This is a genomic window from Massilia sp. 05N420, from assembly GCF_056397205.1.
On the sequence record NZ_JBFTMX010000039.1, the window covers coordinates 1 to 52,547 of the forward strand.

The following is a 52,547-nucleotide window of genomic DNA, read 5'->3' on the forward strand; positions in this document are numbered from 1 at the left end:
ACCAGCGCCGGCACGACCTCGAACAGGTCGCCGACGATGCCGTAATCGGCCACCGAGAAGATCGGCGCTTCCGGATCCTTGTTGATGGCGACGATGGTCTTCGAGTCCTTCATGCCGGCCAGGTGCTGGATGGCGCCCGAGATGCCGACCGCGATGTACAGTTGCGGCGCGACGATCTTGCCGGTCTGGCCGACCTGCCAGTCGTTCGGCACATAGCCGGCGTCCACTGCCGCGCGCGATGCGCCCATGGCGGCGCCCAGCTTGTCGGCCAGCGGTTCCAGGATCTTGAAGTTCTCGCCCGAGCCCATGCCGCGGCCGCCCGAGACGACGATCTTGGCGCCGGTCAGTTCCGGACGGTCCGACTTGGCCAGCTCGCGGCCAACAAAAGAAGATTTGCCGGAATCGGCAACCGCCGGCACGTTCTCGACGGCGGCCGAGCCGCCTTCGCTTGCTGCGGCGTCGAAGCCGGTGCCGCGCACGGTGATCACTTTCACCTTGTCGCTGGACTGCACGATGGCGATGGCGTTGCCGGCGTAGATCGGACGCTCGAAGGTATCCGGGGCGTCGACCTTGGTGATTTCCGAGATCTGGGCCACGTCCAGCCGGGCGGCCACGCGCGGCAGGATGTTCTTGCCGTAGGCCGAGGCCGGGGCCAGGATGTGCGAATACGAACCGGCCACCGCCAGGATCTGCTCGGCGACGTTCTCGGCCAGGCCGTCGGCGAAATGCGGCGCATCGGCGACCAGCACTTTCGAGACGCCGGCGACCTTGGCGGCTGCTTCCGCGACCGCGCCGCAGCCCGAGCCGGCGACCAGGATGTGGACTTCGCTACCGCACTGGGCGGCGGCGGTGACGGTGTTCAGGGTGACGGCCTTCAGCGAGGCATTGTCGTGTTCAGCAATAACGAGTGCGACCATGATGTTCCCTTATATTCTTTAGATGACTTTGGCTTCGGTACGCAGCTTCGACACCAGGGTCGCCACGTCCGGCACGGTGATGCCGGCCGAGCGCTTGGCCGGCTCCGACACTTTCAGGGTCTTCAGGCGCGGGGTCACGTCCACACCCAGGTCTTCCGGCTTGATGGTCTCGAGCGGCTTCTTCTTCGCCTTCATGATGTTCGGCAGCGTCACGTAGCGCGGCTCGTTCAAGCGCAGGTCGGTGGTGACGATGGCCGGCAGGCTCAGGGCCACGGTTTCCAGGCCGCCATCGACTTCGCGGGTCACGGTCACCTTGCCGTCTTCCAGCACGACTTTCGAGGCGAAGGTCGCCTGCGGCCAGCCCAGCAGGGCGGCCAGCATCTGGCCGGTCTGGTTCGAATCGTCGTCGATCGCCTGCTTGCCCAGGATGATCAGCTGCGGCTGTTCCTTGTCGGCCAGGGCCTTCAGCACTTTCGCCACGCCCAGCGGCTCGATCTCGGCACCGGTCTCGACCAGGATGCCGCGGTCGGCGCCGATCGCCATGCCGGTGCGCAGGGTTTCCTGGGCCTGGGTCACGCCGCAGGTCACAGCCACGATCTCGGTGACCTTGCCGGCTTCCTTCAGGCGGGTCGCTTCTTCCAGGGCGATCTCGTCGAACGGGTTCATCGACATTTTGACGTTGGCGATATCGACACCGCTGCCGTCGGACTTGACGCGGACCTTGACGTTGTAGTCGACCACGCGTTTGACGGGTACCAGGACTTTCATGTTCATCTCCATTTCATACTGTTTATACTGATTCTCAGGCGATACCCTTGTCGTGCAGGGCCGCGATCTCGCCATCGGACAGGCCGGCCAAGGTGGACAGGATGTCCTGCGTATGCTGGCCCAGCGTCGGCGGGGCGTTCTTGTATTCGATCGGCGTCGCCGAGAACTTGATCGGGTTCGCCACCGAAGGCACGGTGCCGGCCTGCGGATGCGGCAGGTCCAGCTTCATCTTGCGGTGCTTGACCTGCGGATGCTCAAAGGTCTGGGCGATGTCGTTGATCGGCCCGGCAGGCACGCCGGCGGCTTCCAGCGGCGCGACCCATTCGGCCGTGGTGCGGCCCAGTAGCACTTCTTCCAGCATCGGCACCAGGGTCTCGCGGTTGCGCACCCGGTTGTTGTTCGTCGCGAAGCGTTCATCGGCGGCGAATTGCGGGCAGCCGGCGATCGCGCAGAATTTGGCGAACTGGCGATCGTTCCCGACCGCGAGCACCATGTGGCCGTCGCGGGTGCGGAACACCTGGTAGGGCACGATGTTCGCATGCGCATTGCCCTGGCGCTTGGGCACCTTGCCGGACACCAGGTAGTTCATGTTCATGTTCGCCATCGCGGCCACCTGCACGTCCAGCAGGGCCATGTCGATGTACTGGCCTTCGCCGGTCTTGTGGCGGTGTTCCAGCGCGGCCAGGATGGCGACGCTGGAGTACATGCCGGTCATCAGGTCGGAAAAGGCCACGCCCAGTTTCTGCGGGCCGCCGCCCGGCAGGTCGTCGCGCTCGCCGGTGATGCTCATCAGGCCGCCCATGCCCTGGACGATGAAGTCGTAGCCGGCAAAGGCCGACATCGGACCGTCCTGGCCGAAGCCGGTCACCGAGCAGTAGACCAGGCGCGGATTCAATTCCTTCAAATCCTCGTAGGACAGGCCGTAGCGCGCCATGTCGCCGACCTTGTAGTTCTCGATGAAGACATCGCTTTCCATCGCCAGCTTGCGCACGATGGCCTGGCCCTCCGGCGTCGAGATGTCGAGGGTGACCGACTTCTTGCCGCGGTTGGTGGACAGGAAGTAGGCGGATTCTCGGGTGTCCTGGCCGTCCTGGTCCTTCAGGTAGGGCGGGCCCCAGGCGCGGGTATCGTCGCCGCTGCCGGGCCTTTCGATCTTGATCACCTCGGCGCCGAGGTCGGCCAGCATCTGGCAGGCCCAGGGGCCGGCGAGGACGCGCGTCAGGTCGAGGACGCGGATGTGTGACAGTGCTCCAGACATGCTGCTCTCCAGTCAGACGCGTTCGATGACGACGGCCAGGCCCTGGCCGACGCCGATGCACAGGCTGACGACGGCGTAGCGGCCGTTGCGGCGCTGCAGTTCTCGCGCCGCGCTCAGGGCCAGGCGGGCGCCGGAGGCGCCGAGCGGGTGCCCGATCGCGATCGCGCCGCCGTTCGGATTCACGCGGGGGTCGTCGAAGGACACATCCAGCATCTTGAGGCAGCCGAGCACCTGGGTGGCAAACGCTTCGTTGATCTCGATGACGTCCATGTCGGCCAGGGTCAGGCCGGCGCGCGCCAATGCTTTCGGAATGGCGTAGGCCGGGCCGAGGCCCATCACGCGCGGCTCGACCCCGGCGGCGGCGCCGGCCAGGATGCGCGCGACCGGCTTGGCGCCGGCCTTGTCGCCGGCCGCGCGGCTGCCGATGAGCAGGGCGGCGGCGCCGTCGTTCAGGCTGGAGGCGTTGCCGGCGGTGACCACGCCGCCTTCCTGCAGCACTTTCAGCTTCGCCAGGGACTCCACGGTCGATTCCGGACGCGGCTGCTCATCGGCGGCCACGATCCGCGGCGGCGTCTTTTTCCCGGTCGGGACCTCCACCGGCATGATCTCGCCGGCGAAGAAGCCGTCGGCCAGCGCCGCGGCATAGCGGGACTGGGAGAGGGCGGCGAAGCGGTCGCTGTCCTCGCGGTTCAGTCCGAGGTCCTCGGCCACGTTGTCGGCCGTTTCGGGCATGGTGTCGCCGCCGAACTCCTTGGTGATGCGCGGGTTCGGGAAGCGCGCGCCGAGGGCCGAGTCGAAGACCTTGAATTCACGCCCGAAGGCGGACTCGCTCTTGGCGACCACGAAGGGCGCGCGGCTCATGCTCTCGACACCGCCTGCCACATACAGCTCGCCTTCGCCGCTGGTGATGGCGCGTGCGGCGTCGAGCACGGCCGCCAGGCCGCTGGAGCACAGGCGGTTGACGGTCTGGCCGGGCACCGTGTGCGGCAGGCCGGACAGCAGTACCGCGTGGCGCGCGATGTTGCGGCTGTCCTCGCCGGCCTGGCCGGCGCAGCCGAGGATCACGTCCTCTACCTGTGCCGGATCGAAGGGCGAATCGTCGACCAGCTTGCGGATGACGGAAGCGGCCAGGTCGTCGGGACGGACCGGGGCCAGGGCGCCGGCGAGGCGGCCGAACGGGGTGCGCAGGCCGGAGTAGATGTAAGCGTCGAGCATGATATTCCTTGATTGATCAGTTTTCCGGGGTGAGCAGCGAGACGCCCAGCAGGGCGCGGCGCTTCAGCCACGGACTCGGGCGATAGCGGGGATCGCGGTAGAAGTCGAACAGGCCGTCCAGGATGCGCAGCACGGTGGCGGCGCCGAGCGCATCGCCGAGCGCCAGCGGTCCTTTCGGGTAGCCGAGGCCGAGGGTCACCGCCTTGTCGATGTCTTCCGGGCTGGCGATGCCTTGCTGGGCGATGTCGGCGCCGATGTTGACGATGGTGGCGAGCACGCGCTGGCACACCAGGCCGGCGCTGTCGCGGATCCTTGATACCGGCGTGCCGTCGGCGGCGAACAGCGCGTGGGCGGTATCGCGGAAGGCGTCATCGGTCAGCGGCGTGGTCATCAGGGTGCGGCGGCCGGAAATGAACAGTGGATCGAGCGCCACGGTGCGGACCGGATCCAGGCGCGCGGCCACGGCCAGGCTGGTCGCGTCCTGGCCCACCGGCAGCACCAGGCACAGGGAGTCCCCGGCCGGACGCTCGCCGCGGTCGCGCGTCGCCCCCAGCGCGTCCAGCAGGCGGTCGACCGCGGGCCAGGCGTCCGCATCGGCGGCGCTCAGCCAGACCGGCACGTCGCTGCGAGAAGGAACCGGAACGGCCGCAGCGTCCTGCTTCTGGCCGTCCTGGTAAACATAGAAGCCGCGGCCGCTCTTGCGGCCCAGCAGTCCGGCCGCCAGGCGCTGGCGTGCGATCGGCGAGGGGCGGAAGCGCGGCTCCTGGTAGTACTGGGCGTAGATCGATTCCATCACCGGCTGCGAGACGTCCAGTCCGGTCAGGTCCAGCAGCTCGAAAGGACCCATGCGGAAGCCCGCGGCCTCGCGCAGGATGCGGTCGAGTTCCGGATGCGCGGCGATGTTCTCGCCCAGGATGCGCAGCGACTCGGTCAGGTAGCCGCGGCCCGCATGGTTGACGATGAAACCGGGCGTGTCGCTGGCGCGCACCGGCGTATGGCTCATGCGGCGGGCGATCGCGGTCAGGCGCTCGGGCACGCCGGCATCGGTCAGCGGTCCGGCGATCACCTCGACGATCTTCATCAGCGGCACGGGGCTGAAGAAGTGGAAGCCGGCGACCCGGCCCGGCGCCTTGCACACGGCGGCGATGGACGTCACCGACAGCGAGGAGGTATTGGTGGCGAGGATGCAGCCGGCCGAGACCACGGCTTCGAGCTGGCCGAACAGCTCCTGCTTGGCGTCGAGCTTCTCGACGATGGCCTCGACCACCGCGGTGCAGGGCGCCAGGTCGTCGAGCGACGCGGCCACCGACAGGAGGGCGCCGGCCTCCTGTGCGGCCTGGGCGGAGGTCTTGCCCTTGTCGGCCAGCTTCCGCAGGGTGGCCGTGATGGCGTCGCGCGCTTCCTCGGCTGCGCCCGGACGGGCGTCGTGCAGGATGACGGCCATGCCGCCCTGGACGGCGATCTGGGCAATGCCGCGGCCCATCAGGCCGCAGCCGACGATGCCGATCACTTCGAGGTTTTGTTCAGTGCTGCTCATTCTTTATTGTCCCGTGTAGGAAGGTTTGCGTTTCTCGAAGAAGGCGCGCATGCCTTCCTTCTGGTCCTGGCTGGCGAACAGCAGGTGGAAGGCCTTCCGCTCCAGCATCAGCGCGGCCTCGAGCGAGGCGTCCTGGCCGGCCAGCAGCACTTCCTTGATCTGGCTGGCGGCCAGCGGCGGCATCGCGGCGATGGTGCGCGCCAGTTCCAGCGCGCGTTCCTGCACTTTCGCATCCTCGACCACTTCGCTGGCCAGGCCGCAGGCGAAGGCTTCGCGGCCCGAGATCGGCGCGCCGGTCAGCAGCATCTTCATCGCCTGGAACTTGCCGATCGCACGGGTCAGGCGCTGGGTGCCGCCGGCCCCCGGCATGATGCCGACCTTGATTTCCGGCTGGGCGAAGGAGGCGTTCTCGCCCGCCACGATGATGTCCGCATGCATGGCCAGCTCGCAGCCGCCGCCCCAGGCATAGCCGTTGACGGCGGCGATCACCGGCGTAGAGCAGCCGGCGATGCCCTGCCACAGGCGCTGGACCTGGCGCAGGTGCATGTCGATAGGCGTGGCCTCGGCGATGTCGCGCAGGTCGGCGCCCGCCGCGAACACCTGGTCGCCGCCGGTTAGGACGATGCAGCGGATTTCCGGATCCTGGCCGAGGGCGGTGAAGTGCTCGGCCAGCTGCATGCGCACGCTCTGGTTGAGCGCATTGCGGACGTCGGGACGGTGGATGCGCAGGCAGGCGATGCCAGGTTCCGGGTGGGAAAGGATGAGGTCGTTCATCGAGGTCTCGCTTGTTACCGTCGGTCCGCACAGCGAACCTCGGGTTCGAAAAATGAAGATGCGACCCAGAATATGGAAAAATTCTCGGGTTGTAAAGCCTGAATCCACGCCCTGTATCAGAAAAATCTATCGTCGATATGCGAGGTTCGCATAGCGGACCGATGGTTTGAAAATGCTTGACATCACGAGAATTGATATGACAGGATGAATTAAGAACCGGCGCCGGCAGCCGGCAAACGACAAGGGAGGCAGGGCATGCACATGGTGGATGAAGGCAACGACATCGAGCAGTTCGACGACAAGGAAGAGGGCAAGGACCGGCAGTTCGTCACCGCCCTGGCCCGCGGCCTGGAACTGCTGCGCTGCTTCGGCGCCAGGGAGCGCGAGCTGGGCCTGACCGAGCTGGCGCGTCGCACGGCGATCCCGAAACCCACCGTGGCGCGCCTGGCCGGCACCCTCGCCAAGCTCGGCTACCTTGAACACATGGAAGCCGAAGGCCGCTACCGGCTCGGCGCCGGCGTGCTGGCGCTGGGTTACAGCATGCTGGCGCGGCTCGACGTGCGCGACGTCGCCCGCCCCATGATGCGCGAACTGGCCGAGCGCGCGCAGGCTTCGGTATCGATCGCCGTGCGCGACCGCCTGTCGATGGTGTACGTCGAGTCGATCCGCAGCAGCGCCTCGATCACCCTGCAGCGCGGCGTCGGCACGCGGCTGTCGCTGACCACCAGCGCCCTCGGGCGCGGCTACCTGGTCGGCCTGCCGGCGTCCGAGCGCGCCGCGCTGCTGGAACAGGTGCGCGAGCGCGCCGGCGACGACTGGGCGCGCCAGCAGGCCGGCGTCGAACAGGCGCTGCGCGACTATGCGGAATACGGCTTCTGCATGTCGCTGGGCGAGTGGGACAAGGACGTCTACGGCGTCGGCGTGCCGTTCCGGGCCCCGGACGGCACCATGATGGCCTTCAACTGCGGCAAGCCCGCTTTCAAGTGCAGCCGCGAATACCTGCAGCACGAGCTCGGACCAGCCCTGGTCGAGCTGGTGCGCAAGGTCGGCGGCTCGATGGGACAAACTACGAACTGATTTGGAAAGAAGATGATACGCGACCAGGAAACCATGACTGTGCTGCTCGATACCCTGTCCCGCTTCGTGCGGGAGCGGCTGGTGCCGGCAGAGAATGAAGTAGCGGAGACCGACCAGATCCCGCCCGACGTCGTCGACGACATGCGCGAGCTGGGCCTGTTCGGCCTGTGCATTCCCGAGGAATACGGCGGTCTTGGCCTGACGATGGAAGAGGAAGTGCTGGCTGCCTTCGAGATCGCGAAGACCTCGCCGGCCTTCCGTTCCCTGGTCGGCACCAACAACGGCATCGGCTCCCAGGGCCTGATCGTCGACGGCACCGAAGAGCAGAAGCGCGACTACCTGCCGCGCCTGGCCTCGGGCGAGCTGATCGCCTCGTTCGCGCTGACCGAACCGGGTTCGGGCTCGGACGCCGCCTCGCTGCGCACGACGGCCGTCCGCGACGGCGACTTCTACGTCATCAACGGCACCAAGCGCTTCATCACGAACGCGCCGGAAGCCGGCATCTTCACGGTGATGGCGCGCACCAACCCCGAGATCAAGGGCGCGGGCGGCATCTCGGCCTTCATCGTCGAGAAAGGCACGCCGGGCGTCTTCATCGGCAAGACCGACAAGAAGATGGGCCAGAAGGGCGCGCACACCGCCGACGTCATCTTCGAGAACTGCCGCGTCCCGGCCGCCAATCTGATCGGCGGCAAGGAAGGCGTCGGCTTCAAGACCGCCATGAAGGTGCTGGACAAGGGCCGCCTGCACATCGCCGCGATCTGCGTCGGCGTGGCCGAGCGCATGCTGGACGACGCGCTGCGCTATGCGGTCGAGCGCCAGCAGTTCGGCAAGGCGATCGCCGACTTCCAGCTGATCCAGGCCATGCTGGCCGACAGCAAGGCCGAGGTCTACGCGGCCCGTTCGATGGTGCTGGATGCCGCGCGCCGCCGCGACAACAGGGAAGACATTTCGACCGAAGCCGCCTGCTGCAAGATGTTCGCGTCCGAGATGTGCGGCCGCGTGGCCGACCGCGCGGTGCAGATCCACGGCGGCGCCGGCTACGTGTCGGAGTACGCGATCGAGCGCTTCTACCGCGACGTGCGCCTGTTCCGCATCTACGAGGGCACCACCCAGATCCAGCAGCTCGTCATCGCGCGCAACATGATCCGCGCCGTGCAGCCATAAGCAAGCAAGACAGCAAGACAATTGGAGGAGACATGGAAGTAGCAGCAAACCGCGCGGTGATTGCCGCGGCAAACAAAAACACATGGAAGATCGTCTTTGTCTTCGCCTTCCTGGCGCTGATGATCGACGGCGCCGACCTGATGTTCCTGTCCTATAGCCTGGGCAGCCTGACCAAGGAGTTCGGCCTGACCAAGGTACAGGCGGGTACGCTCGGCACGGTCACGCTGGTGGGCATGGCCCTCGGAGGCATCTTCGGCGGCTGGGCCGCGGACCGCTTCGGCCGGGTGCGCACGGTCGTCTGGACGATCATGCTGTTCTCGGTGGGTACCGCGGTGCTTGGCGCCACCCACAACTTCGAACAGTTCGCACTGTTCCGCTTCATCGCCTCGGTCGGACTGGGCGCCGTCTACGTGGTGTCGAACACGCTGATGGCGGAGTACGTGCCCACCGAGCGCCGCACCACGGTGCTGGGCAGCCTGCAGGCCGGCTGGTCGGTCGGCTATGTGGTGGCGACCCTGCTGGCCAGCTGGATCCTGCCGACCTATGGCTGGCGCTGGCTGTTCTACATCGCCATCATCCCGGTGGTGCTGGCCGTGCTGATGCGGCGCGTGGTGCCGGAACCGGCCGCCTGGATCGCTTCGCGCCAGAGGCTGGCCGCGGACAAGGCGGAAGGCAGGAACAGCACCGGGAAGAAGGCCGGCGCCATGAAGCTGATCTTCTCGAACCCGGCCCACCGCCGCATGTTCATCCTGTGGTCGCTGGCCGCCGGCTTCCTGCAGTTCGGCTACTACGGCGTCAACAACTGGATGCCGACCTACCTGGAAAAAGAGCTGCACATGAACTTCAAGGCGATGACCGGTTATATGGTCGGCACCTACGTCGCCATGATCCTCGGGAAGATCGTCGCCGGCTGGCTGGCCGACCGCTTCGGCCGCCGCGCCATCTTCGCCTTCGGCGCCCTCGGCACCGCCGTGTTCCTGCCGCTGATCGTGTTGTACAACACGCCGGACAACATCGTCTACCTGCTGACCATCTTCGGCTTCCTGTACGGGATTCCGTATGGCGTGAACGCGACCTACATGACCGAGAGCTTCGAGACCACCATCCGCGGTTCGGCCGTCGGCGGCGCCTACAACGTCGGCCGCGTCGGCGCGGCGATCGCACCTGCCTGCATCGGCTACCTGGCCACCAACGGCTCGATCGGCCTCGGCTTCCTGGTGATGGGCGTGGCCTACTTCCTGTGCGGGATCGTGCCGGCGCTGTTCATCAAGGAAAAGCTGTACGACCCGCAGCAGTAATAAACCAGCCGGATACCATCATGACCATATCGCTTTCCGCCGCCGACTTCCAGCCGACCGAGATGTACTTCCTGCTGCGCGACTCCGTCGTGCCGCGCCCGATCGCCTGGGTGTCGACGGTGTCGGCCGAGGGCGTGCCGAACATCGCGCCCTTCAGCTTCTTCAACGTGGTGTCGCCGTCGCCGCCGGTCCTGGGCTTCAGCTGCGGTCCGCGCGGCGACAACCACGCCGGCGAATGGGTGCCGAAGGACACCTATGCGAACATCGTGGCCACCCGCGAGTTCGTGGTGAACATCGTGCCCGAACAGCTGATGGACGAGATGGTCAAGACCGCCGCCGACCTCGCGCCCGGCGACAGCGAGTTCCGCTACGCCGGCCTGGCGGAGGCGCCCAGCAGCATCGTGAAGGCGCCGCGCGTGGCCCGCGCCCCGGTCGCCTACGAGTGCAAGCTGCACGACATCCTCGACATGGGCGCCAACAAGTGGATCATGGGAAGCGTGCAGCACGTGCACATCGACGAGGCCGTGTACACCGGCCGCAAGGGCGAGCAGGATCATCGCGTCGACCTGCTGGAGCAGACCGGCACGCGGCCGGTCGGACGCCTGGGCCGCGCCTACTACGTGCGGCTGCGCGAACTGGAGGCCCGCCTGCGCAGGGACGGGCCGAACAACTGAGCCTGGCTTATACCGGCATCGGCCGGTTGTTGTTCAGGTCGAGGAAGCCGCGGATGATGCGGTAGGCCATCCAGAGCCAGGCCGCCGCACCGACCAGCCAGGCCAGCGGAATCCCGATGATGGTGATCGCCAGCACGAAGGCGACCGCCATCGCCACCACGTACCACCAGAACGAGCGGATCATCCAGGTGTGGTGGGAATAGACGATGGTGCCGGCCGTGTCCGGACGCCTGATGTAATTCACGATCAGGACGATGATGTTCAGCAGCCCCAGTGAAAAGAAGAAAGTCGCGGCATGGGCGAGATACAGGATGCGGGCGAACTGCTTTGCATCCTCGATACCGCGTTCGTAGACGAGTTCCTGGGACATGGCGTCCTCCTGTGATGAGTTGGTGACGTCGTAAAGCCGACGATAGCCGATCGCGCGCTCAGGCGGCGCGCGCCCGGGATTGTACCCAAGAAATAATACTGCCGGCATCCATCGCCCCGGCCTGGCGTGCGATCTCCTGGCCGCCCTGGAACAGCGCGATGGTGGGGATGCTGCGGATGCCGTAGCGCCCCGCCAGGTCCTGCGAGGCCTCGGTATCCACCTTCAACAGGCGCACCCGCGGCTCCAGCCGGCCGGCGGCCTGGGCATAGGCCGGCGCCATCATGCGGCAGGGCCCGCACCAGGCGGCCCAGAAATCGACCAGCACCGGAATGTCGTTGCGGCTGATGTGGCGGGTGAAGCGCTCGCTGTTCACGTCCAGCGGTTTGCCTTCGAACAGCGCTTTCGTGCATTTGCCGCAGACGGGTTGGTCGGCGAGGCGCTCGCTGGCGACGCGGTTGACGGCGTCGCAATGCGGACAGACGATGTGCAAGGGCTCGGTCATTGGGTTTCTCCTGCGAAGTCGATATGCGATTGTTCATATTGTAATGCCGGTCGTGCGACGCGTGCCCGCGCTCCCGGAATAGAATCTGCCCATGAGCGAAACCCCAGCCCCCACCTCCGCCGGCGGCGCGTGCCTGATCGGCTGCGCTGGCTGGAGTCTCCACAAGGACGTAGCGGCCGACTTCCCCGAAGAAGGCAGCCACCTCGAGCGCTACGCGGCCGTCTTCCCCGCCGTCGAGATCAACTCCTCCTTCTACCGCCCGCACCAGCCGCAAACCTACGCCCGCTGGGCCGACAGCGTGCCGCCGGACTTTCGTTTTTCCGTCAAGCTGCCGAAGTCGATCAGCCACGAAGCCCGCCTGCGCGACGCCGACGAGCTGCTCGACCGCTTTGCCGGCGAGGTCAACCACCTGGGCGCGAAACTCGGCTGTATATTGATCCAGCTGCCGCCGAAGGGCGTGTTCGACGAAGAGGCGGCGCGCGACTTCCTGCCGCGCCTGCGCGCAAGGGTCGGCTGCATGCTGGCGCTCGAAGCCCGCCATCCGACCTGGTTTTCGGACGCCGCCACCGACGTCCTGCGCGAACACGGGGTGACCCGCGTGATGGCCGATCCGCCCGCCGGCCAGCCCGGACCGCATGTGCCGACCACGGAGGCCGGCTATATCCGCCTGCACGGCACGCCCAAGGTGTATTACTCGAGCTATCCGCCCGAATTCCTGCGCGAAGTCGAGCGGCGGATCGCGCTGCTTACCGCCGGTGGCGCCGACTGCTGGTGCATCTTCGATAACACGGCGGCCTTCGCGGCGGTGCCGAACGCCCTCGAGGTGCTGCGCGCGCTGCAGCCTGTGATGAGCAAGTGAGCACCATGGTCTGCGCCACCTTCCGCTTCTACGGCGAGTTGAACGACTTCCTGCCGCGCGAGCGCAAGGGGCGCGAGATCACCACCCCATGCGCGCGCATGGCCACCACCAAGCACATGATCGAAGCCCTCGGCGTGCCGCACACCGAGGTCGAGCTGGTGCTGGTCAATGGCGACTGCGCCGGTCTCGATCTGCTGCTGGAAGAGGGCGACCGCGTCGCCGTCTACCCGCACTTCACGCGCTTCGACGTCAGCGACCTGAGGCCGGCGCCGTCGCTGCCGCCGGGGCGGCTCCGCTTCGTGGCCGACGCCCACCTCGGCGGACTCGCGCGCCTCTTGCGAATGGCCGGGTTCGACACCATCTACGACAACAGCCTGAGCGGCGACCAGGTCGAGGCGCTGGCGGCGGACCAGGAACGCGTGGTGCTGACGCGCGACCGCGCACTGCTCAAGCGCCGCGGCATAGACTTTGGCTGCTATGTGCGCGCCCAGCGGCCGGAGGCCCAGCTGCACGACCTGTTCGAACACTTCGGCCTGGCCGAGCGTGCCCGCCCGTTCACGCGCTGCCTGCACGACAACGCGCCGCTGCGCAGCGTCGCCAAGGCCGAGGTCCTGGACCGCCTGCCGCCCCAGGTCGCGGCGGTCCAGGACGAATTCAATACCTGCGACCTGTGCGGGCGGGTCTACTGGAAGGGCTCGCACTGGCAGCGCATGAGCGCCGTCCTGGCGCGTGCCGCACAATGAATGAATCCGACCGTGATGTACACTATGACGATCCTTTGCCGACCAGCGTGAGAGCATGTTGCAACAGGTAAGCTTCCCAATTCGCAGCGAATGTCCGCCAGGCGCCTGCGTCTGCGAGCGCGAGCGCCTGCTCGTCGAGCCCGACGCCGACCTGCGGCCCCTGCGCTTGACGCGCATGGAGGAGCAGAAGCTGATCGGCCGGATCGAGAACATCTCGAGCTACGAGGAGCTCAAGCGCCTGCAGGAGAAGATCCGCGCCAACCTCGGCGTCGAGCTGAAGATCGTGCCGGGCCCGAACGAGGTGCGCACCCTGCGCGGCATCGTCATCCTGCTGGAAGACCGGCCGGGCCTGTGCAAGAAGGTCAGGCAGTCGATTCCGGCGGCGATCCGCAAGGTGCTCGACCGCCATCCCGAGATCACCTGGGCCATTCTCGATTCACACGACCTGTTCGGCATGTAGGCGGCGCCGTCGTCGGGGCTGTGCCGGGCATCGCCGATCACCTATACTCGCAGGGAAGTCCACAAGCCAGGAGACCCATGAAGATCGTCATTGCCCCGGATTCGTTCAAGGAAAGCCTGTCGGCGCTGCAGGTGGCCGAGGCCATCGAGGCCGGCCTGCGTGAGGTGTTCGCGGACGCCGAGATCGTCAAGCTGCCGGTGGCCGACGGCGGCGAGGGCACGGTACAGGCGATGATCGACGCCACCGGCGGCCACCGCGTCGAGCTGAGGGCCACCGGGCCGCTGGGCGAGCAGGTCGGGGCCTTCTATGGCATGGCTTCGTCACCGGACGGCGGCGCGCCGCTGGCCGTGATCGAGATGGCCGCCGCCAGCGGGCTCGAACTGGTGCCGTCGGAACGCCGCGATCCCTTGCGCGCGACCAGCCGCGGCACCGGAGAACTGATCCTGCACGCCCTGGATGCCGGCGTGCGCCGCTTCGTGCTCGGCGTCGGCGGCAGTGCGACCAACGATGGCGGGGCCGGGATGCTGCAGGCCCTCGGCGTGCGCCTGCTCGATGCCGGCGGCGCGGAGATCGGTCCGGGGGGCGCCGAACTGGCGCGGCTGGACCGTATCGACGTTTCAAGGCTGGATCCGCGCGTGAAGGACAGCCAATTCCATATCGCCTGCGACGTCAGCAATCCGTTGACCGGGCCGAACGGCGCGTCGGCCATCTTCGGGCCGCAGAAGGGCGCGACGCCGGAGATGGTCGCTCGACTGGATGCCAGCCTGGCGAACTATGGCCGCCTCATCGCGCGCGACCTCGGCCAGGACGTGGCCGACATGCCGGGCGCCGGGGCCGGCGGCGGCATCGGCGCGGCGATGGTGGTCTTCCTGGGCGGCCGCCTGCGGCCCGGCATCGAGATCATCGCCGAGGCGGTCGGGCTGGAGCAGGCCGTGCGCGACGCCGATCTCGTGATCACGGGGGAAGGGCGGATCGACGGCCAGAGCGTCAGCGGCAAGACGCCGGTCGGGGTGGCGCGGGTGGCCAAGCGCTTCGGCAAGCCGGTGATCGCGATCGGCGGCGGCCTGGCGCGGGATGCGTCGGCCGTGCACGCGCACGGCATCGATGCGGTGTTCGCGGCGGTGTGCCGGCCGTGCACCGTGCAGGAGGCGCTGGCCGAGGCGCGCGAGAACCTGCGTTCGGCGGCGCGCAATGTGGCGCAGGCGCTGCGGATGGGCGCGGCGCTGTGGATGGGCGCGGCGCTGGAGTCAGGCCGGGGCTGAGCGCCGCATCGCCAGCACCCGCTGGCCCGACGCCAGGTAGCGGGCCAGGCGCTCGGACAGGAAGGGCGGCAGCGCATCCTCCGGCGCGAGTTCGAAGCCGGCCTCGCCGTAGAATCCCGTCAGGTGCTCGTAGGGCAGGCACCAGGCCGTGCCGCGGTCCAGCCAGGGAATACAGCGGGCCAGCAGCGCGCGGCCGATGCCCTGGCGCTGGAATGACTGCGCCACCTGCATGCCGCGCAGGACGATGACGCCGTGCTCCTCGCACAGGCGAACGGCGCCGGCCAGGCGGCCGTCCAGGTCTGCGGCGAATGTCAGGTCGGCTGCCGACACGCCGCCGCCATATCCTGCGGCCTCGTAGAAACCGGCAATCCTGGCGAGTTCGCCGGGCTGTACGACAGCGATTTCAAGCATGGGTTTCCTCAGGCGCCGACCGGCAGAGGGCCGCCGCGGCGCAGCCACCCAGCAGCGCGCCCAGCAAGTGCGCCTGCCAGGCCACGGCCACGCCCGCCGGCAGGTCGGTGAATGCAGCCATGTTCGCGCAGGCTTCCCACAGCGTCTTGCTGGCCAGCGCAAGCGCGGCACAGGCGAGCACGGGCCGGCTGTCCGGGTAGCGGTCCCAGGCCGGCACGCCGCCCAGCACCGCGGTCAGCACGGCCAGGCCGGAGGCGCCGCGGTACTCGTGCATCCCCGGTACGAAGATCAACAGGCCGAGCGACAGCAGCAAGGCGCCGCTACCCAGCACAAGGGCATAGCGCCGCGAGCCGATCAACGCTTCGGTCAGCGCACCCAGCGTGAGCAGCGCCAGCACATCGGCGCCCGCATGCGAGGCCGAGAAATGCACGAGGTGGCCGCTCCACAGGCGCCACAGCTCGCCGTGCAGGATGGCGGCGCGCTCCCAGGCGAGTCCGGACGCTGCCTGCTCGCCGGCGCAGGCCAGCAGCAGGCAGATGCCGGCCAGCGCTAACGAGACGGGCGCAGTCTTAAGCACGGCGGCGCACGATCCAGAAAGCCGCGCCGGCGAGCAGCAGGGCCGCCGTCCAGCCGAATCCGCCGGCGCCGCGTCCGCCGCGGTATCCCTCGCCGCGCTCGACCTGGATGCCCGGATCGGATTTCGCCCGTTCCTTGAAACTCGCCAGCTGCATCTGCAGCGCCGGAATCATCCGCTCGACCGCCTGCGCGTAACCGTCCGACTGCGCACCGCGGACCTCCCTGCTGTAGCCGGCCAGGGTCGACGACCCCTTCACCTGACTCATGCCTGGCGCGCGGAACAGCAGCTTGCGGCTGCGGACATCGAACACGGCGGCATCCACCATGGTCTGCACGTCGTACTGGTCGCCTTTGATCAGATAGGCGCCGACCACGGTCCAGTACAGCACCGCCATCCGGTTGGTGTCGTTGAAGCGGATCTGGTCATACGACACCAGCGCGATCACGTCGACGTTGAACATCCGCGCCACCTGGTCGAGGTTGTCGAAGCCGCCGCGCGGGCGCAGGTAGGCGCTCGGGATGACCTCGATGCTGCCGATGTAGTCATACTCCGAGAACGAGGCCTTGACCTTCTCGAGCAGCTGCATCTGCTCGGCGTCCTGCGGCGCGGCGCGTCCGCCGCCCGGCACGAAGGCGATGCCGACACGCACCGGCAGGCGCAGCCTGGTGACGGTCGGCTGCATCTTCGGCGCCTCTTTCGCGTTCGGATACAGGTAGTCGACGATGCTGCCGGCCTGGCGCTCGCCGGTGTGCTGGAACATCGATGCGCAGCCGCCCAGCGCGAGCAGGGCGAGGGCGCAAAGGAGGGTTTTCAAGGGTTTCATGCATGCCTTTCGGTGGAGGCCGGTGGACGGCGGATCGGGGCATGATGACATTTTGTCTTGAACGATCAACTCATGAATGCAGGGATTCGTCTTGTGCTGCTATTGGTAGCATTCCTCGCTACCAGTACCGCCACCGGTGATCAAAGTGGTATCACAACAACAATAAAAAAGTTGCACATCGCCAATAACAAGCAGTAGCATCCGATCTTCGATTTCAATTCAGCGCAATCAAAGGATTCCGGATGAGCACTTGGTGGTATCTCCATAATAATGAACGCATCGGTCCGATCGAACATGATGAATTGAAGCGTCTTTTGCAGCACGGCACGGTCAGCGACGCCACCATGGTCTGGAAAGAAGGGATCGGTGCCTGGACGCAACTGGCTCGGGTGCCTGAGCTGGATGGTTTGCGTGCCGCCGTTCCCCCGCCAATCCCAATCGTCAACCCGCCGCAACTGGTGCTCGAGCGTCCGGTAGCAGGTAACTGGCGGCGTTTCTTTGCTCGGATATTCGACCTCTGGTGGGAAAGCCTGTTACTCGGCTGGTGCGCCGCCTATTTGCTAGGGCAGTACTCTCCAGCGTTTATCACCTGGATAGGCAAACCGGCCAGCAGCCAGATCTATGGATTCCTCGTGTTACCGTTCGCTTTCCTGTTTGACGCCCTCGTCTACGGCGTTTTCGGCAATACGCCAGGGAAGGCCTTGCTGCGTATTGGGGTGGCCGACGCAAGCGGCGGGCGCCTGTCCCTCGGCCGTTATATCGGCCGTAACGCTGCTGTATGGAGCCGCGGCTTCGGGTTTGGAATTCCGCTCGTTAACCTGTTTGCGTTCTACAGGCAAAGCGGGCACGTGCACAAAAGCGGGCGAGCATCCTATGACGAAAACACCGGCGTGCATGTCCACGCCGGCAAGGCCGGGTGGCTGCGCACTGGTCTTTTCCTGTTACTCACCATTGCGCTGACCGTCACAATTGGCATTTTGAAGGAGCAGGACCGGGAAATCGTACGCGCGCACCAGCAGGTGAGCGAGCAGAAGTTCTTTATCTGGCAGAACCCGATGACCGGCCTGAATTCGTCGATCAATGCGCAATGGCGCTATTCCCAGTCGAAGAACGACGATGGCGAACAGGTTTACACTTTCACGGAATTGAATGGCCGCGCGGTCGTCATCATTGGTGTCGAACGCGGTATGGATGTCAGTCTCGGCGGCTATGTCGCAGCATTACAGGAGGCCCAAAAGGCCGATATCCGTTACAAGGATGGCGGGAAATTCCTGCAATTGGATGCCCGCCCATCCTGGCAATCTAGCGGTGTCATGCTGGACGATAAGAGCAATGCCGTGGAAATGCGCGTGACCCAGGTGAACGGCGAATTCTGGCGCATCGTGTCGATCCAGGCGCCGCCCTATGCCTATTCCGACGAGATGGTCGCGAACCTGAAGCGCGAGTTGTGGAAGACGGTCATCCAGGCGAAGCAGAAGACGATAACTTGAGGGAACAGGTCTGCCGGGACGCCGTCGCGGCAGTCCGGCAGCTCAATGCGCCTGCCCGCCCCCCAAATAAGCCGCCACCACCTTCGGATCGTTTTTCAAATCCGCCGCCGGCCCGTGCACGGCAATGGTGCCGTTCTCCAGCACATAGCCATAATCGGCCACATTCAAGGCCGCCTGCGCGAACTGCTCCACCAGCAGCATCGTCACGCCCTCGGACTTCAGCCGCGCGATGATGCGGAAGACCTCGTCGACCAGGATGGGCGCCAGGCCCATCGAGGGTTCGTCGAGCAGCACGACATCCGGATTCAGCATCACGGCGCGCGCCATCGCCAGCATCTGCTGTTCGCCGCCGGACAGGGTGCCGGCCAGCTGGAGGCGGCGCTCCTTCAGGCGCGGAAACAGTTCGAGCGCGCGTTCGAGGTCGTGCTGGATGTCGCCTTTCGGGCGCGCGCGCGTGAAGCGCGGGAAGGCGCCCAGCAGCAGGTTGTCAGTGACGCTCATGGTGGCGAACACGCGCCGGCCCTCCGGCGAGTGGGCCAGGCCCGCGCGCGCGATGCGGTGGGAGTCGAGGCCGGTGATGTCGCGGCCGCCGAGCTGCACGCTGCCGCTCTTCGGTTTGATCATGCCGGAGATGGCGCGCATGGTGGTGGTCTTGCCGGCGCCGTTGCTGCCGATGAGGGTCACCAGCTGGCCCTTCGGGACCTCGAGGGAGATCCCGTGCAGGACGTCGACCTTGCCGTAGGCGGCGTGCAGATTCTGGATCGATAGCATCTTGGCTTGTCCTCTCAATGTGCGGCGGCTTGCGGCGGCGCTTCTGCTGCGCCGCCCAGGTAGGCCTCGATGACCTTCGGATCGGACTGCACCATGCCCGGCGTGCCCTCGGCGATCTTCTGGCCGAAGTCGAGCACGGTCACGGTATCCGAGATCGACATCACGACATCCATGTGGTGCTCGATCAGCACGATGGTGATGCCGTGGTCGCGGATCTTGCGGATGATCGCCATCAGCTCGCGGATGTCGGGCGCGGTCAGGCCGGCCGCCGGTTCGTCCAGCAGCAGCAGGCGCGGATCCAGCGCCAGTGCGCGGCCGATCTCCAGCAGGCGCTGCTTGCCGTAAGGGAGGTTGCGCGCTTCTTCCATCGCCAGGTCGGCCAGGCCGATGAATTCGAGGATGGCCGCCGCGCGCACGCGGGCCGCCGCTTCCTCACGCTTGTAGCGCGGGGTGGACAGCATGGCGTCACCCACCGTCGAACGGAAGCTGTGGTGCAGGCCGACCAGCACGTTCTCGGTGGCGGTCATCTCGCCGAACAGCTGCACGTTCTGGAAGGTGCGGGCGATGCCGCCCAGCGCGATCTGCGACGGCGTGCGGCCGGTGATGGCGTGGCCGGCGAATACGACGCCGCCGGCTGTCGGTTTGTAGATGCCGGTCAGGACGTTCATCATCGTGCTCTTGCCCGAGCCGTTCGGTCCGATCAGGCCATGCACCGAGCCGTGCGCCACGTTCAGGTCGACCTGGTTCAGCGCCTTCAGGCCGCCGAACTGCATCAGCACTTGCTCCACGCGCAGCAGCTCGCCGCCCTCGGCGCCGGCTTCGGCACGCGCACCGGATGCCTTCATGCCGGCGAACGGATCGGCCTCGCCGGCGCCCTGGACCGCGGCGACGTGGACGCGGCCGCGTCCGAACAGGCTCTTGAAGAAGCCGACGATGCCGTCCTGCAGGTAGTAGACGACGAACAGGGTCATCAGGCCGAAGATGGTGAGACGCCAGTCGACCATGCTGTCCAGCCTGTAGGCGAAGACGGCCATCGCGATCGTCCCCACCACCGGCACCGCGGCGCGCGCTACGGTGGTGCGGCGCTTGGCCAGCATCAGCGCGGCGATGACGACGGCGGCGACGGCGGCCGAGATCGCGATCTTGCGGAACACCTCGATGTCGGACAGGAGGCTGGGCAGCATGACCACGATGGTGGCACCGATCAGCGAGCCGAGGCGGCTCTTGCGGCCGCCCATGATCACGGCCAGCAGGAACAGGATGGTCAGCTCGAAGTTGTAGCTGTTCGGCGAGATGTACTGCTCCGAATAGGCGTACAGGCTGCCGGCCAGGCCCGCGAAGCCGGCGCTGATCACGAAGGCATAGACCTTGTAGCGGTACACCGACACGCCCATGCAGTCCGAGGCGATGGGGCTGTCGCGCAGGGCTTCGAAGGCGCGCCCGATGTGGGAGCGCAGCAGTCGGTGAACCAGTAGCAGGGACAGGAACATGAAGCCGGCCACCGCGTAGTAGTACTGGACCTCGGTCAGTTCCGTGCCCATCACGGTGGGCTTCTGCAGCTGGATGCCGAGCGGGCCTTCGGTCAGGAAGGTCATCTCGTTGATCAGGATTTGCACGATGGTGCCGAAGGCCAGCGTCACCATCGCCAGGTAGGGGCCGGTCACGCGCAGGGCAGGCAGGGCAAGGATCACGCCGAACAGGGCGCAGCCGATCACGCTGGCGGGCAGGGTCGCGTACCAGGGCATGGCCAGTTTCAGCACCAGCACCCCGGTGATGTAGGAGCCGATGCCGAACAGGCCGGCGTGGCCCAGCGAGACCTGGCCGGTGTAGCCGACCACGATGTCCAGGCCGTACAGCAGAATGGCGTAGATCAGGATGGTCTCGGCAAGGTGGATGTAGTAGGGATTCGCGAACAGCAGCGGATAGGCCGCGACCAGGACGATGCCCAGCGCGACGGCGACGGCGAGTTTTTTGTTCATGCTCTATACCTTCTTGATCGCGGCCTTGCCGAACAGGCCGGACGGCTTCACCGCCAGCACCAGCAGCAGGAGCACCAGGCCCGGCACTTCCTTGTAGCCGGTCGACAGGTAGAAGCCGGTGGCGGTTTCGGCGATGCCGAGGATGATGCCGCCGACGATCGCGCCCATGCCGGAGGTGAGGCCGCCGATGATCGCCACCGCGAAGGCCTTCAGGCCCAGCGAGGCGCCCATCGTGGCGGAGGTCAGGGTGAGCGGCGCGATCAGGGCGCCGGCGAAGGCCGCCGTCGCCGAGGAGAGGGCGTACGAGAAGGTGATCACCATGCGCGTGTTGATGCCCATGAGGCCGGCCGCGTCGCGGTCGTTGGCGGTGGCGACCACCGCCTTGCCGTAGATCGATTTGCGGTTGAAGATCTCGACCGCCAGCATGATGGCGACGGCGCCGATGATGACCGCCACCTGCATCGGCTGCACGTTCGCGCCCAGCACCGTGAAGGGCTCGGACGACAGCGGCGAGGGGAAGGGCAGCACGTCCTTGCCCCAGATATTCTCGGCCACGTTCTTGAAGATGATGGCCAGTGCGATGGTCGACATGATCCAGCCGAATTCGGACTTGATGCGGATCGCCGGGCGCACCCCGATCCATTCGACGAACATGCCCTGCAGGGCGCCGAATACCATCACCAGCGGGACCATCAGCCAGTAGCTGATATAGGGACCGCCGTGGATGGTCCCGACCAGGGACAGGCCGACCAGGGCGCCCAGCATCAGGGCCTCGCCCTGGCCGAAGTTCAGCGTGCCGGAAGTGGCGAAAGTGAGTTGATAGCCGAAGGCGATGACGGCATAGATCATGCCGAGCGCGATCCCGGAGAAGACCAGCTGGAGGAGGATGTCCATTTTTACCCTAGTGACCGATACGTCTGCCCGTCGTCCCCGCGCAGGCGGGGGCGACGGATAAGTGCGCTAGGTGCGCGGGCTTACTTCACCGGCACAACCCGGCCATTCTGCACTTCGCCGAACTTGGTGTTGTCGAAGTTGATGGCTTCGTGGTCGGTGTGGCTGTAGGGCTTGTTGTAGGTGGTGACCACGCCTTCGATCGGGGTCTTCAGGTTTTCCAGGGCGGATGCGATCTTCGGGCCTTCCGTGCTGCCGGCCTGCTGGATTGCGGCGGCCAGCAGGTAGATCGAGTCGTAGCCCTGGGCCGCCGACACCGCCGACGGCATGCGGCCGTTCGGCGGGTTGTAGGCTTTCACGTAGGCGTCGATGAAGGCCTTGCGTTTGGGCGTATCCGGGTTCTGGATGAAGGTCTGCGGCATCCGGGTGCCGTTGCCGTTGGCGCCGGCGTTGTCGATGAAGTTGGCCATTGCGAGCGTCCAGCTGCCGACGATCGGCACCTTCCAGCCCAGCTTCTGCATGCCGTTGGCGATCTGCGCCAGTTCGGGGCCGATGCCGTAGGTGAGCACGACGTCGGCGCCGGCCTGCTTGGCGCGCAGCAGCTGTGCCGTCATGTCGACGTCGCCGATATTGTACTTCTCGACCGAGACCGGTTTCACGCTCTTCGCGGCCAGTACCTTTTCGAGGTCTTCGCGGCCGAGCTGGCCGTAGTTGGTCGAATCGGCCAGGATCGCCGGTTTCTTGAAGCCGCGGCGGATCGCTTCCTCGGCGATCATGGTCGACTGGATGGTGTCGTTGGCGGAGTTGCGGAAGACGTAGTTCTCGGGCTGATTGGCAAACTGCTTGGTGACGATCGAGCCGGTGGCGACGTTGTTCATCACCGGGATCTTGGCCTGCTGGTAGAAGCGCTGCGAAGCCAGGGCCACGCCGGTGTTGATGTAGCCGACGGTGGCCACCACCTTTTCCTTGTTGATCAGTTCCTGGGCGATCTGCACGCCGCGTTCCGGCTTCGCCTCGTCGTCGCGTTCGACCATCTGGAGTTGGCGTCCCAGCACGCCACCCTTGGCATTGATTTCATTCACCGCCAGGCGGACGCCGTCGCGCATCGACACGCCCATCGGCGCCGAGCCGCCGGTGAAGGGGCCCGACACGCCGATCTTGATCGGCTCCGCCGCCATGCCTGACATCGAAAAACCCAGTGCTACCCCTGCAACCAATGCTTTCAGTCTGAAATCCATTGCTGTCTCCGTAGTTGATTTTTATGCCGCACGCTGGCGCGCGCCGAGGCTGGCGCAGACCTGTCGTCGAGCCATTCTAGGATAGCAATTGGGCAACAGCAAACGATTCATGTGACGCGTTGCACCATGCGTCATTCATGCAAATGCGTAAGAAAAACGTAAGGAAGAGGGTGTATGGCAGGGCGAAAAAAAAGAGGCCGCACCGCAGTGCAACCTCCCCATTTTAGTGCAAATTTTCCGGTTTAGCGATGACCGCGCCAGCGGCCGCCGCCGTGGTAGCCGCGATGGCCGCCCCAGTTGCTCCAGCTGAAGCCGAGGCCGATCGAGATCGGCGGATACCAGAACGGATCATAGACCGGCGCCGGCGCATAGATCGGAGCCGGCACGTACACCGGCTGGGTCACGTAGGTAGGGCCGCTCGGCGCCGGGCTGTAAGTGACGGCGTCCGAGGTGGTGACGCGGCCGGCATTGCCCGAAGCGGCGGCCTGGGCCGCGGTGCCGTTCGGGACCGGGGTCACCGAGACGACCTGCCAGCCGTTCGCGTCCGGGGCTTGCGCGTAGGCGCGCGTGCCGTAGTTGGCGGGACCGGGATACTGGGTCGCGCAGCCGCTCAGTGCGGCAACTGCAAGAATGATGGCGAGTTTTTTCATGGCGGTTCTCCTCACCTGCATACTACCCAGTTTCTTGTGGCGCCCGCTTTTTGATTTACAGGCTGTTACACCTGTTCACTCTCCTGAAACGTGAGGCAAGCTCAGGAGCGGCGGCGCCGGCTCGACAGGGCCACCGCGGCCAGGATCATGCCGAAGCCCGCCACATGATAAAGGTGGGGCGCTTCGCCCAGCAGCGGCCAGGCAGCCAGGGTCGCGAACAGCGGGATCAGGTAGACCGACATGCTGGCCCGCGCCGGCCCCGCCACCGCCACCAGGCGGTCGAAGCAGAAGTAGGCGCCCAGGCTGGGGACGATGGCCAGGAAGCCGAGCGCCACGTAGAGGCGGCCGTCGCCGAATGACGGCACATCGCCGCTGGCCGCTTCGAGGGCCGCGAACGGTGCCAGCACCAGCGCGCCGCCGCCGATCAGGGCCGCCAGCTTGACGGTGCCGGGCAGCGGCGGCAGCGGCACGCGCTTGTTGAAGACCGTGTACAGCGACCAGCCGATCGCGGCCAGCACCACCCACAGGTCGCCGCGGCCGAACTCGAGCTGGCCGAGGGCGCCGAGGTCGCCCTTCGTCAGTACCACCAGCACGCCGGCGATCGCCACCAGCAGGCCCCAGCCCTGGCGGCGGCCCAGCGGGGCCTTCCACACCAGGCGTTCGACCAGGGTCACCAGGGCCGGACAGGCGGCCAGGATGATGGCGACGTTGGCGGCGCCGGTGTGGCGCGCGCCGATGTATTGCGGGGCCACCGCCATGCCCATGCCCAGCGTGGACAACAGCAGGATGCGCGGCCAGTTGGCCAGCAGGGTGCCGCGCAGCGCCCACATGCGCGGGCCGACGGTCGGCATCAGGATCAGGAAGGCCAGCGCCCAGCGGCCGAAAGCGAGGAACACGGGAGGAATCGCCGCACCCTGGGCCCAGCGCGCGACCACCAGATTGGCGGCGAACAGCGCGGGCGTGATGAGCATGAGGGGCAATTCGGCATTGAAGGCGGCGCCCTGGACACCGAGCCCGCCGCGGGATACTGCTTCCGACACAAAGTACTCCTTACATAAGACGCCGGAATCATACTGCAGCGCACAAAAAATGTGCTTCTGTTGCGGCTGCCTGAGCGGGGGAATATGGATGATTCTTTTGCGTCCGGAGTAAAATGCGAAAGAATTATCTTCAACCATGCCTGTATAGACAAGGAAGACGCCATGAAAGACGGCCAACTCGACGAAATCGACCGCCAGATCCTGCGCACCCTGGGCCGCGACGGACGCATCAGCAACCAGAAACTGGCCGATACGGTGAACCTGTCGCCGACCCCCTGCTGGCACCGCGTCAAGGCGCTCGAGGACGGCGGCTACATCACCGGCTATGCGGCCCTGCTCGACCAGCGCCGCATGGGCGTGCCGGATACCGTGATCATCGAGGTCACGGTGGACCGTCACGACGACGAAATCTTCAAGGCCTTTTCCGACGCCCTTGCCGAGCTGCCGGAAGTGATGGAAGCCTATCTGCTGTCGGGCGAATACGATTACCTGATCAAGGTGGCGGTGGCCGGCACCGAGGGTTACGAGCGCTTCCTGCGCCAGAAGCTGTACAAGCTGCCCGGCGTGCGCCACACGCGCTCGACCTTCACGCTGCGCTGCCTGAAGCGCTCGCCCTCGGTGACCCCGTCCTTCACTGCGTGAAGAGGGCCAGCGGCACCGCCTGCGCCATCGCCTGGTAGCCGGCGCTGTTCGGATGCAGGTGGTCGCCGCTGTCGTAAGCGGCGCGCAGGCGCGTGATGCGGGCCGGATCGCGCAGCGCCAGCTCGAAGTCGACCACGGCGTCGTAGGTGCCGCCGCTGCGCATCCAGGCATTGAAGCTCTTGCGCACGTTCTCCCGCGCCGCCGTGTAGTAGACGTGGCCTTCGAAAGGCGTCAGGGTGGCGCCGACCGCGCGCAGGCCGCGTGCGCGGGCCTTCGCCACCAGCTGCTGATGGCCGGCGATCAGGCTGCCGACCGGGATCGGATTCGCCCCCGGGCTGTAGACGATGTCGTTGATGCCGATGAGCACGACCATCCAGCGCACGCCGGAGGTGGCCGCGATGTCGCGGTCGAAGCGGTCGAGCGCCTTCTGGCCGGTCAGCATCGCCTCCGGATAATCCTTCAACAGGGAGTTGGCGGCGATGCCGCGGTTCGCCACGCCGATATTCCCGGCCACGCCCAGCTCCAGCTGCAGGCGCCGCGCCAGCAGGTCCGGCCAGCGCCGGTTGGTATTCGCGCTGCTGCCCTGGCCGTCGGTGATCGAGTCGCCGAGCGTGGCGACAGCCGCCGTGGCGGCCAGGCCGGAATAGGCGCCGCTGACGTCGACCTCGGTCACGAAAGGCCAGGTGGCGATGCTGCGCGCGACCGGCAGGTTCGATGCCGCGCTGTAGTTGCCGGCGCTCGAGACATAGCCGGCCTGCAGCGCCAGGTTGTGGAGGGTCGTGACGCGGGTCGAGGCCGGCAGGTAGAGGCTGACCGCGAGGTCGGCAAAGGGCGGCAGGTTGAAGCTGACCGGATCTGACAGTACGGCGGTACCGGCGGCGATCGTGACCGGGGCCCGCCCGCCGAACAGCAGCTGGCGGTCGGTGCCGGCAACCAGCGCGGCGCCGCCGGCGCGCAGGGCGATGCGCGCCGCACCGATGGACAATGGCGCGCTGCCCATTTCGTTCGAGATGCGGATGCGCGCCCGGCTGCCGCCGGCGCTGGCATGCGCGATCAGGCGCAGGGTCTGGTTGGCCAGCACCATCGTCGAGGCCGCGGGCGGCGGGCCGGCCGGCGCCGTCCCCCAGGTGGCCACCCAGGCTTCCACCGCCTGGGCCTGCAGCTCCTGTGCCGCGGCAGGCAGGGCCAGCGCCGCGGCGAGTGCGGGGCCGGCGCGGAGAAAATCGCGGCGTCGCGGACTCCGGGGAACTTCAACCGTGGGAGCGGCGTCATTCTCGACGCCATCGTTTTCGGCAAACTGGGTCGGTTTCATGTTCGGCTCCTGGGGGTTGGACGAGCGTTAGACTGCCAATCGCGGAGCCGGAACAGGAAAAGTATTTGCGCCACCTCACACCTCGTGCGAGTGGCGCAGGGTTTATTGCAGGATGGTCAGCAGCCCGTCGAGCCCGGAGAAATTCAGGGCCACATCGGCCTGGGCGCGCACCACCGGCTTGGCGCGGAAGGCCACCGACAGGCCGGCAATCCCCATCATCTTGAGGTCGTTGGCGCCGTCGCCCATCACGATCGCCTGTTTCGGATCGATGCCGAGTTCGGCGCAGACGCGCTGCACGGTGCGCATCTTTTCTTCGGCATCGACGATGCCGCCCACCACCCGTCCGGTCAGCACGCCGCCCTCGGCTTCGAGCACGTTGGCGTGCACGTAGTCCAGCCCCAGGCGGGTCTTCAGGCGCTCGGTAAAGAAGGTGAAACCGCCCGACACCAGCAGGGTCTTCAGGCCGGCCGCCTGCACCGCCTCGAGCATCGCTTCGCCGCCTGCGGAAATGCGCAGGCGCTCTGCGTACACGCGCTCCAGCGCTTCCACCGGCAAGCCTTCCAGCAGGGCCACGCGGCGCTTCAGGCTCTCCGAAAAATCGAGTTCGCCGCGCATGGCGGCTTCGGTGATGGCGGACACCTGCGGCTTCAGGCCCTGCATGTCGGCGATCTCGTCGATGCATTCGATGGTGATCAGGGTCGAGTCCATGTCCATCGCGACCAGCCTGAAGTCGGCCAGGGTGAGACCGGTATCGACGAAGGTGGCGTCGACGCCGGCGGCGTGGGCGGCGGATTCGACCGTCGCCTTCAGCGCGGGCGTGAAGTCGAGGCCTTCGCAGCGCAGCGCGTGCGCGTGGATGGGCGTGCTGCTGCGCGGGCAGGCCGGCGCGGCGACCTGTGCGAGCACGGCCTGGTCGGCCGCGGGGCCCTGGAGGATCAGTTTCTTGGACATGGCGAACTTAAGCTAGTAATTGTTTGATGGTCTGCTTGACCTGGTTCACGCGCGCCTGCAGGTCCGGCATGGCGGCGGTGATGCGCAGCTTGTCCTGGCCGGCCAGCTTGACCTGGCGGTTTTTCTGGATCAGCGTGATGATCCTGATCGGATCGATCGGCGGCTTTTCCATGAACTGCAGGTTGGCGGCTTCCGCGTGGGCGTCGATCTTCACGATGCCGACCTGCTTGGCCGAGATGCGCAGTCGGTGGGTCTCGATCAGGGCCTTCACCGCATCCGGAAGTTTACCGAAGCGGTCGATCAGCTCTTCCTGCATGTCGTCGATGCGGTCCTGGGTTTCGCAGTTGGCCAGGCGCTTGTAGATCGACAGGCGCTCGTGGACATCGCCGCAGAAGTCGGCCGGCAGCAGGGCCGGCACGTGCAGGTTGATCTCGGTGGTCGAGGACAGCGGCGCGCTCATGTCCGGCTCGCGGCCGGCCTTCAGCGCCTTCACCGCCTCGTTCAGCATATCGGAATAGAGCTGGAACCCCACCTCCAGCATTTCGCCGGACTGGTTCTCGCCCAGCACCTCGCCGGCGCCGCGAATTTCCAGATCGTGCATCGCGAGGTAGAAGCCGCTGCCCAGTTCCTCCATCGCCTGGATCGCGTCCAGGCGGCGCTGCGCCTGCTTGGTCATGTTCAGGGCGTCGTTCACCAGCAGGTAGGCGTAGGCCTGGTGGTGCGAACGGCCGACGCGGCCGCGCAGCTGGTGCAGCTGGGCCAGGCCGAATTTATCGGCGCGGTGCATGATGATGGTGTTCGCGGACGGCACGTCGATGCCGGTCTCGATGATGGTCGTGCACAGCAGGATGTTGAAGCGCTGGGCCACGAAGTCGCGCATCACCTTTTCGAGGTCGCGCTCGTGCATCTGGCCATGGGCCACGCCGATGCGCGCCTCCGGCACCAGTTCGCGCAGCATCGCCAGACGGTTTTCGATGGTCTCGACCTCGTTGTGCAGGAAGTAGACCTGGCCGCCGCGTTTCAGCTCGCGGAGAACGGCTTCGCGGATGATGGAGCCGTCTTCGCTGCGCACGAAGGTCTTGATGGCCAAGCGCTTCTGCGGTGCGGTGGCGATCACCGAGAAGTCGCGCAGGCCTTCCAGCGCCATGCCGAGGGTGCGCGGGATCGGCGTCGCGGTCAGGGTCAGCACGTCGACCTCGGCGCGCAGGGCCTTCAGCGCTTCCTTCTGGCGCACGCCGAAGCGGTGCTCCTCGTCGATGATGACGAGACCGAGACGCGTGAACTTCACGTCCGGCGACAGCAGTTTATGGGTGCCGATCACGATATCGACGGTGCCGTCGGCCATGCCCTTGATCGCGTTGTTGATCTCCTTGCCGGTGCGGAAGCGCGACAGCTCGGCGATCTTCACCGGCCAGTCGGCGAAGCGGTCGCTGAAGGTTTGCGCATGCTGCTCGGCCAGCAGGGTGGTCGGGGCCAGGATCGCCACCTGCTTGCCGCCCATGACGGCGATGAAGGCGGCGCGCAGCGCGACCTCGGTCTTGCCGAAGCCGACGTCGCCGCAGACCAGGCGGTCCATCGGGCGGCCGGAGGTCATGTCCTGGATCACGTTCTGGATCGCGGCGCGCTGGTCGGGCGTCTCGTCGAAGCCGAAGCTCTGGGCGAAGTTCTCGTAGTCGACCGCGGAGTATTCGAAGCTGTGTCCCTGGCGCGCGGCGCGGCGGGCGTAGAGGTTCAGCAGCTCGGCGGCGGTGTCGCGCACCTGTTCGGCGGCTTTTCTCTTGGCCTTGTCCCACTGGCCGGAGCCGAGGGCGTGCAGCGGCGCGTCTTCCGGGCTGGCGCCGGAGTAGCGCGAAATCACGTGCAGCTGCGACACCGGCACGTAGAGCTTGGTCTCCTTGGCGTACTCCAGGTGCAGGAACTCGGTATCGCCTTCGCCCAGGTCCATGCTGATCAGGCCCATGTAGCGGCCGATGCCGTGGTTGATGTGCACGACAGGATCGCCGACCTTCAGCTCCGACAGGTCGCGCACCATCGACTCGACCTGGGACGTGGCTTCCTGTTTCTTCTTGCCGGCGCGTTTGCCTCCGCCCGCATACAGCTCGGTCTCGGTGATGAAGACCAGGCGGCCGGTCGACTCCTCGGACAGCTCGAAACCGGCCTGCAGGGGCGCGACGCCGAGGGCCACTCTGGCATCGCTGGCGCGCAGGCCCTCGAAGCCTTCGATCAGGGCCAGGTCCAGTTTGTACTCGTTGAAGTACTGCTGCAGGGTCTCGCGGCGGCCGGCCGATTCGGCGCAGATCATCACGCGGGTGTCCACGCGCATCAGGTAGGAGCGCAGATTCGACAGCGGATCTTCGAGGCGGCGGTTGACGGCAATGTCCGGGATCGGCGCCGACAATTCGGAAGCGGCGGCGGCGGGATCGCGCGCGATGGCCCAGCGGCCGTGCGGCTTGGCGCAGACGAAGAAATCCTCGGCGCCGAGGAAGATCTCCTTCGGCTCCAGGATCGGGCGTTCGCGGTCGGCCTTCAGGAACCTGTAGCGCGATTCCGTATCCGCCCAGAACCGCTGGATCGCGGCTTCGATGTCGCCGACCAGGGCCAGCGGGGATTCCTCGGGCAGGTAGTCGAACAGGGTCGCGGTCTGGTCGAAGAACAGCGGCAGGTAGTATTCGATGCCGGCCGAGGCGATGCCGCTGCCGATGTCCTTGTAGACCGGCGAGCGGGTCGGGTCGCCCTCGAAGCGCTCGCGCCAGCGGCCGCGGAAGGCGGTGCGCGCCTGCTCGTCCATCGGGAACTCGCGGCCCGGCAGCAGGCGCACTTCCTTGACCGGGTACAGCGAGCGCTGGGTATCGGCGTCGAAGGTGCGGATGGTTTCGATCTCGTCGCCGAACAGGTCGAGGCGGTAGGGCAGGCTCGATCCCATCGGGAACAGGTCGATCAGGCCGCCGCGCACCGAGTACTCGCCAGGCGACATCACCTGGGTCACGTGGCTGTAGCCGGCCAGGGTCAGCTGCGCCTTCAGCCTGGCTTCGTCCAGCTTCTCGCCCTGGCGGAAGAAGAAGGTGTAGGCGGCGAGAAAAGAAGGCGGCGCCAGGCGCACCAGCGCCGTGGTGGCCGGCACCACCAGCACGTCGCACTGGCCGTTGCGGATCTCGTGCAGGGTGGCCAGTCGCTCGGACACCAGGTCCTGGTGCGGCGAGAACGCATCGTAGGGCAGGGTTTCCCAGTCCGGCAGCAGGTGGCAGGACAGCTTGCCGTCCGCGAACCAGGGAATTTCGTCGAGCAGGCGCTGGCCGTCGCTGGCGTTCGCCACGATCACGGTCAGCATCTGCCCGCCGGCCTTCAGCTCGAGCGCGGCAAGGGCCAGCGCATAGGCATCCGAGGAACCATGCAGCGCCGGCAGGGCAAAGCGTTGACCGGGTTTGGGGAGGTGTTTTTTCAGGTCGAAAGGCATGCTGGAATTATAGTCGAACGAGGCCGCCGAGCACTCGCGCCGAGCCGGCGTCGAGGCCGGCCACGGCCGGGTCGTCGCCGGCCAGCATGCCGTCGTCCAACAGCAGGCGCAGCAGGGCCAGATTTTCGGCCCGGCCCAGGCTGACGGACAGCGGCTGGGTGGCCGACGGTCCGCTGCCCGCCGCGCCGAGGATTGCGGCGGCGATCGGCGGCGGCAGTTCCCACTGCAGGGCGATGCGGGCCGCCAGCGTGCGGGTGCGCGCCAGCAGCGCGGTGACGAAGGCCGGGTCCTGGGGCAGGGCGTCGGTGTCGAGCATGCCGTCGAACAGGCGCATGGCCACGATCAGGCCGAGGTCGTCCATCAGGCCCGCCAGGTAGGCTTCGAAAGGATCGGCGCCCAGGCCGGGGGCGAGCAGGCTGGCGGCCAGCGCGCATTTCTCGGTATGGCTCCAGATGCGCGGGGCGGCCTGGCGGCTGTGGCGGCCGTTCTGGGTCCCGATCAGCGGGCGGAAGGCGGCACGGGCCAGCAGCATGCGCAAGCCGTTCCGGCCCAGCACCAGCAGGGCGGCGTCGATGGTGCGCACCTGGCCGGAAGAACGGTAGTAGGGACTGTTGGCTTCGCGGATGAGTTCCGCGACCAGGGACGGATCGCGGGCCACCTGGCGCGCCAGCTCCGCGCTCGACGCGGCTTCGTCGCGCAGGCTGCGCAGCAGCTGCGGAATGACTTCGGGGACGCGCGGGACCAGGTCGGCGGCGTGGTCCGGGGAATCGAGCAGGCGGTCGAGTTCGGCCAGCACCAGCTGGCTGTGCCGCTGCGCCCGTGCGGTCGGCGGCGCGGCCGCCACGCCGGCGGTCAGCCAGCGCCACCAGGCCTGGCCGTGGTCCAGGGGCGCCCGGTCGGACGCCGGCGCCGGCGCTTGGGGCGCGGGTGCGCCGGCCCGCACAGGCGTGTGCGACGCGACGGCGTCATCAACGCCGCCGAACAGCCGCGCAATCCAGTTTTTCATTGCTACGCCCCTCGACTATGCCAGGGGCCATTCTACCCGAGGGGCGGCGGCGGACCGGATTGCGGTTGCAGAGCTCAGTGGCCGGCGGCGCCGCTGTCGCTGGAAGCGCGCACGGAGGGAGTGGTATTTCCGGTGCCGTTGGCGTCGGAATTGTCTTTCGCCGCCGCCGAGCCGGTGGCGGTGGCTGTGCCGGTGGTGGAAGCGCCGGTCGCGCCGGTCTGGAATGCCTTCATAGCGGTTTCCCTATGTTGATCGCATGGTGGAGGCCACGGTAAGGCTGGCGGCAAGCGAACCGGGTCGCGGCGACCGGTAAGGCGGGGTGCCGCCATGGTCGCTATTGCCTTCGTTCGGGCCGCACGCCGCCAGGGACGCCGCCAGCAGGAGGGAGGCACCGGCAGGCTGTACGCCTGCCTCGCGCCTTATCTCACTGCGTATTGGTGGGAGGCGGGGTGGTTCCGCTGGTCGTGCCCGAATTGGTGGTGCCGGAAGTGCCGGAACCCGAGGTGCCGCTGCCGGTGCCCCAGTCGTTACGGCCCGAGGTGCCGGTGTTGCCGCTGGCGCCCGAGGTTGCGGTGCCGGAGGCGCCGTTGCCGGAGGTGCCCATGGTGCCGGAGTTGGAAGTGCCGGTCGCGCTGCTGCCACTCGAGCTGCCTTCCATCGAGCCGCTGTCGGAGTTGCTGCCGGTCGAGCTGCAGGCTGCCAGGCCCATGGCCATCGCGGCAGCAATCATCACGCTTTGATATTGTTTCATGATCTACTCCTTCGGTGGTGGATGACGCCATCATGGGGTGGGGGATGGGGTTCCAAAATAGGATGGGTCCGTCCAGCCATGTAGGATAAAGACGACGCTCTTGCTACAAATTTCCCTACAAGAACTGCATTTGGCTTGAACTGTTCGCACAAAGAAAAAGGCCCCGCGGGTGGCGGGGCCTTGGGGGCAGGGAAGCGGAACGGGCTTAGAACAGGCTGTTCTGGAGCTGCTGCTGTTGCGGCTGCGCCGCCTGTTGCTGCGGTGGCGGTGGCGCGTTCGGATCGGCGTTCGGGTCCACGGCCGGCTGCTGGTCGAGGTCGACGCCGCCGAAGGTCGGACTTTCGGCAAACTCGGCGTAGACCCAGTCGTCGTTTTCGCGCACCAGGCCTTCCGGCTGCGGACGCTCTTCCTGCGGGCGCTTGGCCAGGGCCACTTTCATGTAGTCGATCCAGATCGGCAGCGCCAGGGTGGCGCCGAACTCGCGGCCGCCCAGGGATTTCGGATCGTCATAGCCCATCCAGGCCACCGCCACGACGTTGCCGCCGTAGCCCGAGAACCAGCCGTCGACGGCGTCGCTGGTGGTGCCGGTCTTGCCGGCGATGTCGGTGCGGCCCAGGGCCTTGGTGGCGGCGGCGCCGGTGCCGTAGCGGGCCACGTCGCGCAGCATGCTGTCGGTGATGAAGGCATTGCGCGCATCGAGAACGCGCTGCTCTTCCTGGTGCGCCGCCTGCGGTTTGGTCTCCTGGATCACCTTGCCGTCGGCGTCGACGATCTTCTCGATCAAGTAGGGCTGGACCCGGTAGCCGCCGTTCGCGAACACGGCGTAGGCGCCGGCCATCTGCAGCGGCGTGACGGCGCCGGTGCCCAGCGCCATCGTGTAGTTGGCCGGCTGGCGCGCGACGTCGAAGCCGAACTTGCCGATGAAATCATGGGCGTAGGGCACCGAGATCGCGCGCAGCAGGCGCACCGACACCACGTTCTTCGATTCCGCCAGCGCGCGGCGCATGGTGATCGGACCGTCCCACTTGAAATCGTCGTTCTGCGGCGACCAGGTCTTGCCGGCGTCCTCGCCCGGCATGTCGAGCGGGGCGTCGAGGATGCGGGTGGCCGGCGAATAGCCCTTGTCCAGCGAGGCCGAGTAGATGAAGGGCTTGAAGCCGGAACCCGGCTGGCGCCAGGCCTGGGTCACGTGGTTGAACTTCTGGAAGTTGTAGTCGAAGCCGCCCACCAGCGCGTGGTAGGCGCCGGTGTCGGCGTCGATCGCGACGAAGGCCGCGGCCACCTGCGGCACCTGGGTGATAGCCCAGGCGCCCTTGGCATCCCTGGCCACGCGGATGATCGAACCGGTAGAAATGCGGCGCTCTTCCTTGGCGTTCGGGGCCAGCGAGGCGGCCGCGAACTTCAGGCCGGCGCCGCTGATGGTGACGTCGTCGCCGTCGATGGTCTCGACCCGCACCGCCTTGCCGGATGCGGACAGCACCACCGCCGGAATCAGGCCGTCGCTGGTCGGGCGCCTGTTGAGGGCATCGGTAATCGTATCCTCGCGCTCCTGCGGGTCCTCGGGCAGCTCGATGCGGCCTTCCGGTCCGCGGTAGCCGTGGCGCTGGTCGTAGGCCAGCACGTTGCGGCGCACCGAAGCGTAGGCCGCTTCCTGCTCGGCCTTCAGGATGGTCGTGTAGACCTTGATGCCCTTGGTATAGGCGTCGTCCTTGAACTGGTTGTAGACCGCCTGGCGCGCCAGTTCGGCCACGTACTCGGCATGGGTGTCGAATTCCTGGCCGCGGGTGTTCACGCGCAGCGGCTCGGCCAGCGCCTGCTGGTACTGCGCCTCGCTGATGTAATTCAGCTCGCGCATGCGCTTGAGCACCGCATGCTGGCGCTCGCGCGCACGCTTCGGATTCGCCACCGGGTTATGGCGCGACGGGTTCTGCGGCAGGCCGGCCAGCATCGCCATCTCGGCCACGCTGAGCTGGTCGAGGTTCTTGTTGAAATAGGTGCGCGCGGCGCTCGAGAAGCCGTAGGCGCGCTGGCCCAGGTAGATCTGGTTCATGTACAGCTCGAGGATCTCGTCCTTGCTGAGCGCAGCCTCGATCTTGTAGGCCAGCGCGATCTCGTTGACCTTGCGGCCGATGTGCTTTTCGCGCGACAGGAAGAAGTTGCGCGCCACCTGCATCGTGATGGTCGAGCCGCCGCCGGCGCCGAAACCGTGGCGCAGGTTCGAATAGACGGCGCCGATGCCGCGCTGGAAGTCGATCGCGCCGTGCTCGTAGAAGCGCGCGTCTTCGATCGCCAGCAGCGATTTCTTCATCAGGTCGGGGATCTTCTGGATCGGGACGAAATCGCGGTGCTCCTCGCCGAACTCCCCGATCAGGACCTTGTCGGCCGTGTAGACGCGCAGCGGGATCTTGGGCCGGTAGTCGGTGACGGCGTCCAGTGCGGGCACATTCGGCAGCACGCGGACCACGACGTAGCCGACCACGCCGGCGACGAACAGGAGGATGAGGGCCAGGCCCAGAAATATAAAACCACGGAGGCGGTTGGGGCGGCGCGGGGCCGGAGTACTCTTAGTTGCCAAACTTGTCTCTCTGATGACGGTCAGATGACCGGCAGATCGCCGTGCCGACAGGGCGTAAACACGGTCTACGCCAAAATTATAATCCGCTTTTCTTCCATTACGGCATGTGCCATAGTGCGAGTTCAAGGCACTGCTAAGCAGTCCCTGCAGTTCAGAAACACGATACGTCCCAAGGAAAAGATGCCGTACGATCCCCATCCACCCGCGGTCAAGCCGTATATCCCGGCGTCCGCCCACCTCCCGGAATTCACCCTGCGCGCCCTGATCATGGGCACGGTGCTGGGCATGATCTTCGGCGCTTCCTCGCTCTACCTGGTGCTGAAGGTCGGCCTCACGGTCAGCGCCTCGATCCCGGTGGCGGTGATCGCGATCACCCTGTTCGGCATGGCCAAGAAGGCCGGCGGGCGCGAATCGACCATCCTCGAGAATTCGATCACCCAGACCGCCGGGTCGGCCGGCGAATCGCTGGCCTTCGGCCTGGGCGTGACCATGCCGGCGATTATGATCCTCGGCTTCGACCTCGAGATCTCGCGCGTCATGCTGGTCGGTGTGCTGGGCGGCCTGCTGGGCATCCTGATGATGATCCCGATGCGCCGCACCATGATCGTCGACCAGCACCGCGAACTCAAGTACCCGGAAGGCACGGCCTGCGCCGAGGTGCTGAAGGCCGCCGCCACGCCCTCGTCGCGCGAAGCCGCGGGCGAGGTGCGCATCGAAGGATCCGATGAGGAGAAGGCCGCCCGCCATCGCGCCTTCCTCATCTTCGGCGGCTTCGGCATCGGGCTGCTGTACAAGGTGTTGAGCATCTCGCTCAAGCTGTGGAAGGACACCGTCAACTTCGTCTTCAACGCGCCATTGAAGGCCGGTTCGGCCGGCGCCGAGATCTCGCCCGAACTGCTGGGCGTCGGCTACATCATCGGTCCGCGCATCGCGATGACGATGGCGGCCGGCGGCGTGCTGTCCTATCTGCTGCTGATCCCGATGATCAAATTCTTCGGCGAGCTCCTGAGCGTTCCGCTGGCGCCGGGAACCATGCTCATCAAGGACATGGGCCCGGACGACATCCGCAGCGCCTACGTGCTCTACATCGGCGCTGGTGCGGTTGCCGCCGGCGGTTTGATCAGCCTCGCGCGTTCGCTGCCCACCATCTGGAATGGATTGAAGGGCGGCCTGACCGGCTTCAAGGGCGGCGGCAACGGCGACTCGAAGGGGGACGCCGCACCACTGCGTACCGACCAGGACATCCCGCTCAAATGGGTCGTGATCGGCTGCCTGGGCATCATCGCCGTGATCACCTTCGCCACGCCGCTGCACATGAACCTGCTGGGCGCATTGCTGATCCTGGTGTTCGGTTTCCTGTTCTCGACCGTGTCGTCGCGCCTGACCGGCGAGGTCGGCTCGTCCTCGAATCCGATCTCCGGCATGGCCGTGGCGACCCTGCTGTTCACCTGCCTGATCTTCCTGGTGATGGGCTGGACCGGCGGCCGCTACTATGTGACCGCGCTGTCGGTCGGCGCCATCGTCTGCATCGCCGCCAGCAATGCCGGCACCACCTCGCAGGACCTGAAGACCGGCTTCCTGGTGGGCTCGACCCCGCGCCTGCAGCAGTACGCGATCCTGGCCGGCGCCCTGGCATCAGGCCTGATCCTCGGCCCGATCCTGCTGAAGCTGAACGATGCCGGCACCGTCTACGTGCCGGCCGCCCAGGTGGCGCCGCACGTCACCACCGATGCGTCGAAGCTGAGCCAGACCGCCCAGCTGCAGGGTCCGCAGGCTTCCTCCGACCACGCAAGGTATAAAGTCTGGCAGAAGACGGACACCAACGGCGGGCCGGCCGGCAAGTACCTGGTGCGCGACGACGGCTCGCTGGCTTACCTGGTCGACCCGGGCATCAACGGCCAGTTCCACACCCGTCCGGACGGCTCGGAGGTCAAGAAATACGATGCGCCCAAGGCCGTGCTGATGTCTTACATCATCAAGGGCATCCTCGACCAGCAGCTGCCCTGGACCCTGGTGCTGTTCGGCGTGATGATCGCGGTGGTGCTGGAGATGGCGGGCGTGCAGGCGCTGGCATTCTCGGTGGGCGTGTACCTGCCGCTGGTGTCGACCCTGCCGATCGCGATCGGTGGCCTGATCCGCTGGATGGTCGACCGCCGCAACAACAAGCTGCCGCAATACGCCGGCCTGAACGAAGAAGAACTGCAGGCCGCCGGCGACCGCAGCTCGGGCACGCTGCTGGCATCCGGCTACATCGCCGGCGGCGCCCTGGCCGGCATCATCATCGCCATCACGGCGGGTGTGCTGACCGATTTCGACAATGCGATGAACAAGTGGGCGGAGGCTGCGAATCCCTTCTTTGCGGGGGTGAATTCGGATGCGCTGTCGATCCTGCCGTATGCGGCCTTGATCGTGTTGTTGTATTGGGTGGGTCGGGAGAAGGCGGCGAAATGATCGTCGTCCCCGCGCAGGCGGGGACGAGGTTTATGAGGCGCGGGCTTCGTTAGCGTTCGGGCGACTCAGACGAAGGCGAGGTCGTGCTGCCGGATGGTGTGATCCAACCACTCATCGGTATGCCCGAAGCTGTACCCCAGCGCCTTGGCGCGCGACGTATCCAGCACCATCCGCCCCGGCAAATCGAAGGGCGACAGCCGTCCGGCCTCCGCCGGCGCCGCCGCACGCCGCATCCGCACCGGCGACTCCAGCACCTCGCCGACGCGCTCGTACAGTTGCGAAGCCGACAGCGCCCCATCGCAGGCCGCGTTCACCGGACCGGTGAAGTCCTGCATGCCGCTCCAGAACAGGAAGTCCGCCGCCGCATGCGCGGTCATGAAGGACACGGCCGCGCTCTCGTTCGAATAGGGCAGCGTCGCGCCGGCGCGCGCCAGTTCGACGTAGTGGGCGAGGCGGCCGGTAAAGTCTTCCGGGCCGCCCAGCACGTGGGCCAGGCGCGGCGTGACCAGCGGCAGCGAGCCGTCGCGCACCAGGTAGGCTTCGGCCTGCACCTTGCCGCTCACATAGCATTCGGTGGCGCGGCGCGGGTCGTGCCAGGGGTATTGGGTGTCGATGGGCTGGGCCTCGACCGCGAGCCCGGCTTCCGTCAGCAGCCCGGCTGCGCCGAAGCCCAGCACACGGTAGGCGTCGATGGTCGAGGTCATCACATAGCGGCCGACCTGGCCGGCAAAGGTGCGCACGGCGATCGCCGCGTCCAGCGGGCTGTAGCTCATCTGGTCGTAGACGATATCGAAGGGGCCGGCCTTGGCCACGGCGCGCATCGCCAGCTCGTTGCGGCGGTCGGCGCGGATGCGCTGGATGCGGCCGCCGAAGGGATCGGGCGCGTAGCCGCGCGTAGCGATGGTGACACGGTGGCCGGCGTGCAGGAGCCGCTGGACGAGCAGCCTGCCGATGAAACGGGTACCGCCGATCACCAGAATGTTCTTGAACATGGTTTTCCTTACGCTGAAGACGCTGAAAAGCTGGCGGGTTCGTGGTGAATCCGCTATATTTTGTATGCAGCGCAGCAATTGTTCAAACAAGAAAAAAACATTGCAATGAATAAGAAAAACTTATGCATGGTGGGGGCTTGAAGCCCCTGCGCAGCCTTTCCGGGCTGATCGATTTCGAATGTGCCGCGCGTTGGGGCAGCTTCAAGCTGGCGGCACAGGAGCTGCACAAGACCCCGGCCGCCGTCAGCCTGCAGGTCAAGCACCTGGAGGATGCGGTCGGCTTTCCCCTGTTCGTGCGTCATCCGCGCCATATCGCGCTGACCGCCAAGGGCCAGGAACTGGCGATTGCGGTCGGGCGCTCGCTCGGCGACCTGCGCGCCAAGGTCGCCGCACTGCAGCGTGGCGACGAGGAAGCCATCCTGCGCATCTCGACCACGCACTCCTTCGCCATCAAATGGCTGGTGCCGCGGATGCCGCGCTTCACCAAGCGGCATCCGGAACTCGACATCCGCATCGATTCGAACGACACCCCGGTCGACCTGGAAGACGACGGCGTCGACGTCGCGATCCGCTTCGGTCCGGTCAAGGACGGCGATCCGGCGTTGCTGTTCCGCGAGCGGCTGGTGCCGGTCTACAGCCCGGAGCTGCTGGCCGAGGGCCAACAGGAACTCACGCTTGCCGACCTGTCCCGCTTTCCGCTGCTGTGCGAGCGCACGCCGGAAGCCTGGCTGCAACTCTTGAACGAGAACCGCGCCTTGAAGGGAAAATTCGAGGGCAAATACGATTTTTCGCGCACCTTCAGCCACTGGGGCGTGCTGGCCCAGGCCGCGGTGGCCGGGCAGGGGATCGCCCTGGTGCCTTACGGGATCGCCTTCGAGGACATCGCCTCCGGCAGCCTGCGGGTGCTGCAATGCCGCAGCGCGCCCTATGGCAACGGCTACCGCTTCCTGGTCAATCCGCACAAGGAGGCGATGGCCAAGGTGCAGCAGTTTCGTGCCTGGGTCGATGCGGAGATGGAGGCGATGCGGCGCACGCTCGATGCCGGCAATGGCCGCGCTGGCGAACCTCCGGCGAAGTAAGCAGCGCCCTTATTTACAGCGCCGCTTGCTCCTGTCCATCATCGCGTCCAGCTGCGCCGCGCTCAATACCTTCGGCATCGGCTCGTCGACAGGCCTGGGCGGCGGCTCGTTCGGACATGCCGGCACCGCATGCGGCAGCGATGCCGCCAGCGCGAACAGGCGATCGCGCAAGGGCTCGCGCACGAGGTTCGCATCGATCCATAGCTGGTAATCGCGGCGGCCTTCCTTCCACGACAGCAGCGAGACTGCCTTTCCCGACGGGTCTTCGAGCACGACCAGCCGGGCCGGCAGGCCATTGATGCGCTCCGGTTCGTCCTTCGGATCGCGCCAACTGGTGCTGCCGTCCGCCGACATGTCCTGTTCGAACAGGGTCAGCCGGTGCCCGTCCGGCAAGCGAAAGCCCCGGTACAGGCGGGAACGGACGTCGCCGACCTTTTCGGCGCGGCTGCCGAGGCCTTCGAGCTGTGTAAATGGCGTGTGGCGCAGGTCGACCGGCGTGAAGGCCAGCTTGCGGGTGGCGATGGCGTCCGGCAGGAAGCCGACGTCGAAGCGCTCGAGATCGCCCGGACAGACACGCTCGAAACCGTTGCGCTGTGCCTCGAGCTGGCCGTCGCCGTTTCGCGAGCGGCCCGCCTGGCATTCATATTCCTTGACGCCGGAGCGGACCACCATGGCGCAGGCGCCGATCGCGACGAGGCCGACTCCCGCCAGCAGCCAGCGTTTGGCGGGCGATCGCGCCGGTGCCGGCGCATCGTCGCGCAGGCGTTTCCCGAACCGCGTGCACAGCCAGGCCAGGCCGAGAGCCGGCAGCGCCATCGGCGCACCGGTCACAAGGGCGCCCAGCAGCGGCGCATGTATCCAGATGACGGCACCGAACAGATAGACGGCGCCCGCCAGCGGCACGAGCAGGTTGATGGCGTGTCCGGCGAGCCAAAGCAGGATGCCGATCGTTCTTTTCATGTTTCCTCTCTAGCATGTACGTACGAAAGATGATATTTTCCTACGGTTAATTTTTTTACTTTTCATCATCTTTCCTTATACATATGTCTCGTCACTCCGCGGTCACTGTTCCCTCCGCCTGCAAGGCCATCCCGGCGGCCATCGCCCTGCTGTTCCTGAGCGTCGACGCCGGCGCGCAAACGGCGCCTGCCGCCGACAAGCCCCTCGAAACCAGCGCCGCCAAGCCGGCCGCAACGGCGAAAGCGAAGGAGGCTGATGCGAAAGCTCCGGCCGCGGTGAGCGCCGATGCGCCGCAGCAGCCGCAGGGCCAGATCGCCACCGTGAACGTGGTCAGCGAACGCCAGACCAACCGCGTCGACCGCCAAGTGTACGACATCAAGAATGACGCCAGCACGGCCGGCGCATCGATCGGCGACGTGCTGAACAACGTGCCTTCGGTGAACGTCGACCCGAACGGCACCGTGCGCCTGCGCGGCAGCGAGCGCGTGACGGTGCTGGTCGACGGCAAGCCGACCGCCCAGCTGCAGGGCGAGAACCGCGCCGCCGCCATCAATGCGCTGCCGGCCGAGAACTATGAATCGGTCCAGGTGATCAACAACCCGGGCGCGGAGTTCGGCAACGAGGCGGGCGGCGGCCCGATCCTGAACCTGATCTCGCGCCGCTACACCAAGCCGGGCGGGAACGGGACGGTGGCCAGTAACGTCGGCCCGGGCGGCCGCGCCAACGCCTTCGCCAACGGCAGCTACAGCGCCGGCTATGCCTCCGTGAACGGCACCCTGAACGTGCGCCGCGACGGCAACGACACCGACACCGAACAGCTGCGCGAGCGCATCGATCCGACGACCGGCGCGATCAGCCGCCTGCGCCAGGATTCGCACAACCATGGCATCAATACCTTCGTCCAGGCGGGCATGGGCGGGCGCTACAACTACAACGAGCGCGACACCATCACCGGTTCGTTCTCGGTCAACAAGCGCGGCAACGACGCCGACTCGAACCAGCATTTCACGGACTTCCGCACGACCCAGTCGCCGGTCGTCGACTACACCACGCGCCGCAAGACCGACGGCGATTCGCGCAACCACGAGATCGTCACCGGCTTCGAGCGCCGCTTCAACTCCGATGGCGAGACGCTGAAGATCGACCTGCGCCACTCGTCGAACAACAACAGCGCGGACACCTCGACCCTGTACCAGGCCCTGGCGATGCCGGCCACCGGCGCGCCCACCCTGCGCGACTACGCGCAGAACGTCGACACGCGCGTGCGCATGACCGACCTGAGCGCCGACTATTCGGGCAAGGCCGGCCCCGGCTTCCTGAACGCGGGTGCACGCCTGCAGCGCCTGCAGCAGACCGCCGACAACCGCTACCTGTTCCTGACCGGCGGCGGCCTGGACACCCGGCGCAGCAACCTGTTCGACCTCGACCAGGACGTGGTGGCGGTGTACGGCACCTACGAGATGCCGCTGAATAAGCTGTGGTCCTTCAAGAGCGGCCTGCGGGTCGAGCGCACCGACCAGGACCTGGACCAGGTCACCACCGGCGTCCAGGCCACCAACCAGTACACCAGCTACCTGCCCAGCCTGTTCCTGACGTATAAGCTGGACCAGTACTCGAACCTGCGCCTGTCCTACGCCGACCGCATCTCGCGCCCGACCTCGGGCGACCTGAACCCCTTCGTCAACTACGCCAACGACTATTACGTCAGCTCGGGCAATCCGCACCTGCGTGCGGTCAAGCTGCACTCGCTGGAGCTGGGTTACGAAACCAAGATCAAGGGCCTGATGCCGGTGAGCGTGCGCGGCTACCTGCGCAAGGAATCCGACGTCATCACCGACCGCCGCGTCTTCCTCGACGCAAACACGCTCTTGACCACGCGCGAGAACCTGGGCGACCGCCGTTCGGGCGGCATCGAGTTCTCGGTGATGGGCATGATCCCGCCGAACATGCGCATCAAGGGAATCGCGTTGCCCAACATCCGCTTCATGTTCAACGGGAACTACGGCTTCATCGAACAGGACCGCACCGATGCCATGGGCCTGGCGGGCGGCAAGCGGTCCTCGCCCTCGCTGCAGTTGCAGGGCGGGGGACAATGGCAGATCGGCCCCGACGACGTGCTGACCCTGATGACCTTCCGCCAGGGCAAGCTGCTGTCGGGCGAGGGTTACCGCGAGCCCTTCGGCATGATGAACCTGGCCTACGAACACAAGTTCGACAAGCGCCTGTCGATGAACATTCGCGCCAACGACGTACTGCGCTCGACCGACCAGAAATTCCGCGTCGAGACCGATGTGCTGCGCGACCGCACCGACACCACCGTGCACCAGCGCCGCCTCTACGTGGGCTTGCGCTACACCTTCGGCGGCACGACCGGCAACGACGCGGTGCGCAATGCGATGCAGGCAGCCGGCATCAACGTCGACAGCCCGCAGGCGCGCGAAGCGATGCGCCGGGCGCAGGAGATGCAGCAGGCGCAGGCCCAGGCGGCGAGCGAAGCGCAGAAGGGTGCGCCGGTACCGGCTGCTACGCCGGCTGCCAAGCCAGCCACCACGCCGGCCCAGACGCAGCCGTCCGACAAGCAGTAAGCGGCTGCCGGCTCAGCGCCAGTCCCTCAGCACCAGTCTTTATCCGGCTGCATGTCGAGGCGCTGGGCCGCATCGACCACGTCCTGCAGTTCAACCGGGTCGCTGAACGGATCCTCGTCCAGCCTGGTGACCCGGTTCAGCTCCTTCTGCCAGCGCCGCAGTTCGTCGACGTATTTGCCGTCCGGCACGCGCTTGAGGTCGCCGTTCTCTTCGACCAGGTCGCAGATGCCGTTGTGCAGCCACTCGCCGGTATGCCAGTCCGGCATGTCGACGGCGGGGAAGAGGCAGATCCCTTGCAGGTCCATGCCGCGCCGCACCGCCGCCAGCGATTCGCACATCACGTCGTGCAGCCAGTCGGCGCGGCCGTCGCGCATGCCGCTGGTTTCGCCGATGATCATCGGCCGGCGGTAGCGTTCCCAGACGGTTTGCAGCATGTCGCACAGTGGCGCGATGCGGTCGTCGCCGGGGGCCAGGGGCTTGTGCGGTCCGTGTTCGCGGTATTCCATCTGTCCGAACGAGTAATTGTTGGCGCCGACGATATCCAGGATCTCGGGCGCGCCGCCGAGCTCCGGATGCTCGCGGCCATAGATGACGTCCCAGGCCAGGAAGGTGTCGACCTCGGTCTCGTGGCGCGCGGCCTCGATCTGGTCGGGACGGTCGCGCGGCGCCACCACCCGCACCAGCGGATCGATGTGGACCATGGGTGCATCCGGATCGACTTCGCGGATCGCCTTCACGCCGGCGATCGCGGCCCGGCACAGCGCCAGCCGCAGGCGCATCCGGTCGTCGCGGCTGCAGCGGTAGGGCGCGGCCCATCCCCATTCGCCGGCGCAGAAGGAAAAGAAGGTGATCTCGTTAATCGGCGTGAAGAAGTGCGGCCCGCGCACTTTCGGGACCACGTATTCGGCGGCGGCCCGGCAATAGGCCGCGAAGCGGCTGGCGAAGGCGTCGTCGTACGGATCGAGGTCGTCCGGATAGCCGTAATGGAAAAGGTCCCAGATCGGAATGATCTTCGACGCGTTCATGGCCTCGATGAAGGGATCGACCATCGAGAAATCGTATTGTCCGCCGCCGGCGCGATCGGCCAGGGGCCAGGGAATGCCTTCGCGCGAGACGGCGATGCCGAGCTCGGCGAGGATACGGTAATCCTCGGCGGCGTGGCGGTCGTGCCGGGTTTCCTCGATCAGGTTGCGGCGCACGCCGGGACGCTCGCCCCAGAGGAAATTGGAGCATTCAAAACCGGACAGGAAGAATGTTGGAAATATTCCTGGATGCTTCGCCATGCAGTCTCCTTTCCCGGGCTGGCCGGTCGAGGTCGTAGGATGCCACGAGTCGGATTTCGCCGCGTATCCAGGCGTGCGGAGGTTCGGAACGCGGCGCCGTTCCAGTCCCTGTTGCTTTGGCTATAATGGCAACATGAGCAAGTTATCGTTTAAAAAGACCGTCGCGTTCCTGTGTTTTTCAGCGCTCTGCGGGTGCGCCGGTTCAACGCCGAAAGCGTCTGAATATAATCTCGGCGTCCAGGCTTATAGAACGAAGGACTACGCTTCGGCACGCCAGCACTGGGCACAAGCAATCACGGAAGAGCACGAAACCTCAGCCAAGAACAACCTCGGGTATCTGCTTTACTACGGTTTGGGAGGCAAGGCCGATATCAGCCAGGCTATTTCGCTGTGGACGCAGGCGGCGGAAAGTGGCGATCGGGAATCCCAGTGGCATCTTGGTCATGCAGCCGAAGATGGCAAGGGCGTCGAACAAAGTGTCGTCAAGGCGTATGCCTGGTATCGGTGCGCAGCCACGGCCAACCAGGCGTCTGCGGCCGCCGATGAGCTGGAGGCCCGGATTGCACGCGACGCGAGCCAGTCGCTCGCAAGGCTCTTACCCAAGCTCTCACCGGCCGAGTTCCAGGCGGCCGAAAAGCTGGCCAAGCTCTATATCGCCATTTATTCCAGGGCGACACCGAATCAATAATCGGGGCTTCGTTCAGCCGGCCCGCTTGGCTTGGTGTCCATGTTTCGCCAGCGCCGCGACGACCAGCTCGCAGTGGTCGCCCTGGATTTCGATCACGCCATCCTTGACGGTGCCGCCGGAACCGCAGGCGGTGCGCAACTGCTTGCCCAGCGCCGCCAGCGCAATCGCGTCCAGCGGCAGGCCCTTGACGATGGTGACGCATTTGCCGCCCCGGCCCTTGGTCTGGCGCGAGACCCGGACGACGCCGTCGCCGAGGATCGCGGTCCTGGCCTTGCAAATGCATTCCGCGGCCGGCTGCCGGCAATCGGGGCACATGCGGCCGCTTTCGGTGGAGTAGACGAGGCGGCTAATCGAACTGCTTTTCATGCTGAATCCAGGGATGTTCGGATGTAGAAGGAAAAACGGCGACCCGCAGGCCGCCGTGTCGTCAGGGACGCGGGAAGTTTACTTCACGCCATGCATCAACTTCTGGATCAGCGGCGCGATCAGGAACAGCAGGATGCCGGAACCGATCAGCGCGTAGAAGCCGAAGGTGTAGCCGCCCAGTGCCGATTCCACGCTCATGCCTTTTTCGCCCGAGATGTGGCTGGCGAAAATGCCCGACAGGTTGTTGCCGATGCCGGTCGACAGGAACCAGCCGCCCATGCCCAGGCCGACCAGGCGCACCGGCGCCAGCTTGGTGACCATCGAGAGGCCGATCGGGGACAGGCACAGTTCGCCGATGGACTGGATCACGTAGACCATGAACAGGGTCCAGAACGGGATCTTGCTGTCGGCGCCGACCAGGTGCTGCAGCGCGAACATCAGCAGCAGGAAGGCCAGGCCGTTGAAGATCAGGCCCAGGCCGAACTTGCGCGGGATCGACGGATTGGCGCGGCCCAGCCAGACCCAGACTGCGGCCACGATCGGTGCGCAGACGATGATGGCGATCGAGTTCACAGACTGGAACCAGCCGGTCGGGAAGATCCAGCCGCCGAAGTCGCGGCGCACGATGTTGTCGGCCAGGAAGGTGAAGGAGCTGCCGGCCTGCTCGAAGAAGCACCAGAACATCACGTTGAAGAAGAAGATGACCAGCATGGCGATGGCCTTGTCGCGCGCGACCTTGCCGTTGCGGATGCCTTCGACCAGCAGCATGACCGCCAGCGCGATGAACAGCGCCGAGAGAATGTACTGGATGGTGTCGGCGCCGAGCTTCAGCAGGAAGTAGACGACCGGGATCACGACCAGCGAACCGACGATCACGCCGATCAGGCGGGTCGGGCTGGCCAGCTCGCCGACCGGTGCGCCGATGCCTTTCAGGCCCTTGCGGCCGATCTGGAACCAGACCAGCGACAGCAGCATGCCGATGCCGGCGGCGAAGAACACGACCTTGTAGGCCGGCACGCCGGTGCTGCCGGACATGGCACCAGCCAGCCAGCCGGTCAGGATCGGCGCGACGAAGGCGCCGCTGTTGATGCCCATGTAGAAGATGGTGAAGCCGGAGTCGCGGCGCTCGTCGCCGATGCCGTACAGTTGGCCGACCATGGTCGAGATGTTCGGCTTGAACATGCCGTTGCCGACGATGATGGTGGCCAGGCCCAGCTTGAACACGTTCGGATCGGGCACGGTGATGGCGAACAGGCCGGCCGCCATGAAGGCTGCGCCGACCAGGATCGAACGCTGGTAGCCGATCACGCGGTCGGCGATGTAGCCGCCGAACACGGCGCCGGCGTAGACCAGCGCCAGGTAGGAACCGTAGGTCAGGTTGGCGTCGGCCTGGCCGACGCCGCTGCCGCCGTAGAACTGGGCGACGATGTAGAGCACCAGGGCCCAACGGATGCCGTAGAAAGCGAAGCGCTCCCAGAATTCGGTCATGAACAGCATCCACAGCGGCGCTGGGTGTCCCATGATCTGTTTGAATTCCGGGATCGCTTTCTGTTCGACGGTAGAAGTAGCTGCACCGCTCATGCGGTTCCTCCCCAAATACGTTTTATAAGAATAGGAATGATTGGGCCGCATGCCCGCATCGTGTGCGGGCGCAAATCCAATAGCGTCGCATTTTAGTGGAAATTCTGCTCGTTAAGGCAACTTTTTCCGGATCAATAGTATTGACGCGAAAAGGCTGCGCAAGTGTGGGGGCAAACTCGTGAGAGATGTCGTATATTGGCGAAAAGGCTGTACGGAAACACTGAACAGAAAGGGAAGAGGAATATGACGAACGACGTTGTCGACACATTGATATCCCCGGAGGGGCGCCTGGAAGTGCTGTCGAAGGCGGAAGTGGCAAAGCTGCTCGATACCAGCCAGGGTGGCCTGTACCAGGTCTTTCGCAAATGCGCGCTGGCGGTACTGAATTCCGGCAGTTCGATCGACGACGGCAAGGAACTGCTCGAACGCTACAAGGATTTCGACATCAAGATCATCCAGCGCGAGCGCGGCATCAAGCTCGACATCCGCAGCGCGCCGGCCCACGCTTTCGTGGACGGCAAGATGATCAAGGGTATCCACGAGCACCTGTTCGCGGTGCTGCGCGATATCGTCTACGTGAGCTTCGAAGTGACGGACAATCCGCGCTTCGACCTGCAGCGGCCGGAAGGCATCACCGATGCCGTGTTCCACATCCTGCGCAACGCCAACGTGATCCAGCCGCAGCGCAATCCGAACCTGGTGGTGTGCTGGGGCGGCCACTCGATCAACCGCGTCGAGTACAACTACTCGAAGCACGTCGGCTACCAGCTCGGCCTGCGCGAACTGGACATCTGCACCGGCTGCGGCCCGGGTGCGATGAAGGGCCCGATGAAGGGCGCCACCATCGGCCACGCCAAGCAGCGCCTGCAGGGCGGCCGCTACCTCGGCATCTCGGAGCCGGGCATCATCGCGGCCGAGTCGCCGAACCCGATCGTGAACGACCTGGTGATCATGCCGGACATCGAGAAGCGCCTGGAAGCCTTCGTACGCACCGGCCACGGCATCGTGGTGTTCCCGGGCGGCGCCGGGACCGCCGAAGAGATCCTCTACATCCTCGGCATCCTGCTGCATCCCGAGAACGCGGACATGCCGTTCCCGCTGGTGTTCACCGGCCCGTCGACGGCCAGGGAGTACTTCGAGCAGATCGACCAGTTCATCGGCCTGACCCTGGGCGAAGAGGCGCAGCGCCGCTACAAGATCATCGTCGACGATCCGGCAAGCGTAGCGCAGGAGATGCACACCGGGATCCGCCAGGTGCGCGAATTCCGCAAGTCGCGCAGCGACGCCTACTACTTCAACTGGGGCCTCAAGATCGACCCCGAGTTCCAGCATCCCTTCCGCCCGACCCACGAGAACATGCGCAGCCTGTCGCTGCACAAGAACCAGGCGACGCACCTGCTGGCGGCCAATTTGCGCCGTGCGTTCTCGGGCGTGGTGGCCGGTAACGTGAAGGAGGATGGGATCCGGGCGATCGAGAAGTACGGGAAGTTCGAGATCCATGGCGAGGATGAGATCATGGCGCCGATGGACAAGTTGCTGCAGTCGTTCGTGGAGCAGAGCCGGATGAAGTTGCCGGGCAAAGAGTATATTCCCTGCTATCGGGTGGTCCGTTAATAGCCACCGTCCTGAGGCACAGATCACGCGACGTATGGATCCCCGTTTTCACGGGGATGACGGTTTTACGGATGACGGCATTAAAAAAGGCGCGAACGGTCTCCCGTTTCGCGCCTTTTTTTGTGACGCATCACGCGTCACTCAAGCTCAGTCTTCCTTGCGCAGGTGCGGGAACAGCAGCACATCGCGAATATTCGGCGAATCCGTCAGGATCATGATCAGGCGGTCGATGCCGATGCCGCAGCCGCCGGTCGGGGGCAGGCCGTATTCCAGTGCGCGGATGTAGTCGGCGTCATAGAACATCGCTTCTTCGTCGCCGGCATCCTTGGCGGCCACCTGGGCCTGGAAGCGGGCTGCCTGGTCTTCCGGATCGTTCAGCTCCGAGAAGCCGTTGGCGATCTCGCGGCCCACCATGAACAGCTCGAAGCGCTCGGTGATGCCGGGGCGGTTGTCGGAAGCGCGCGCCAGCGGCGAGACTTCGACCGGGTAGTCGATGATGAAGGTCGGTTCCCACAGCTGGGCTTCGGCGGTCTCTTCGAACAGGGCCAGCTGCAGCGCGCCCAGGCCCGAAATGATGTGCGGCTTGACGCCGAACTTCTCCAGCAGTTCCTTCTTCAGGAACTCGGCGTCGTTCAACTGTTCGCTGGTGTACTCCGGCGCGTACTTGTTGATCGCTTCGACGATGGTCAGGCGGTGGAAGGGCTTGCCCAGGTCCAGCGGACGGCCGCCGTAGGTGACTTCGGCGGTGCCGTGGGCGTCGATCGCGGCCTGGCGGATCACGGCCTCGGTGTAGTCCATCAGCCACTTGTAGTCGGTGTAGGCGGCGTAGAACTCCATCATCGTGAATTCCGGATTGTGGCGGATCGAGACGCCCTCGTTGCGGAAGTTACGGTTGATCTCGAACACGCGATCGAAGCCGCCGACCACCAGGCGCTTCAGGTACAGCTCCGGCGCGATACGCAGGAACATTTGCATGTCCAGCGCGTTGTGGTGGGTGATGAAAGGCTTGGCCGCGGCGCCGCCCGGGATCGGGTGCAGCATCGGGGTCTCGACTTCCATGAACTGGTTGTCCTGCATGAAGCGGCGGATCGACGCGATCGCGGCGGTGCGCGCCTTGAAGGTGCGGCGCGTCTCTTCGTTCATGATCAGGTCGACGTAGCGCTGGCGGTACTTGGTCTCCTGGTCTGCCAGGCCGTGGAACTTGTCCGGCAGCGGACGCAGGGACTTCGACAGCAGGCGCAGCTTCGTCACCTTGACGGTCAGCTCGTCGACCTTGGTCTTGAACAGCGTGCCTTCCACGCCCAGGATGTCGCCCAGGTCGTAGTGGCGGAAGGCTTCCATCGCTTCTTCACCGGTGTTGTCCAGGGTGACGTAGATCTGGATGCGGCCGTCGGCGCGCGGGCCCGAGGCGTCCTGCAGGGTGGCGAAGGCGGCCTTCTTGCCGGCTTCGCGCTTGAGCATCATGCGGCCGGCCAGCACCACCTGCTGGGGTTCGGCTTCGAGCTGCTCGCGGGTCCAGCCGCCATAGGTCTCGACCAGGCCGGCAGCCTTGTGCTGGGGGACAAAGTCGTTCGGGAAGGCCACGCCTTTTTCGCGGATCGCTGCCAGCTTGGCGCGGCGCTCGGCGATGATCTTGTTGTCATCAAGCTGCAGCGAAGTCGCTTGCTGTTCCTGGCTTTGTTCTTGGTTTTCGGTGCTCATATCAGGTATCTATCTATGTTTGGTTCACGTGCAGGTCAGAGGACGCCCAGCAGGTCCTCAACGGACAGTTCGTCGTAATCGTTGACGATCTTGAGCACGTTGTCGAACTCCGCGAACGCGTCGGCAGGCAGGGTGGTCGTGATGACCACGGCGCGCATGCCGGCACGGCGCGCGGCTTCCACGCCCATCGGCGCATCTTCGAAGACGATGCAGTCGGCGGGATTCGCGCCCAGCTTCTCGGCGGCCTTCAGGAACACGTCCGGATGCGGCTTGCCCTGCTTGACGTCGGTCGCGCCGACCACGGCCCCGAAGTGGCGGCGCAGGTCGAGTTCGTCGAGGGTGAAGACGATGTTCTTCGGCGGCGCGGACGTCGCCACGGCCAGCGCCACGCCACGCTCGTCGGCCGCGGTCACGAAGTCGTCGAAGCCCTTGATGGCGGCGCGGTGCGGACCGTACATCTCGCGGTACAGCGCATCCTTCTCCGCTGCCAGGGCGGCGATTTCCTCGTCCGTGACCTCGTCGCCCAGGCGGGCGCGCAGGATCTCGCGGCCCTGGGCGCCGGCGGTCTCGCGGAAGAAGGCCTCGGCCTCGTACTCCTTGCCGCGGCGGGCGAAGAACTCGAGCCAGGACCTGGTGTGGAAGGCCATGTTGTCGACGATGGTGCCGTCCATGTCGAAGATGAAGGCGGGCTTGCTCATCACACTCCCTGCTTCAGCGAAGCCGAGATGAAGTCGTCGAGGTCGCCGTCCAGCACGTTCTTGGTATTGCCGGTCTCGAAGCCGGTGCGCAAGTCCTTGATGCGCGACTGGTCCAGCACGTAGGAACGGATCTGGTGGCCCCAGCCGACGTCGGTCTTCGAGTCTTCCAGCTTCTGCTGCTCGGCCATGCGCTTGCGCAGCTCGAGTTCGAACAGCTTGGCGCGCAGCATGTCGAAGGCTTCGGCCTTGTTGCGGTGCTGCGAGCGGTCGTTCTGGCACTGCACCACGATGCCCGACGGGGCGTGCGTCAGGCGCACCGCGGAGTCGGTCTTGTTGATGTGCTGGCCGCCGGCGCCGGATGCGCGGTAGGTGTCGATGCGCACGTCAGCCGGGTTGATCTCGATCTCGAAGGACTCGTCGACCTCCGGGTACACGAACAGCGAAGTGAACGAGGTGTGGCGGCCGTTGGCCGAGTCGAACGGCGACTTGCGCACCAGGCGGTGCACGCCGGTCTCGGTGCGCAGGTGGCCGTAGGCGTACTCGCCCTCGACCTTGATGGTGGCGGTCTTGATGCCCGCGACCTCGCCCTCGGAGATTTCCATCACTTCGGCCTTGAAGCCCTTGCGTTCGCAATAGCGCAGGTACTGGCGCAGCAGCATCGAGGCCCAGTCCTGGGCTTCGGTGCCGCCGGCGCCGGCCTGGATGTCGATGAAGCAGTTCGCATGGTCCATCGGGTTGCTGAACATGCGGCGGAATTCCATCTGCTCGATGACCTTCGCGATCTCGGCGGCGTCGCCTTCGACGGATTCGATGGTGTCGTCATCGCCTTCTTCGCGGCCCATTTCGAACAGGTCGCGCGAGTCGTCGATGTCGGCGCGGGCTTTTTCCAGCGTCAGGACGACGCCTTCCAGCGCCTTCTTTTCCTTGCCCAGGTCGAGGGCGCGCTTCTGGTCGTTCCAGACGGTCGGGTCTTCCAGTTCCTGGTTGACCTGTTCTAGTTTCTCCGACTTCTTATCGAAGTCAAAGATACCTCCGAAGTTCGGCTTCACGGCTGCTCAGGTCGTTCAGCAGGGCGGAAAGGGCGTTGATGCGTTCAGCTTCCATGGT

The 52,547-nt window shown here is 66.1% G+C and carries 47 protein-coding genes; 15 read left to right on the plus strand and 32 right to left on the minus strand.

Going from position 1 to position 52,547, the window contains the following annotated elements:
* The 6 genes from AC1DIX_RS21185 to AC1DIX_RS21210 all read right to left on the minus strand — a co-directional run.
* Positions 1-917, minus strand: a 917-nt coding sequence (locus tag AC1DIX_RS21185; protein WP_477327154.1) for an electron transfer flavoprotein subunit alpha/FixB family protein, incomplete at its 3' end; no start/stop codon positions are given.
* Positions 918-935: 18 nt separating this feature from the next.
* Entirely contained in the window at positions 936-1,685 is a 750-nt protein-coding gene (locus AC1DIX_RS21190; RefSeq protein WP_442121973.1) for an electron transfer flavoprotein subunit beta/FixA family protein, read from the minus strand.
* A 34-nt stretch (positions 1,686-1,719) separates the two neighbouring features.
* Positions 1,720-2,943, minus strand: a complete 1,224-nt coding sequence (locus AC1DIX_RS21195) for a CaiB/BaiF CoA transferase family protein (RefSeq protein ID WP_477327158.1) — start codon at positions 2,941-2,943, stop codon at positions 1,720-1,722.
* A 12-nt stretch (positions 2,944-2,955) separates the two neighbouring features.
* The gene (locus AC1DIX_RS21200; RefSeq protein ID WP_477327160.1) at positions 2,956-4,158 is read right to left on the minus strand and encodes a 3-oxoadipyl-CoA thiolase; all 1,203 of its coding nucleotides are present in this window, start codon (positions 4,156-4,158) and stop codon (positions 2,956-2,958) included.
* A 16-nt stretch (positions 4,159-4,174) separates the two neighbouring features.
* Positions 4,175-5,695 (minus strand): 3-hydroxyacyl-CoA dehydrogenase, encoded by a 1,521-nt coding sequence (locus AC1DIX_RS21205; RefSeq protein ID WP_477327162.1) that lies wholly within the window; start codon positions 5,693-5,695, stop codon positions 4,175-4,177.
* Positions 5,696-5,698: 3 nt separating this feature from the next.
* Positions 5,699-6,469, minus strand: a complete 771-nt coding sequence (locus AC1DIX_RS21210; protein WP_477327164.1) for an enoyl-CoA hydratase — start codon at positions 6,467-6,469, stop codon at positions 5,699-5,701.
* A 255-nt stretch (positions 6,470-6,724) separates the two neighbouring features.
* Here AC1DIX_RS21210 and AC1DIX_RS21215 point away from each other — a divergent pair, with 255 nt between their 5' ends.
* The 4 genes from AC1DIX_RS21215 to AC1DIX_RS21230 are packed head-to-tail and all read left to right on the plus strand — an operon-like array spanning position 6,725 to position 10,685.
* Entirely contained in the window at positions 6,725-7,546 is an 822-nt protein-coding gene (locus AC1DIX_RS21215) for an IclR family transcriptional regulator (protein ID WP_477327166.1), read from the plus strand.
* A 12-nt stretch (positions 7,547-7,558) separates the two neighbouring features.
* Positions 7,559-8,713, plus strand: coding sequence for an acyl-CoA dehydrogenase family protein (locus tag AC1DIX_RS21220; RefSeq protein ID WP_477327168.1), 1,155 nt, complete (start codon positions 7,559-7,561; stop codon positions 8,711-8,713).
* A gap of 32 nt (positions 8,714-8,745) precedes the next feature.
* On the plus strand, positions 8,746-10,011 hold the full coding sequence (locus tag AC1DIX_RS21225) for an MFS transporter (protein ID WP_477327170.1): 1,266 nt from the start codon (positions 8,746-8,748) through the stop codon (positions 10,009-10,011).
* Between the two features lie 20 nt (positions 10,012-10,031).
* Entirely contained in the window at positions 10,032-10,685 is a 654-nt protein-coding gene (locus tag AC1DIX_RS21230; RefSeq protein ID WP_477327172.1) for a flavin reductase family protein, read from the plus strand.
* A gap of 7 nt (positions 10,686-10,692) precedes the next feature.
* Here AC1DIX_RS21230 and AC1DIX_RS21235 read toward each other — a convergent pair whose 3' ends face one another.
* Positions 10,693-11,055, minus strand: coding sequence for a DUF4870 family protein (locus AC1DIX_RS21235; protein ID WP_442121981.1), 363 nt, complete (start codon positions 11,053-11,055; stop codon positions 10,693-10,695).
* A 58-nt stretch (positions 11,056-11,113) separates the two neighbouring features.
* A complete protein-coding gene (trxC, locus tag AC1DIX_RS21240; protein WP_442121982.1) occupies positions 11,114-11,557 on the minus strand; it encodes a thioredoxin TrxC in 444 nt (147 codons plus the stop codon).
* A gap of 91 nt (positions 11,558-11,648) precedes the next feature.
* Between trxC and AC1DIX_RS21245 the strand changes: the two genes are divergently transcribed.
* The 4 genes from AC1DIX_RS21245 to AC1DIX_RS21260 all read left to right on the plus strand — a co-directional run bounded on the left by AC1DIX_RS21245 (position 11,649) and on the right by AC1DIX_RS21260 (position 14,881).
* On the plus strand, positions 11,649-12,416 hold the full coding sequence (locus tag AC1DIX_RS21245) for a DUF72 domain-containing protein (RefSeq protein ID WP_477327174.1): 768 nt from the start codon (positions 11,649-11,651) through the stop codon (positions 12,414-12,416).
* Between the two features lie 5 nt (positions 12,417-12,421).
* Complete coding sequence (locus tag AC1DIX_RS21250) at positions 12,422-13,159, plus strand: Mut7-C RNAse domain-containing protein (RefSeq protein ID WP_477327223.1); 738 nt, start codon at positions 12,422-12,424, stop codon at positions 13,157-13,159.
* Positions 13,160-13,214: 55 nt separating this feature from the next.
* Positions 13,215-13,619: a hypothetical protein gene (locus tag AC1DIX_RS21255; RefSeq protein ID WP_442121984.1), complete on the plus strand. Its 405-nt coding sequence runs from the start codon at positions 13,215-13,217 to the stop codon at positions 13,617-13,619.
* A gap of 77 nt (positions 13,620-13,696) precedes the next feature.
* A complete protein-coding gene (locus AC1DIX_RS21260) occupies positions 13,697-14,881 on the plus strand; it encodes a glycerate kinase (protein WP_477327176.1) in 1,185 nt (394 codons plus the stop codon).
* Here AC1DIX_RS21260 and AC1DIX_RS21265 read toward each other — a convergent pair.
* From AC1DIX_RS21265 to rhlP, 3 genes are read right to left on the minus strand one after another with little or no spacing between them, the layout of a single operon-like run.
* A complete protein-coding gene (locus AC1DIX_RS21265) occupies positions 14,867-15,292 on the minus strand; it encodes a GNAT family N-acetyltransferase (protein WP_477327178.1) in 426 nt (141 codons plus the stop codon). The genes AC1DIX_RS21260 and AC1DIX_RS21265 overlap by 15 nt on opposite strands.
* Entirely contained in the window at positions 15,285-15,869 is a 585-nt protein-coding gene (gene rrtA, locus AC1DIX_RS21270) for a rhombosortase (protein WP_477327180.1), read from the minus strand. Before rrtA ends, AC1DIX_RS21265 begins: the two co-directional genes overlap by 8 nt.
* A complete protein-coding gene (gene rhlP, locus AC1DIX_RS21275; protein WP_477327182.1) occupies positions 15,862-16,692 on the minus strand; it encodes a rhombotarget lipoprotein in 831 nt (276 codons plus the stop codon). The genes rrtA and rhlP overlap by 8 nt, the downstream gene beginning before the upstream one ends.
* A 242-nt stretch (positions 16,693-16,934) precedes the next feature.
* Here rhlP and AC1DIX_RS21280 point away from each other — a divergent pair, with 242 nt between their 5' ends.
* Positions 16,935-18,182: a GYF domain-containing protein gene (locus AC1DIX_RS21280; RefSeq protein ID WP_477327183.1), complete on the plus strand. Its 1,248-nt coding sequence runs from the start codon at positions 16,935-16,937 to the stop codon at positions 18,180-18,182.
* A 42-nt stretch (positions 18,183-18,224) separates the two neighbouring features.
* Here AC1DIX_RS21280 and AC1DIX_RS21285 read toward each other — a convergent pair whose 3' ends face one another.
* From AC1DIX_RS21285 to AC1DIX_RS21310, 6 genes are all read right to left on the minus strand, one after another.
* Complete coding sequence (locus AC1DIX_RS21285) at positions 18,225-18,953, minus strand: ABC transporter ATP-binding protein (protein ID WP_477327185.1); 729 nt, start codon at positions 18,951-18,953, stop codon at positions 18,225-18,227.
* A gap of 14 nt (positions 18,954-18,967) precedes the next feature.
* Positions 18,968-20,932, minus strand: coding sequence for a branched-chain amino acid ABC transporter ATP-binding protein/permease (locus AC1DIX_RS21290; RefSeq protein ID WP_477327187.1), 1,965 nt, complete (start codon positions 20,930-20,932; stop codon positions 18,968-18,970).
* A gap of 3 nt (positions 20,933-20,935) precedes the next feature.
* A complete protein-coding gene (locus tag AC1DIX_RS21295; RefSeq protein WP_442121992.1) occupies positions 20,936-21,826 on the minus strand; it encodes a branched-chain amino acid ABC transporter permease in 891 nt (296 codons plus the stop codon).
* Positions 21,827-21,906: 80 nt separating this feature from the next.
* A complete protein-coding gene (locus AC1DIX_RS21300; RefSeq protein WP_442121993.1) occupies positions 21,907-23,061 on the minus strand; it encodes an ABC transporter substrate-binding protein in 1,155 nt (384 codons plus the stop codon).
* Between the two features lie 242 nt (positions 23,062-23,303).
* On the minus strand, positions 23,304-23,711 hold the full coding sequence (locus tag AC1DIX_RS21305) for a hypothetical protein (protein ID WP_442121994.1): 408 nt from the start codon (positions 23,709-23,711) through the stop codon (positions 23,304-23,306).
* 101 nt (positions 23,712-23,812) lie between these two features.
* Complete coding sequence (locus AC1DIX_RS21310) at positions 23,813-24,751, minus strand: DMT family transporter (RefSeq protein ID WP_442121995.1); 939 nt, start codon at positions 24,749-24,751, stop codon at positions 23,813-23,815.
* 162 nt (positions 24,752-24,913) lie between these two features.
* On the opposite strand from AC1DIX_RS21310, the gene AC1DIX_RS21315 reads away from it, so the two are divergent.
* On the plus strand, positions 24,914-25,393 hold the full coding sequence (locus AC1DIX_RS21315) for an Lrp/AsnC family transcriptional regulator (RefSeq protein WP_442121996.1): 480 nt from the start codon (positions 24,914-24,916) through the stop codon (positions 25,391-25,393).
* Here the strand turns inward: AC1DIX_RS21315 and AC1DIX_RS21320 are convergent.
* From AC1DIX_RS21320 to AC1DIX_RS21350, 7 genes are all read right to left on the minus strand, one after another.
* On the minus strand, positions 25,383-26,705 hold the full coding sequence (locus AC1DIX_RS21320; RefSeq protein ID WP_477327191.1) for an SGNH/GDSL hydrolase family protein: 1,323 nt from the start codon (positions 26,703-26,705) through the stop codon (positions 25,383-25,385). The two genes, AC1DIX_RS21315 and AC1DIX_RS21320, sit on opposite strands and share 11 nt — an antisense overlap.
* 102 nt (positions 26,706-26,807) lie before the next feature.
* Entirely contained in the window at positions 26,808-27,656 is an 849-nt protein-coding gene (gene serB, locus AC1DIX_RS21325; protein WP_442121998.1) for a phosphoserine phosphatase SerB, read from the minus strand.
* Between the two features lie 7 nt (positions 27,657-27,663).
* Positions 27,664-31,110 (minus strand): transcription-repair coupling factor, encoded by a 3,447-nt coding sequence (mfd, locus tag AC1DIX_RS21330; RefSeq protein ID WP_477327193.1) that lies wholly within the window; start codon positions 31,108-31,110, stop codon positions 27,664-27,666.
* A 7-nt stretch (positions 31,111-31,117) separates the two neighbouring features.
* A complete protein-coding gene (locus tag AC1DIX_RS21335; RefSeq protein ID WP_477327195.1) occupies positions 31,118-32,116 on the minus strand; it encodes an HDOD domain-containing protein in 999 nt (332 codons plus the stop codon).
* A gap of 74 nt (positions 32,117-32,190) precedes the next feature.
* Positions 32,191-32,349, minus strand: a complete 159-nt coding sequence (locus tag AC1DIX_RS21340) for a hypothetical protein (protein ID WP_477327197.1) — start codon at positions 32,347-32,349, stop codon at positions 32,191-32,193.
* A 191-nt stretch (positions 32,350-32,540) separates the two neighbouring features.
* On the minus strand, positions 32,541-32,867 hold the full coding sequence (locus tag AC1DIX_RS21345; protein ID WP_477327199.1) for a hypothetical protein: 327 nt from the start codon (positions 32,865-32,867) through the stop codon (positions 32,541-32,543).
* A gap of 205 nt (positions 32,868-33,072) precedes the next feature.
* Complete coding sequence (locus AC1DIX_RS21350) at positions 33,073-35,442, minus strand: penicillin-binding protein 1A (RefSeq protein WP_477327201.1); 2,370 nt, start codon at positions 35,440-35,442, stop codon at positions 33,073-33,075.
* 180 nt (positions 35,443-35,622) lie between these two features.
* Between AC1DIX_RS21350 and AC1DIX_RS21355 the strand changes: the two genes are divergently transcribed.
* The gene (locus AC1DIX_RS21355; protein WP_477327203.1) at positions 35,623-37,893 is read left to right on the plus strand and encodes an OPT family oligopeptide transporter; all 2,271 of its coding nucleotides are present in this window, start codon (positions 35,623-35,625) and stop codon (positions 37,891-37,893) included.
* A 65-nt stretch (positions 37,894-37,958) separates the two neighbouring features.
* Here the strand turns inward: AC1DIX_RS21355 and AC1DIX_RS21360 are convergent, their stop codons facing one another.
* A complete protein-coding gene (locus tag AC1DIX_RS21360; RefSeq protein WP_477327205.1) occupies positions 37,959-38,885 on the minus strand; it encodes an NAD-dependent epimerase/dehydratase family protein in 927 nt (308 codons plus the stop codon).
* A gap of 137 nt (positions 38,886-39,022) precedes the next feature.
* Between AC1DIX_RS21360 and AC1DIX_RS21365 the strand changes: the two genes are divergently transcribed.
* On the plus strand, positions 39,023-39,964 hold the full coding sequence (locus AC1DIX_RS21365; RefSeq protein WP_442122006.1) for a LysR substrate-binding domain-containing protein: 942 nt from the start codon (positions 39,023-39,025) through the stop codon (positions 39,962-39,964).
* A gap of 9 nt (positions 39,965-39,973) precedes the next feature.
* Here AC1DIX_RS21365 and AC1DIX_RS21370 read toward each other — a convergent pair whose 3' ends face one another.
* A complete protein-coding gene (locus AC1DIX_RS21370; RefSeq protein WP_477327207.1) occupies positions 39,974-40,924 on the minus strand; it encodes a hypothetical protein in 951 nt (316 codons plus the stop codon).
* A gap of 83 nt (positions 40,925-41,007) precedes the next feature.
* Here AC1DIX_RS21370 and AC1DIX_RS21375 point away from each other — a divergent pair, with 83 nt between their 5' ends.
* Positions 41,008-43,509 carry a TonB-dependent receptor domain-containing protein gene (locus AC1DIX_RS21375; RefSeq protein WP_477327209.1) on the plus strand — a complete coding sequence of 834 codons (2,502 nt, stop codon included), beginning with the start codon at positions 41,008-41,010 and terminating at the stop codon, positions 43,507-43,509.
* 26 nt (positions 43,510-43,535) lie between these two features.
* Here AC1DIX_RS21375 and AC1DIX_RS21380 read toward each other — a convergent pair whose 3' ends face one another.
* Entirely contained in the window at positions 43,536-44,792 is a 1,257-nt protein-coding gene (locus AC1DIX_RS21380; protein ID WP_477327211.1) for a glycoside hydrolase family 1 protein, read from the minus strand.
* A 133-nt stretch (positions 44,793-44,925) separates the two neighbouring features.
* On the opposite strand from AC1DIX_RS21380, the gene AC1DIX_RS21385 reads away from it, so the two are divergent.
* On the plus strand, positions 44,926-45,480 hold the full coding sequence (locus AC1DIX_RS21385) for an SEL1-like repeat protein (protein WP_477327213.1): 555 nt from the start codon (positions 44,926-44,928) through the stop codon (positions 45,478-45,480).
* A 12-nt stretch (positions 45,481-45,492) separates the two neighbouring features.
* Here AC1DIX_RS21385 and AC1DIX_RS21390 read toward each other — a convergent pair whose 3' ends face one another.
* Complete coding sequence (locus AC1DIX_RS21390) at positions 45,493-45,846, minus strand: translation initiation factor Sui1 (RefSeq protein WP_477327215.1); 354 nt, start codon at positions 45,844-45,846, stop codon at positions 45,493-45,495.
* Between the two features lie 78 nt (positions 45,847-45,924).
* Positions 45,925-47,427, minus strand: coding sequence for a peptide MFS transporter (locus AC1DIX_RS21395; protein WP_477327217.1), 1,503 nt, complete (start codon positions 47,425-47,427; stop codon positions 45,925-45,927).
* Positions 47,428-47,670: 243 nt separating this feature from the next.
* On the opposite strand from AC1DIX_RS21395, the gene ppnN reads away from it, so the two are divergent.
* Positions 47,671-49,041, plus strand: a complete 1,371-nt coding sequence (gene ppnN, locus AC1DIX_RS21400; RefSeq protein WP_477327219.1) for a nucleotide 5'-monophosphate nucleosidase PpnN — start codon at positions 47,671-47,673, stop codon at positions 49,039-49,041.
* Between the two features lie 147 nt (positions 49,042-49,188).
* On the opposite strand, the gene lysS is transcribed toward ppnN, so the two are convergent.
* From lysS to prfB, 3 genes are all read right to left on the minus strand, one after another.
* Positions 49,189-50,742: a lysine--tRNA ligase gene (gene lysS, locus AC1DIX_RS21405; RefSeq protein WP_477327221.1), complete on the minus strand. Its 1,554-nt coding sequence runs from the start codon at positions 50,740-50,742 to the stop codon at positions 49,189-49,191.
* Positions 50,743-50,777: 35 nt separating this feature from the next.
* Positions 50,778-51,440 carry an HAD family hydrolase gene (locus AC1DIX_RS21410; protein ID WP_442122015.1) on the minus strand — a complete coding sequence of 221 codons (663 nt, stop codon included), beginning with the start codon at positions 51,438-51,440 and terminating at the stop codon, positions 50,778-50,780.
* Positions 51,440-52,544, minus strand: a protein-coding gene (prfB, locus tag AC1DIX_RS21415; protein ID WP_442122016.1) for a peptide chain release factor 2 whose coding sequence is annotated in 2 segments (ribosomal slippage) — positions 51,440-52,462 and positions 52,464-52,544 — 1,104 coding nt in all. Because the reading frame shifts where the segments join, the coding sequence is not laid out codon by codon here. The genes AC1DIX_RS21410 and prfB overlap by 1 nt, the downstream gene beginning before the upstream one ends.
* Positions 52,545-52,547: the final 3 nt, after the last annotated feature.

Bases quoted from the DNA above. Each gene is read 5' to 3' on its own strand.
- AC1DIX_RS21190 (WP_442121973.1), bottom strand. From the start codon at position 1,685: ATGAAAGTCCTGGTACCCGTCAAACGCGTGGTCGACTACAACGTCAAG.
- AC1DIX_RS21195 (WP_477327158.1), bottom strand. From the start codon at position 2,943: ATGTCTGGAGCACTGTCACACATCCGCGTCCTCGACCTGACGCGCGTC.
- AC1DIX_RS21200 (WP_477327160.1), bottom strand. From the start codon at position 4,158: ATGCTCGACGCTTACATCTACTCCGGCCTGCGCACCCCGTTCGGCCGC.
- AC1DIX_RS21205 (WP_477327162.1), bottom strand. From the start codon at position 5,695: ATGAGCAGCACTGAACAAAACCTCGAAGTGATCGGCATCGTCGGCTGC.
- AC1DIX_RS21210 (WP_477327164.1), bottom strand. From the start codon at position 6,469: ATGAACGACCTCATCCTTTCCCACCCGGAACCTGGCATCGCCTGCCTG.
- AC1DIX_RS21215 (WP_477327166.1), top strand. From the start codon at position 6,725: ATGCACATGGTGGATGAAGGCAACGACATCGAGCAGTTCGACGACAAG.
- AC1DIX_RS21220 (WP_477327168.1), top strand. From the start codon at position 7,559: ATGATACGCGACCAGGAAACCATGACTGTGCTGCTCGATACCCTGTCC.
- AC1DIX_RS21225 (WP_477327170.1), top strand. From the start codon at position 8,746: ATGGAAGTAGCAGCAAACCGCGCGGTGATTGCCGCGGCAAACAAAAAC.
- AC1DIX_RS21230 (WP_477327172.1), top strand. From the start codon at position 10,032: ATGACCATATCGCTTTCCGCCGCCGACTTCCAGCCGACCGAGATGTAC.
- AC1DIX_RS21235 (WP_442121981.1), bottom strand. From the start codon at position 11,055: ATGTCCCAGGAACTCGTCTACGAACGCGGTATCGAGGATGCAAAGCAG.
- trxC (WP_442121982.1), bottom strand. From the start codon at position 11,557: ATGACCGAGCCCTTGCACATCGTCTGTCCGCATTGCGACGCCGTCAAC.
- AC1DIX_RS21245 (WP_477327174.1), top strand. From the start codon at position 11,649: ATGAGCGAAACCCCAGCCCCCACCTCCGCCGGCGGCGCGTGCCTGATC.
- AC1DIX_RS21250 (WP_477327223.1), top strand. From the start codon at position 12,422: ATGGTCTGCGCCACCTTCCGCTTCTACGGCGAGTTGAACGACTTCCTG.
- AC1DIX_RS21255 (WP_442121984.1), top strand. From the start codon at position 13,215: ATGTTGCAACAGGTAAGCTTCCCAATTCGCAGCGAATGTCCGCCAGGC.
- AC1DIX_RS21260 (WP_477327176.1), top strand. From the start codon at position 13,697: ATGAAGATCGTCATTGCCCCGGATTCGTTCAAGGAAAGCCTGTCGGCG.
- AC1DIX_RS21265 (WP_477327178.1), bottom strand. From the start codon at position 15,292: ATGCTTGAAATCGCTGTCGTACAGCCCGGCGAACTCGCCAGGATTGCC.
- rhlP (WP_477327182.1), bottom strand. From the start codon at position 16,692: ATGAAACCCTTGAAAACCCTCCTTTGCGCCCTCGCCCTGCTCGCGCTG.
- AC1DIX_RS21280 (WP_477327183.1), top strand. From the start codon at position 16,935: ATGAGCACTTGGTGGTATCTCCATAATAATGAACGCATCGGTCCGATC.
- AC1DIX_RS21285 (WP_477327185.1), bottom strand. From the start codon at position 18,953: ATGCTATCGATCCAGAATCTGCACGCCGCCTACGGCAAGGTCGACGTC.
- AC1DIX_RS21290 (WP_477327187.1), bottom strand. From the start codon at position 20,932: ATGAACAAAAAACTCGCCGTCGCCGTCGCGCTGGGCATCGTCCTGGTC.
- AC1DIX_RS21295 (WP_442121992.1), bottom strand. From the start codon at position 21,826: ATGGACATCCTCCTCCAGCTGGTCTTCTCCGGGATCGCGCTCGGCATG.
- AC1DIX_RS21300 (WP_442121993.1), bottom strand. From the start codon at position 23,061: ATGGATTTCAGACTGAAAGCATTGGTTGCAGGGGTAGCACTGGGTTTT.
- AC1DIX_RS21305 (WP_442121994.1), bottom strand. From the start codon at position 23,711: ATGAAAAAACTCGCCATCATTCTTGCAGTTGCCGCACTGAGCGGCTGC.
- AC1DIX_RS21315 (WP_442121996.1), top strand. From the start codon at position 24,914: ATGAAAGACGGCCAACTCGACGAAATCGACCGCCAGATCCTGCGCACC.
- AC1DIX_RS21320 (WP_477327191.1), bottom strand. From the start codon at position 26,705: ATGAAACCGACCCAGTTTGCCGAAAACGATGGCGTCGAGAATGACGCC.
- serB (WP_442121998.1), bottom strand. From the start codon at position 27,656: ATGTCCAAGAAACTGATCCTCCAGGGCCCCGCGGCCGACCAGGCCGTG.
- mfd (WP_477327193.1), bottom strand. From the start codon at position 31,110: ATGCCTTTCGACCTGAAAAAACACCTCCCCAAACCCGGTCAACGCTTT.
- AC1DIX_RS21335 (WP_477327195.1), bottom strand. From the start codon at position 32,116: ATGAAAAACTGGATTGCGCGGCTGTTCGGCGGCGTTGATGACGCCGTC.
- AC1DIX_RS21340 (WP_477327197.1), bottom strand. From the start codon at position 32,349: ATGAAGGCATTCCAGACCGGCGCGACCGGCGCTTCCACCACCGGCACA.
- AC1DIX_RS21345 (WP_477327199.1), bottom strand. From the start codon at position 32,867: ATGAAACAATATCAAAGCGTGATGATTGCTGCCGCGATGGCCATGGGC.
- AC1DIX_RS21355 (WP_477327203.1), top strand. From the start codon at position 35,623: ATGCCGTACGATCCCCATCCACCCGCGGTCAAGCCGTATATCCCGGCG.
- AC1DIX_RS21360 (WP_477327205.1), bottom strand. From the start codon at position 38,885: ATGTTCAAGAACATTCTGGTGATCGGCGGTACCCGTTTCATCGGCAGG.
- AC1DIX_RS21370 (WP_477327207.1), bottom strand. From the start codon at position 40,924: ATGAAAAGAACGATCGGCATCCTGCTTTGGCTCGCCGGACACGCCATC.
- AC1DIX_RS21375 (WP_477327209.1), top strand. From the start codon at position 41,008: ATGTCTCGTCACTCCGCGGTCACTGTTCCCTCCGCCTGCAAGGCCATC.
- AC1DIX_RS21380 (WP_477327211.1), bottom strand. From the start codon at position 44,792: ATGGCGAAGCATCCAGGAATATTTCCAACATTCTTCCTGTCCGGTTTT.
- AC1DIX_RS21385 (WP_477327213.1), top strand. From the start codon at position 44,926: ATGAGCAAGTTATCGTTTAAAAAGACCGTCGCGTTCCTGTGTTTTTCA.
- AC1DIX_RS21390 (WP_477327215.1), bottom strand. From the start codon at position 45,846: ATGAAAAGCAGTTCGATTAGCCGCCTCGTCTACTCCACCGAAAGCGGC.
- AC1DIX_RS21395 (WP_477327217.1), bottom strand. From the start codon at position 47,427: ATGAGCGGTGCAGCTACTTCTACCGTCGAACAGAAAGCGATCCCGGAA.
- ppnN (WP_477327219.1), top strand. From the start codon at position 47,671: ATGACGAACGACGTTGTCGACACATTGATATCCCCGGAGGGGCGCCTG.
- lysS (WP_477327221.1), bottom strand. From the start codon at position 50,742: ATGAGCACCGAAAACCAAGAACAAAGCCAGGAACAGCAAGCGACTTCG.
- AC1DIX_RS21410 (WP_442122015.1), bottom strand. From the start codon at position 51,440: ATGAGCAAGCCCGCCTTCATCTTCGACATGGACGGCACCATCGTCGAC.